55 protein-coding genes and 1 riboswitch (2 of these 56 only partly in view) are annotated in these 57,671 nt (G+C 48.9%); of the genes, 7 read left to right on the top strand and 48 right to left on the bottom strand.

Annotated elements, in window-relative coordinates:
- The 7 genes in view from murD to mraZ are tightly spaced (at most 18 nt apart) and all read right to left on the bottom strand, a layout consistent with a single transcriptional unit that may run on beyond the window.
- A protein-coding gene (murD, locus tag IEV19_RS05155) for a UDP-N-acetylmuramoyl-L-alanine--D-glutamate ligase (protein ID WP_188369600.1) crosses the window boundary here: on the bottom strand, positions 1-572 show its 5' portion. 763 nt of this gene lie to the left of the window's left edge; 572 of the gene's 1,335 nt are visible here — the first part of the coding sequence; the start codon lies at positions 570-572; its stop codon lies off the left edge, out of view.
- Between the two features lies 1 nt (position 573).
- The gene (gene mraY / locus IEV19_RS05160) at positions 574-1,794 is read right to left on the bottom strand and encodes a phospho-N-acetylmuramoyl-pentapeptide-transferase (protein WP_188369601.1); all 1,221 of its coding nucleotides are present in this window, start codon (positions 1,792-1,794) and stop codon (positions 574-576) included.
- A gap of 10 nt (positions 1,795-1,804) precedes the next feature.
- Positions 1,805-3,268, bottom strand: coding sequence for a UDP-N-acetylmuramoyl-L-alanyl-D-glutamate--2,6-diaminopimelate ligase (locus tag IEV19_RS05165; RefSeq protein WP_188369602.1), 1,464 nt, complete (start codon positions 3,266-3,268; stop codon positions 1,805-1,807).
- Positions 3,265-5,271: a PASTA domain-containing penicillin-binding protein gene (locus IEV19_RS05170; protein ID WP_188369603.1), complete on the bottom strand. Its 2,007-nt coding sequence runs from the start codon at positions 5,269-5,271 to the stop codon at positions 3,265-3,267. The genes IEV19_RS05165 and IEV19_RS05170 overlap by 4 nt, the downstream gene beginning before the upstream one ends.
- The gene (locus IEV19_RS05175) at positions 5,272-5,592 is read right to left on the bottom strand and encodes an FtsL-like putative cell division protein (protein WP_188369604.1); all 321 of its coding nucleotides are present in this window, start codon (positions 5,590-5,592) and stop codon (positions 5,272-5,274) included.
- An 18-nt stretch (positions 5,593-5,610) separates the two neighbouring features.
- The gene (gene rsmH, locus IEV19_RS05180; RefSeq protein WP_188369605.1) at positions 5,611-6,507 is read right to left on the bottom strand and encodes a 16S rRNA (cytosine(1402)-N(4))-methyltransferase RsmH; all 897 of its coding nucleotides are present in this window, start codon (positions 6,505-6,507) and stop codon (positions 5,611-5,613) included.
- Positions 6,494-6,958 (bottom strand): division/cell wall cluster transcriptional repressor MraZ, encoded by a 465-nt coding sequence (gene mraZ / locus IEV19_RS05185; RefSeq protein WP_188369606.1) that lies wholly within the window; start codon positions 6,956-6,958, stop codon positions 6,494-6,496. Before mraZ ends, rsmH begins: the two co-directional genes overlap by 14 nt.
- Positions 6,959-7,218: 260 nt before the next feature.
- Between mraZ and IEV19_RS05190 the strand changes: the two genes are divergently transcribed.
- Positions 7,219-7,983, top strand: a complete 765-nt coding sequence (locus IEV19_RS05190) for an alpha/beta fold hydrolase (protein ID WP_188369607.1) — start codon at positions 7,219-7,221, stop codon at positions 7,981-7,983.
- Between the two features lie 12 nt (positions 7,984-7,995).
- Entirely contained in the window at positions 7,996-8,610 is a 615-nt protein-coding gene (yihA, locus tag IEV19_RS05195; protein WP_188369608.1) for a ribosome biogenesis GTP-binding protein YihA/YsxC, read from the top strand.
- Positions 8,611-8,623: 13 nt separating this feature from the next.
- On the opposite strand, the gene IEV19_RS05200 is transcribed toward yihA, so the two are convergent.
- Positions 8,624-9,010 (bottom strand): GTPase, encoded by a 387-nt coding sequence (locus IEV19_RS05200; protein WP_229732489.1) that lies wholly within the window; start codon positions 9,008-9,010, stop codon positions 8,624-8,626.
- Positions 9,011-9,117: 107 nt separating this feature from the next.
- Here IEV19_RS05200 and IEV19_RS05205 point away from each other — a divergent pair, with 107 nt between their 5' ends.
- A complete protein-coding gene (locus IEV19_RS05205; protein WP_188369610.1) occupies positions 9,118-9,831 on the top strand; it encodes a pirin family protein in 714 nt (237 codons plus the stop codon).
- On the opposite strand, the gene gldC is transcribed toward IEV19_RS05205, so the two are convergent.
- Both gldC and gldB read right to left on the bottom strand, forming a co-directional pair.
- A complete protein-coding gene (gene gldC, locus IEV19_RS05210) occupies positions 9,828-10,163 on the bottom strand; it encodes a gliding motility protein GldC (protein WP_188369611.1) in 336 nt (111 codons plus the stop codon). The genes IEV19_RS05205 and gldC overlap by 4 nt on opposite strands.
- Positions 10,164-10,167: 4 nt before the next feature.
- Complete coding sequence (gene gldB, locus IEV19_RS05215) at positions 10,168-11,130, bottom strand: gliding motility lipoprotein GldB (protein WP_188369612.1); 963 nt, start codon at positions 11,128-11,130, stop codon at positions 10,168-10,170.
- A 94-nt stretch (positions 11,131-11,224) separates the two neighbouring features.
- Here gldB and nadE point away from each other — a divergent pair, with 94 nt between their 5' ends.
- Together nadE and IEV19_RS05225 are read left to right on the top strand one after the other, a co-directional pair.
- A complete protein-coding gene (gene nadE / locus IEV19_RS05220) occupies positions 11,225-12,013 on the top strand; it encodes an NAD(+) synthase (RefSeq protein WP_188369613.1) in 789 nt (262 codons plus the stop codon).
- Positions 12,014-12,177: 164 nt separating this feature from the next.
- Positions 12,178-12,807, top strand: coding sequence for a response regulator (locus IEV19_RS05225; RefSeq protein ID WP_188369614.1), 630 nt, complete (start codon positions 12,178-12,180; stop codon positions 12,805-12,807).
- A gap of 88 nt (positions 12,808-12,895) precedes the next feature.
- Here IEV19_RS05225 and dnaG read toward each other — a convergent pair whose 3' ends face one another.
- From dnaG to rsgA, 8 genes are all read right to left on the bottom strand, one after another.
- Positions 12,896-14,875: a DNA primase gene (gene dnaG / locus IEV19_RS05230; protein WP_188369615.1), complete on the bottom strand. Its 1,980-nt coding sequence runs from the start codon at positions 14,873-14,875 to the stop codon at positions 12,896-12,898.
- Between the two features lie 150 nt (positions 14,876-15,025).
- On the bottom strand, positions 15,026-16,003 hold the full coding sequence (locus tag IEV19_RS05235; RefSeq protein ID WP_188369616.1) for a polyprenyl synthetase family protein: 978 nt from the start codon (positions 16,001-16,003) through the stop codon (positions 15,026-15,028).
- A gap of 122 nt (positions 16,004-16,125) precedes the next feature.
- The gene (gene rlmN, locus IEV19_RS05240) at positions 16,126-17,169 is read right to left on the bottom strand and encodes a dual-specificity RNA methyltransferase RlmN (RefSeq protein ID WP_188369617.1); all 1,044 of its coding nucleotides are present in this window, start codon (positions 17,167-17,169) and stop codon (positions 16,126-16,128) included.
- Between the two features lie 58 nt (positions 17,170-17,227).
- Positions 17,228-18,277 (bottom strand): tRNA preQ1(34) S-adenosylmethionine ribosyltransferase-isomerase QueA, encoded by a 1,050-nt coding sequence (queA, locus tag IEV19_RS05245; protein ID WP_188369618.1) that lies wholly within the window; start codon positions 18,275-18,277, stop codon positions 17,228-17,230.
- Between the two features lie 145 nt (positions 18,278-18,422).
- Positions 18,423-19,679, bottom strand: a complete 1,257-nt coding sequence (locus IEV19_RS05250; RefSeq protein ID WP_188369619.1) for a 3-phosphoshikimate 1-carboxyvinyltransferase — start codon at positions 19,677-19,679, stop codon at positions 18,423-18,425.
- Between the two features lie 47 nt (positions 19,680-19,726).
- Positions 19,727-20,053, bottom strand: coding sequence for a nucleotide pyrophosphohydrolase (locus IEV19_RS05255; RefSeq protein WP_188369620.1), 327 nt, complete (start codon positions 20,051-20,053; stop codon positions 19,727-19,729).
- Complete coding sequence (gene dtd / locus IEV19_RS05260; RefSeq protein WP_188369621.1) at positions 20,050-20,505, bottom strand: D-aminoacyl-tRNA deacylase; 456 nt, start codon at positions 20,503-20,505, stop codon at positions 20,050-20,052. Before dtd ends, IEV19_RS05255 begins: the two co-directional genes overlap by 4 nt.
- Positions 20,506-20,533: 28 nt before the next feature.
- Positions 20,534-21,484, bottom strand: a complete 951-nt coding sequence (gene rsgA, locus IEV19_RS05265; RefSeq protein WP_188369622.1) for a ribosome small subunit-dependent GTPase A — start codon at positions 21,482-21,484, stop codon at positions 20,534-20,536.
- Positions 21,485-21,576: 92 nt separating this feature from the next.
- Between rsgA and IEV19_RS05270 the strand changes: the two genes are divergently transcribed.
- Positions 21,577-22,017, top strand: coding sequence for a hypothetical protein (locus IEV19_RS05270; protein ID WP_188369623.1), 441 nt, complete (start codon positions 21,577-21,579; stop codon positions 22,015-22,017).
- 102 nt (positions 22,018-22,119) lie between these two features.
- On the opposite strand, the gene IEV19_RS05275 is transcribed toward IEV19_RS05270, so the two are convergent.
- Genes IEV19_RS05275 through IEV19_RS05290 form a run of 4 tightly spaced genes read right to left on the bottom strand, consistent with a single transcriptional unit; the run spans position 22,120 to position 26,049 of the window.
- Positions 22,120-23,202 (bottom strand): bifunctional 3-deoxy-7-phosphoheptulonate synthase/chorismate mutase type II, encoded by a 1,083-nt coding sequence (locus tag IEV19_RS05275; protein WP_188369624.1) that lies wholly within the window; start codon positions 23,200-23,202, stop codon positions 22,120-22,122.
- A gap of 2 nt (positions 23,203-23,204) precedes the next feature.
- Positions 23,205-24,071, bottom strand: coding sequence for a prephenate dehydrogenase (locus IEV19_RS05280; protein WP_188369625.1), 867 nt, complete (start codon positions 24,069-24,071; stop codon positions 23,205-23,207).
- Positions 24,068-25,225, bottom strand: coding sequence for a pyridoxal phosphate-dependent aminotransferase (locus IEV19_RS05285; RefSeq protein WP_188369626.1), 1,158 nt, complete (start codon positions 25,223-25,225; stop codon positions 24,068-24,070). Before IEV19_RS05285 ends, IEV19_RS05280 begins: the two co-directional genes overlap by 4 nt.
- On the bottom strand, positions 25,222-26,049 hold the full coding sequence (locus IEV19_RS05290) for a prephenate dehydratase (protein WP_188369627.1): 828 nt from the start codon (positions 26,047-26,049) through the stop codon (positions 25,222-25,224). The genes IEV19_RS05285 and IEV19_RS05290 overlap by 4 nt, the downstream gene beginning before the upstream one ends.
- A gap of 387 nt (positions 26,050-26,436) precedes the next feature.
- On the opposite strand from IEV19_RS05290, the gene gldA reads away from it, so the two are divergent.
- Positions 26,437-27,333 (top strand): gliding motility-associated ABC transporter ATP-binding subunit GldA, encoded by an 897-nt coding sequence (gldA, locus tag IEV19_RS05295; protein WP_188369628.1) that lies wholly within the window; start codon positions 26,437-26,439, stop codon positions 27,331-27,333.
- A gap of 8 nt (positions 27,334-27,341) precedes the next feature.
- Here gldA and IEV19_RS05300 read toward each other — a convergent pair whose 3' ends face one another.
- The 26 genes from IEV19_RS05300 to IEV19_RS05425 form a co-directional block, all read right to left on the bottom strand.
- Positions 27,342-29,783, bottom strand: coding sequence for a penicillin acylase family protein (locus tag IEV19_RS05300; protein ID WP_188369629.1), 2,442 nt, complete (start codon positions 29,781-29,783; stop codon positions 27,342-27,344).
- A complete protein-coding gene (locus tag IEV19_RS05305) occupies positions 29,770-30,882 on the bottom strand; it encodes an alpha/beta hydrolase family protein (RefSeq protein WP_194419541.1) in 1,113 nt (370 codons plus the stop codon). The genes IEV19_RS05300 and IEV19_RS05305 overlap by 14 nt, the downstream gene beginning before the upstream one ends.
- Before the next feature lie 5 nt (positions 30,883-30,887).
- Entirely contained in the window at positions 30,888-31,823 is a 936-nt protein-coding gene (locus tag IEV19_RS05310; RefSeq protein ID WP_188369631.1) for an alpha/beta hydrolase, read from the bottom strand.
- A gap of 125 nt (positions 31,824-31,948) precedes the next feature.
- Positions 31,949-32,455 (bottom strand): DoxX family protein, encoded by a 507-nt coding sequence (locus IEV19_RS05315; protein ID WP_188369632.1) that lies wholly within the window; start codon positions 32,453-32,455, stop codon positions 31,949-31,951.
- Positions 32,456-32,482: 27 nt separating this feature from the next.
- Positions 32,483-33,409 (bottom strand): DPP IV N-terminal domain-containing protein, encoded by a 927-nt coding sequence (locus tag IEV19_RS05320; RefSeq protein ID WP_229732490.1) that lies wholly within the window; start codon positions 33,407-33,409, stop codon positions 32,483-32,485.
- Positions 33,410-33,589: 180 nt separating this feature from the next.
- Positions 33,590-34,336 carry a sulfite exporter TauE/SafE family protein gene (locus IEV19_RS05325; protein WP_188369633.1) on the bottom strand — a complete coding sequence of 249 codons (747 nt, stop codon included), beginning with the start codon at positions 34,334-34,336 and terminating at the stop codon, positions 33,590-33,592.
- Between the two features lie 48 nt (positions 34,337-34,384).
- The gene (locus tag IEV19_RS05330; RefSeq protein ID WP_188369634.1) at positions 34,385-35,611 is read right to left on the bottom strand and encodes a pyridoxal phosphate-dependent aminotransferase; all 1,227 of its coding nucleotides are present in this window, start codon (positions 35,609-35,611) and stop codon (positions 34,385-34,387) included.
- 27 nt (positions 35,612-35,638) lie between these two features.
- The gene (locus IEV19_RS05335) at positions 35,639-36,070 is read right to left on the bottom strand and encodes a DUF3052 family protein (RefSeq protein WP_188369635.1); all 432 of its coding nucleotides are present in this window, start codon (positions 36,068-36,070) and stop codon (positions 35,639-35,641) included.
- Positions 36,071-36,080: 10 nt separating this feature from the next.
- Positions 36,081-36,761, bottom strand: a complete 681-nt coding sequence (locus IEV19_RS05340; protein ID WP_188369636.1) for a hypothetical protein — start codon at positions 36,759-36,761, stop codon at positions 36,081-36,083.
- A 281-nt stretch (positions 36,762-37,042) separates the two neighbouring features.
- Entirely contained in the window at positions 37,043-37,912 is an 870-nt protein-coding gene (locus IEV19_RS05345) for a pirin family protein (RefSeq protein ID WP_188369637.1), read from the bottom strand.
- A 61-nt stretch (positions 37,913-37,973) separates the two neighbouring features.
- The gene (locus IEV19_RS05350; protein WP_188369638.1) at positions 37,974-38,351 is read right to left on the bottom strand and encodes a hypothetical protein; all 378 of its coding nucleotides are present in this window, start codon (positions 38,349-38,351) and stop codon (positions 37,974-37,976) included.
- Between the two features lie 51 nt (positions 38,352-38,402).
- On the bottom strand, positions 38,403-39,740 hold the full coding sequence (locus IEV19_RS05355; protein ID WP_188369639.1) for a Gfo/Idh/MocA family protein: 1,338 nt from the start codon (positions 39,738-39,740) through the stop codon (positions 38,403-38,405).
- 118 nt (positions 39,741-39,858) lie between these two features.
- Positions 39,859-40,929, bottom strand: coding sequence for a serine hydrolase domain-containing protein (locus IEV19_RS05360; RefSeq protein ID WP_188369640.1), 1,071 nt, complete (start codon positions 40,927-40,929; stop codon positions 39,859-39,861).
- Positions 40,930-40,932: 3 nt separating this feature from the next.
- Positions 40,933-41,697, bottom strand: coding sequence for a head GIN domain-containing protein (locus IEV19_RS05365; protein WP_188369641.1), 765 nt, complete (start codon positions 41,695-41,697; stop codon positions 40,933-40,935).
- A 9-nt stretch (positions 41,698-41,706) separates the two neighbouring features.
- A complete protein-coding gene (locus IEV19_RS05370; RefSeq protein WP_188369642.1) occupies positions 41,707-42,807 on the bottom strand; it encodes an acyloxyacyl hydrolase in 1,101 nt (366 codons plus the stop codon).
- Between the two features lie 59 nt (positions 42,808-42,866).
- Positions 42,867-43,820 carry a methylenetetrahydrofolate reductase [NAD(P)H] gene (gene metF / locus IEV19_RS05375; protein ID WP_188369643.1) on the bottom strand — a complete coding sequence of 318 codons (954 nt, stop codon included), beginning with the start codon at positions 43,818-43,820 and terminating at the stop codon, positions 42,867-42,869.
- 10 nt (positions 43,821-43,830) lie between these two features.
- Positions 43,831-46,491, bottom strand: a complete 2,661-nt coding sequence (gene metH, locus IEV19_RS05380; protein WP_229732551.1) for a methionine synthase — start codon at positions 46,489-46,491, stop codon at positions 43,831-43,833.
- A 71-nt stretch (positions 46,492-46,562) separates the two neighbouring features.
- Positions 46,563-47,570: a homocysteine S-methyltransferase family protein gene (locus IEV19_RS05385; protein WP_188369645.1), complete on the bottom strand. Its 1,008-nt coding sequence runs from the start codon at positions 47,568-47,570 to the stop codon at positions 46,563-46,565.
- A gap of 75 nt (positions 47,571-47,645) precedes the next feature.
- Positions 47,646-47,752: riboswitch (SAM riboswitch) on the bottom strand.
- Positions 47,753-47,823: 71 nt separating this feature from the next.
- Positions 47,824-48,402, bottom strand: a complete 579-nt coding sequence (locus tag IEV19_RS05390) for a precorrin-2 dehydrogenase/sirohydrochlorin ferrochelatase family protein (RefSeq protein WP_188369646.1) — start codon at positions 48,400-48,402, stop codon at positions 47,824-47,826.
- Entirely contained in the window at positions 48,402-49,166 is a 765-nt protein-coding gene (cobA, locus tag IEV19_RS05395; protein WP_188369647.1) for a uroporphyrinogen-III C-methyltransferase, read from the bottom strand. Before cobA ends, IEV19_RS05390 begins: the two co-directional genes overlap by 1 nt.
- Positions 49,159-51,249, bottom strand: coding sequence for a ferredoxin-like domain-containing protein (locus IEV19_RS05400; protein WP_188369648.1), 2,091 nt, complete (start codon positions 51,247-51,249; stop codon positions 49,159-49,161). Before IEV19_RS05400 ends, cobA begins: the two co-directional genes overlap by 8 nt.
- Positions 51,250-51,305: 56 nt before the next feature.
- Positions 51,306-51,929: a phosphoadenosine phosphosulfate reductase domain-containing protein gene (locus tag IEV19_RS05405; protein WP_188369649.1), complete on the bottom strand. Its 624-nt coding sequence runs from the start codon at positions 51,927-51,929 to the stop codon at positions 51,306-51,308.
- A gap of 189 nt (positions 51,930-52,118) precedes the next feature.
- On the bottom strand, positions 52,119-52,532 hold the full coding sequence (locus IEV19_RS05410) for an RrF2 family transcriptional regulator (protein ID WP_188369650.1): 414 nt from the start codon (positions 52,530-52,532) through the stop codon (positions 52,119-52,121).
- 33 nt (positions 52,533-52,565) lie between these two features.
- Positions 52,566-53,750, bottom strand: coding sequence for a trans-sulfuration enzyme family protein (locus IEV19_RS05415; protein WP_188369651.1), 1,185 nt, complete (start codon positions 53,748-53,750; stop codon positions 52,566-52,568).
- A gap of 20 nt (positions 53,751-53,770) precedes the next feature.
- Positions 53,771-57,220 carry a bifunctional aspartate kinase/homoserine dehydrogenase I gene (thrA, locus tag IEV19_RS05420; RefSeq protein ID WP_188369652.1) on the bottom strand — a complete coding sequence of 1,150 codons (3,450 nt, stop codon included), beginning with the start codon at positions 57,218-57,220 and terminating at the stop codon, positions 53,771-53,773.
- Between the two features lie 10 nt (positions 57,221-57,230).
- On the bottom strand, positions 57,231-57,671 hold the final stretch of the coding sequence (locus tag IEV19_RS05425; protein ID WP_188369653.1) for an O-acetylhomoserine aminocarboxypropyltransferase/cysteine synthase family protein. 852 nt of this gene lie beyond the right edge of the window; only the last 441 of its 1,293 coding nucleotides appear in the window; its start codon lies off the right edge, out of view; it ends in the stop codon at positions 57,231-57,233.

Here is a 57,671-nt window from a genome sequence, read left to right on the forward strand (position 1 = left end):
ATAAAATCATAGTCGTACCGGTCCAGGTGATCAGGGGTGATATTTGTGATCATCCCGATATGCGGTCTGAAGCTTGTGATCCCATCGAGCTGAAAACTGCTGATCTCCAACACGTAATATTCCTTATCCGTCTCCGCTACCATCCTGGCAAAACTGTCCCCTATATTTCCGGCCATACCCACAGACAACCCTGCCTGCTTGAAAATATGATAGGTCAGCATGGTGGTGGTCGTCTTCCCGTTGCTTCCGGTTATTCCTACGAGGGTAGCCTTCGTGTAACGGGATGCGAATTCAATCTCGGAGATCACCGGGGTTCCCTGAGCGATCAGTTTTTTCACCAGGGGTGCCTTATCGGGGATCCCGGGACTCTTCATGACCAGGTCGGCATTGAGGATCTTCTCCTCTGTGTGCCCCCCTTCTTCCCAATCCAATCCAAATTGTATAAGAACGTCCTTGTACTTTTTCTTGATCTGCCCCATATCAGAGACAAATACTTCATATCCTTTCTTCTGCCCCAGAATGGCCGTGCCAACTCCACTTTCTCCCCCTCCCAGGATGACCAGGCGATCCATGTTACCTTACCTTTAAGGTTACAATGGTCACGATCGCCAGTAAGATCCCGATGATCCAGAACCGTGTGACGATTTTGCTTTCGTGATATCCTTTCTTCTGATAATGGTGGTGCAGTGGGGACATCAGGAAAATGCGCCTCCCTTCCCCGTATTTTTTCTTTGTATACTTGAAATAGCTCACCTGCAGCATGACCGAGAGCGACTCTGCAAAGAAGATCCCGCACAGCAATGGGATGAGCAGTTCCTTTCTGACAATAATGGCTATCACCGCAATCACCCCGCCAATGGTGAGACTTCCCGTATCGCCCATAAAGACCTGTGCAGGGAAGGCGTTATACCAGAGGAAGCCCACAAGAGATCCTACGAAGGCCGAGATAAACACCACCAGCTCGCCGGCTCTGGGGATATAGAAAATGTCAAGATAATTCGAGAAAATGATGTTACCGGAGACCCAGGCAAATATGCCCAGGGTCAGGACAATGATCGCCGATGTTCCCGCGGCAAGGCCGTCGATCCCATCCGTGAGGTTTGCCCCATTGGATACGGCAGTGACAATAAAGATTACGATGGGAATAAAGATCAGCCATGCGTATTTCTGGGGATCGGCCCCAAACCAGGCTACGACTTCCCCGTAATCCAGTTCGTTGTTCTTAAAGAATGGGATGTTGGTCTTGGTCGACTTCAATTCTTTTCCTTCCACGTCCCTCACCTCAAACTGCTCGGTAATCGTGGTCTTGTTCTTCTCCTTCATGGTGACCTCAGGATGGAAAAACAAAGTGGCGCCAACCATGAGTCCCAGCACTACCTGCCCCAGAATCTTAAACCTGCCTTTCAGCCCCTCTTTATTCTTCCTGAAGATCTTTATGTAATCATCTATAAACCCGATGATCCCCATCCATATGGTGGTAATGATCAGAAGGATCACATAAATATTATCGAGCCTAGCAAAGAGGAGTACGGGAACCAGGGTAGACATGATGATGATGATCCCTCCCATGGTGGGCGTTCCCTGCTTCTGCTGTTGTCCTTCCAGACCGAGATCCCTAACGGTTTCTCCTATCTGTTTCCGCCTCAGTAACAGGATGATCCGCTTCCCGAATGTCGTGGCCAGGATAAGGGAAAGCAATACCGCCATGGCTGCCCTGAAAGTGAGGAACTGGAACAGGGTAGCTCCGGGGAACTGGTATTGTTTTTCCAAATATTCGAACAGATAATAAAGCATAGTTCTCTCCTTATTTTTTCAACCCGTCCAGGAAGCTTTTCACAATCTTAAAATCATCAAAGTCGACTCGTTTCCCATTCGTTTCCTGATAGGTCTCGTGCCCTTTACCGGCCAGCAGGATAATATCTTGCGCATTGGCCAGTTGGCAGGCAGTCTTGATAGCCTGCTCCCTGTTCTCAATCGCCATGACCTTCATCGAGTTCTGGGGCTCCACCCCTGCCTCCATTTCCGAAATGATGGCTGCCGGGGGTTCAGACCGTGGGTTGTCTGAGGTGAAGATCACCTTGTTACTCATGGAAGAAGCGATATGCCCCATTACCGGACGCTTAGACTTGTCACGATCACCACCGCACCCCACTACGGTGATGACGCTTTCATTTCCAGTCCTCAATGCACTGATTGTTTCCAGCACATTTTTTAAAGCGTCCGGCGTATGGGCATAATCAACAATAGCCGTTATGCGATTCTTTGAGATATAGTATTGAAACCTCCCGTCGACGTTCTCCAGTTCGCTCAGGAGTTTCATGGTTTCAAATTTGTCGAGTCCCAGCAGATCAGCCGTCGCGTAGATCGCCAGGATGTTGTATGCGTTGAAATGGCCGATGAGCTTGGTCCAGATCTCGTTGTTCTCTATCTTCAGCAACTGACCGCTAAATTGATTTTCAAGGATCTGCGCCCTGTAATCGGCGTAGGATTTTAAAGCATAGGTATATTTCCTCGCTTTGGTATTCTGTAACATCACCAGCCCGTTCTTATCGTCCATGTTTGCCAGGGCAAATGCATTTTTCTGCAGCTGATCAAATAATTTCTTCTTGGCGTCCCTGTATTCTGCGAAGGAATTGTGGTAGTCAAGGTGATCGTGGGAAAGGTTGGTAAAAATGGCCCCTGCAAAGACGAGTCCGTACGTACGTCTTTGATCGATCCCATGGGAACTGGCCTCCATAAAACAATATTCCACCCCGGCCTCGCTCATCAGGGAGAGGTAGTAATTAATGGTCATGGGATCCGGGGTCGTATGGGTGGTGGGATATTCTTTTTCGTCTACCAGTATGCGTATGGTGGAGATCAACCCGACCTTAAATCCTGCCTTCTTAAAAAGCTTGTACAGTAAAGTGCTTACCGTGGTCTTCCCGTTGGTCCCCGTAACCCCTACCAATTTTAGGTTTTTGGAAGGGTTGTTGTAATAATTGGAGGCCATCACTGACAGGGCCTCCTTTGTATCCTTTACTTCCAGGTAGCTCACCTCATTTACCAGGTTGTCCGGCAACTGTTCGCAAACGATGGCATTTGCACCACTTGCGATCGCTTTCTCTATGAATTTATGTCCGTCGGATTTTGTACCCCTGATCGCTACAAAGACGTCATCCATACCTACTTTCCTGGAATCAAAGCAAATTTGATTGACCAGTTTTGCAGTGGTACCGCTGACTGCGGTGAGACCTACTCCATATAGTATGTCTTTTAGTGACTTCATGACAACTCCAGGATTATTTTAGTCACCTGGCTCAACCGGGTACCCTGACTTACTGATTGTTTCTTGACCTTGCCATTTCCCCTGACCTCAACCTGCAGGCCTAGATTTTCCAAAATCGATATGGCATCCATCCCGCTCATCCCTTCGAGATCGGGGATGGTCTTAATCTCTTTTTGGGCTGCTTCGAAATACGACTCATAGGCATCCTCTAGGACCTCATTAAAGGGATCCAGATCGGCCACTTCATCCACCATAGGATTATTGGCATAGATCTTCTGGGCGATCGACTTAAATACAGGGCCGGACACATCGGCACCGTAATAGCCCACACTCTTATCAGGTTCATGGATAACCACAATACAGGAATACTTGGGATCTTCGGCCGGGAAGTAGCCGGCAAAGGTTGATATGTACCTCAGCTTATCGGGATCCTTGCCCACGTAATTCTTCTGTGCCGTTCCTGTTTTCCCTGCCATGGAGAAATCCGGAGCATACAGCCTGTGGCCTGTTCCCTCTTCTTTCTCTACCACATTTTTTAGAAGTTGCTGAACTTTCTTGATGTTTTCCTCAGAGGCTATACGGGGGTTGATCACCTCCTTATCAAATTTTTGGATAGTGCTGTTCCACTCCTTTACCTCCTTGATCAGCCTCGGCCTGAGCAATTCCCCATCGTTGGCGATGGCGTTGTAGAATGCCAGGGTCTGAAGGGGAGTCAGAGAGACCTCATATCCATGAGACATCCACGCCAGGGAGATCCCGGACCAGCCTTTGTCTCCCGGATTTCGGATCACCGGCTTGCCTTCTCCTTTGATCGGCAGGCCCAGTTCCTGGTGCAATCCCATCAGCCTGAGGCGATTTACAAAAGCCTGAGGATCATTCTTATAACCGTTGTGGATCATTTTTGCAAAAGCCGTATTCGATGAGACCTCAAAGGCCTCAGCCACGGAGATCTCACCATATCCGCCGTGTTTGGAATCCCGGACTATGCGATCGTAAAGCCTCCACCTGCCCTTTTCGGTGTCAATGACCGTGCTTGTATCTACCACCTGGTCTTCCAGGGCAGCCAACAGGGACATGAGTTTAAAGGTGGAACCCGGTTCATGAGATTCTCCAACGGCGTAGTTTAGGCGCTCGTAATATTTGCCTTCCTCCGTCCTGCCCAGGTTAGAGATGGCCTTGATCTCTCCCGTATGGGTCTCCATGACGATCACGCAACCGTGTTCTGCCTTATACTTCTCGAGTTGTCTCAAAAGGCCATGATGTGCGATGTCCTGTATATTGATGTCTATGGTAGAGACCACGTCATAGCCGTCCTGGGGCTCAATTATATTGTCAAGGCCGATGGGTTTCCACTGTCCTTTGGCGATCTTTTGCTTGAGCCTTTTACCCTCCTTACCTCTCAGGTATTCCCCAAAGGCCCCTTCCAGGCCCACGCGGGTGGCGTAACCATTCTCGTCAAAACGTTCATACCCAACACTCCTTTCAGCGATCTTGCCCAGGGGATGCTCCCGCACCGTTTTCTGGTCGACTATCAATCCGCCACGGTAAGGCCCCAGATTGAAGAGAGGGAATTCCTTTATGCTCATATACTGGGAATAGTCCAGATTTCGCGCGATCAGGGCATATCGGTTCTTTTGGGCCTTCGCTTTGCGCAGGAGTTGTTCGTAATGAGAAGCTGGCCTGTTTAGAAGCCTCCCCAGTTTTTCTGACAGGGGACCGACGAGCTTTTTAAAATCCTCTTCCTTAACGGTGACCGCATCAAACCGAATGGAATACTTGGAAACCGAAGTTGCGAGTAAACTGCCATCGTCTGAGTATAAATTACCGCGATTCGGCGGGATGGTAAACATCTTTTCCGTGCGCTCCAGGGCCAGTTCCTTGTATTTTTCGCCCTGAACAGTCTGAATACTGACCAGTTTAAATAAAACGAGTCCCGCAAACAGGAATAACCCACCTGCTACGAGGTATAATCTGGTCATTATATGTTTACTGGTAAAGGCCATTTACTCTTCAGCAGATTTTACTTTGATCTTTTTGGGTGGTGCTTCAGAAGGAAGAAGGCCTTTTTCGGACACAGCCAGTCTTACGGTCGACTCCAGCTTTTGTTTCTGTACATCAGATCTCATCTCAACAAACTGGCTCCTCAGGGCTTTCACTTCTTCATTTAGGGCTGCCAGCTGATGGACCTTTTTGTCTGCGCTGTGCGAGCTCGAGATCATGATTGTAGCCAGAAATGATGCAAATACGAGGAACATCCAGTTCTTGGGTGCATCCCCGCTTACGAGAAACTTACCTTTTAATATGGATACAATTCCTTCCTTCATGTCTTCAATTCACTATAGTTATATGCGTTCTGCGATTCTGAGTTTGGCACTCCTGGCCCGGTTGTTCTGCTTGATCTCCTCTTCGGTCGGAACGATCAGATTTCCCACCTTTTCAAAGGGCTTGATCGGTCTGCCGTAAAAATCCTTCTTCAATTCCCCTTCAAAATTCCCTGTCATGATAAATCTCTTAACAAGACGGTCTTCCAGGGAATGGTAGCTTATTATGCTCAGCCTGCCACCGGCTTCAAGCAGGTCAGGAGTCTGGAGCAGGAATTCCTTGATCACCTCCAACTCCTGGTTCACTTCGATCCTGATCGCCTGGTAAACCTGGGCCAGGATCTTGTGTTCCTTATGACCCGGTAAAAAACCTTTCAAAACCTCTTTCAATTCGGCAGAGGTTGCAATGGGTTTTGTTTTCCTGGAGGAAACAATGGCTCTGGTCATTTTCTCAGCGTTCCTTATCTCCCCGTATTCTTTCAGTATCGTCTTGAGCTGATCCGCCTCATAGCTGTTTATGACGTCGTAGGCCGATAATTCATTCCTGCGGCTCATCCTCATATCGAGCTCCCCTTCAAAGCGGGTCGAAAATCCACGCTCAGCCTTGTCGAACTGGTGGGAGGAAACCCCGAAATCAGCCAGGATCCCATCTACTTTCCGAATGCCATAGAACTTTAAAAACTGACCGAGATACCTGAAATTTTCGTTGATCAGGGTAAATCGACCATCCTTTATTTCATTTTGCAGCGCATCCTCATCCTGGTCGAAAGCAATTAAATTGCCCTTCTCTCCCAGTCTCCTGAGGATCTCCCGCGAATGCCCTCCTCCTCCGAAGGTGATGTCTACATAGACACCATCCGCTTTGATGTTGAGTCCATCCACTGAAGGATGAAGCAGCACGGGGTTATGATAGCTCATCGCCGTCTTCACCCATGACCTCTTCGGCCAGTTCTGCAAAATTTTCTGCCGTTTCATCGAGTACCTTCTCATAGAGGTCCTTATCCCAGATCTCGATGATATTGATCGCCGAGCTCAGTACCACCTCTTTGGTGATCCCCGCTATGGCTATAAGATTTTTTGGAATGAGAAGGCGGCCAGTCGCGTCGACCTCAACAGGTTTGACCCCTGCCGAAAACCTCCTTATAAAGTCATTGTTCTTCTTCTTGAACCTGTTCTTCCTGTTCATTTTCTGCATCAGCAGATTCCACTCTTCCATGGGGTAAAGTTCCAGACATGGCTGGAATACAGACCGTTTGATCACAAAGCCCTTGTTGATGATTGGAGCCATTTGATTCTTCAGGGTAACAGGTATCATTACCCTGCCCTTGGCATCGGCTTTACAATCGTATGTCCCAATGAAACTGATCATTCGAGCTTGGTTGGTCCTCTGTATATAAACTCAAATATATAGAATTTATTACCACTTATTACCACAAATTACCACTTTGTTGATATTTTTTCCAAATCTTAGCTTAAAATTTCCCGGATTGACAGACTGATACCCACAGGGAGGAATTGCGGGTAAATTCTCATCTGCACAGAGGAAAGAAGTTTCCCCTGAACTCATTTAAATAGCCCCATATAGGGGAAATGCCTATATTTGCCAACTGACAACAGAAGCTGTCGTGCATGGAGAATACGATTAAAACGGATGGAAAATATCGATATATAGAAGTGGGAGAAGGTACTCCTATGATCATCCTCCACGGTTTAATGGGAGGATTGAGCAACTTCGAGGGAGTAACCAATTATTTTCCCGGGAAAGGCTACAAGGTGCTCGTCCCTGAATTGCCGATTTACAGCATGCCCATGCTCAAGACCAATGTCAAGAATTTCGCCAAATACCTGGAGCAGTTCATTGAATACAAAGGTCTTAAAGACGTAATACTGCTCGGCAATTCCCTTGGTGGTCATATCGGACTCCTGCATACCAAGCTCTATCCTGAAATGGTGAAGGCCTTGGTGATCACCGGTAGTTCTGGACTTTACGAAAGTGCAATGGGAGATGGTTATCCCAAAAGAGGGGATTACGAATTTATCAAAAAGAAAGCCCAGGACGTGTTCTATGATCCGGCCGTGGCCACAAAGGAGATCGTAGACGAAGTATTCGCCACCGTGAATGATCGCATGAAGCTGGTCAAGACCCTCGCGATCGCCAAAAGCGCCATCAGGCATAATATGTCCAAGGACCTGCCCCATATGCTGACTCCAACCTGTATCATCTGGGGTGAAAATGACTCCGTGACCCCTCCTAATGTCGCAAGGGAATTTCACGACCTCCTGCCTGATTCTGACCTTTTCTGGATCCCGAAATGCGGACATGCCCCCATGATGGAACACCCGGATGAATTCAACGAGATCCTGGCCGGGTGGTTGAAGCAACGCAATTTCTAAAGTTGGGTAGACATGAAAATAAAGTCGGCCGACTTTGTCATGAGCAATTCCAGTGTGGAAAGTTGCCCCTCCGATCCCATTCCTGAATACGCATTTATCGGTCGTTCCAATGTGGGGAAAAGTTCCCTGATCAATATGTTGACCGAAAGGAAATCCCTGGCGAAAACCTCAGGCAGACCGGGAAAGACCCAGCTGATCAACCATTTCAGGATCAATGACAACTGGTTTCTAGTCGACCTTCCGGGTTATGGGTATGCACGGGTTTCCAAAAAGGACAAGAAGACCTTCCAGAAATATATCACGGAATATTTCCTGAAGCGCAGACAACTCCTCAGCGCCTTTGTCCTGATAGACATAAGGCATGAGCCCCAGCCTATCGACCTTCAATTCATGGAATGGCTGGGTGAGAACAGCATCCCTTTTGCGATTATTTTCACGAAGGCTGACAAACTCAAGCCCAATGCGATAAACCGACAAGTTGAAGCGTATTTGAAAACCATGACAGAAGGTGCCTGGGAGGAGGCGCCCTTGCATTTTATCACCTCTTCCCTGAAAGCGACAGGCAGGGATGAGATCCTGGAGTATATCGGCCAGATCAATTCAGACTTCTTCACCCACCAGGGTTAAAATCCTTTTTTCACTATTCCGGTTTACTCAACCGTACTTTGACCTTACGGATCAGGTCATCGGTATGGTTTAGAGCATTGAGTTCTTCAGTCCCAAGGAAGACCTCCATATCGTGGGCGGTGACCTCAAGTACGATCGGAAAGGAATAGGCCGGAAGGAATTTGGAGGAATACGTCTTGAGAAATTCATCCTTATGCAGAAATTCCATGGTGGCTTCACTTTGTTCCCTGAAAGCTTTCCAGCTGCGTTTTTCCCTGAATGCACCATAGGTCAGTTCACAAAGCCGGCAGTCGTACGTAGCCGGATTGAGGATCTTATGGGCTGCATCCAGCAGGTTGTTACCCAGGCCGGAGTCTGCATTGTATACAAAAAGCAATTTCCTTGTTGATTCTCTGCTCACCAGTAACGAAATTTGCATCTCCCACGAGGGATGATGATTCCCTTGAAAGAGTCGTCAGGAACAGGGATTCCTTACGACAAGGGCTGATAAATAAAAATACGTGAACTATGAAAATGACAATTCATAAAGCCGAAAGTCGAGGCCACGCCAATCACGGTTGGCTGAACACCTACCACACCTTTAGCTTTGCCAGTTATTACGATCCATCCCGTATGAATTTTGGGGTGCTGAGGGTGCTTAATGATGATGAAGTAGCCCCGGGCATGGGTTTCGGCACTCATCCTCACCAGAACATGGAGATCATTTCCATACCGCTGGAGGGTGATCTGGAGCACAAAGACAGTATGGGCAACATAGCCGTGATCAGGTCCGGTGATATTCAGGCCATGAGCGCTGGCACGGGGGTAAGCCACAGTGAAAAGAACAGGAATTCTGACAAGGCCGTTAAATTCCTCCAAATATGGGTGCTGCCAAACAAGGCCAACGTCACCCCGAGATACGATCAGATCTCCCTGCAGCCTGGTGCCCTAAAAGACCGGTTTCACCAGATCATCTCTCCGAACCCTGAAGATGAGGGAATTTGGATCCACCAGGACGCGTGGTTCCATATGGGAGAGTTTCAGGCCGGGAGTACTCCCACCTATGATCTAAAGAAAAAGAGCAATGGGTTGTATGTATTTGTGCTCGAGGGAGCCTGTGAAGCCGGAGGGGAAAACCTAAACAGGCGAGATGGTATGGGAGTCTGGGAGACAGAATCCGTTTCATTCAAAATGACAGAGCCGTCCAAATTATTGTTGATTGAAGTGCCTATGGCCAATTAACCCTGTAATTCGAGTTTCTCAGCAAAATAGGCACAGAAATCCTTCATGGTCGCCGTCATTTTTTCGTCCTGCGTCGCTTTCATAAAAGTATCTGACAGGGACAGGAGGGTCTGGTGAAAGAACACCTTCATTTCATCCAACGGCATATCCTTGGTCCACAGGTCGATCTTTAACGACTCCTTATTCTTGCTGTCCCATACAGAGAGGAGCATGGCTTTTGCCTCCTCGTCAACGATACCGCCATCCTGGGCAGACCAGTTGAGTTTTTCCGGGATCCGATTCTCGTCAAGGGTGATCTTGAGGACGATCTCTGAGGTCTCTTCCTTCTTCATAGGCTTACTTCTGAGGTTTGTAATTAGATTCTTTGAACAGGGTCTCTGCTGGCATTCCCCACAACCTGTCCGGCGGGGTATTGGTCCGCTCCATAAAGGCCCGTACGATCTGCCATCCCATATAGCGGCCGAGCCGGCCCGGAGATTCATTGTCGAGTTCCAGCCTGAATTTGGAAAAAGGGGCAGGATCGAGGAAGCGCGGACCCAGTTTTGAGTCCGTACTGTAGAGCATTTCCCTTTCGATAAAGTACCTCCAGATCTGTTCTTCATTGGCTTGTGCCCAGGTCATTTCCTCTTCGTCATAGCCAATTTTCTGCCCGTCTGTCTGCCATGGCAGCAGCAGGTCTTTAAGGTAGAGCTCCTTACCGTAATAGATCATCTGAGCGAGAAAGGTTCGATCCTGTGGATAAGGCACCACCCTCTTGGCGAGGGCACTAACGATATCGCTTTCCAGGTATTTGGGGTCCAAACCTTTGGCAATATACCGATCGATCCCTGCGTAGAACCTGTGCTCCTTCCCGAGATAGTTATCCAGGCCGATCAGCAACAGGGAATCGGTCAGGATGATCCTGTTTTCATAATCCACATCGGTGGTCAGGGTGAACAAATCAGGGATAGGATATTTTGGGAAGTAGTAGGCCACGTGTTTGAAAAGCAAGGTCAGTTCCTCTTCAATCGGTCCCAGATCGGAATAAGCACTGTCCACCGCCTGTCTGAGTTCTACCTGAATGGTATCGTTTAATTTGGCCAGCCATATACTGTCTGGATACTGTGGGGGGAAAAGAAAAGGATATTTCTCCTTAAGAGCAGGGAGGCTGCCGGCATCAACATTGGCAAATTCCTTGTCGAATCGCCTGATCTGTAATTCTACCGGCTGATCCATGATCTCCGGAAGGATTACTTTTTCATCAGCACATCCCGAAAAAATTAGGATCAGGAAGAAAACCGGTACCAGGGTCCTTAACATGAAAAGTAATGGGTTAAGCGCTTTAATATTACGTCTGCAGGGGTTATTTTTACGAGCCCAAAGGTACAGCATTTCAATTAAACAAATGAAGAATATGCAAACAGAGAAAGTAGTAGACCACATAGTAGACTGGCTTAAGGAATACACCCTCAATGCAAAGATGAAAGGATTTGTGGTCGGAGTATCTGGGGGGATAGACTCGGCGGTTACCTCTACCCTGTGTGCCCGAACAGGCCTGGACGTCCTGTGCGTGGAGATGCCCATACACCAGAGCGATAAACAAGTAACCAGGGCAGACCGGCATATCGACTGGCTTATTGAAAATTATCCCAACGTAAGACGACAGCCCGTTAACCTCACTCCTGTCTTCGACCAGCTTGTAGGCTCTCTCCCGAAGGTGGATAACGAGGAGGAACGAAATATGTCCCTGGCCAACACAAGAGCCCGGCTGCGAATGACCACCCTGTACTACTTCGCGGCTCTTTTGGGTTACCTGGTTGCGGGAACCGGCAACAAGGTTGAGGACTTCGGCATCGGATTCTACACCAAATACGGGGATGGGGGAGTCGACCTCAGCCCTATTGCGGATCTCCTCAAGACGGAGGTATACGAATTGGGTTCCTTCTTAGGGGTACACGAAGACATCCTGATGGCACCCCCCACAGACGGACTCTGGGGTGACGACCGAACCGATGAAGACCAGATAGGCGCTTCTTATCCCGAGCTGGAATGGGCTATGAAAATGGATGCCGAAGGAAAGGTTGTCGGAGACTTCAAAGGGCGGGAAGCCGAAGTATTCGCTATCTACAAGAAGTACAATACGGCTAACAAACATAAGATGATTCCTATCCCAATTTGTGAGATTCCGGAGACATTAAAGTGACCGATCACCTGAAAAGGGGGTGTTTAAGACGAATTGTTGGCGGCAAATTGTAGTAAAACCTTAAAATTTTTACAGTTTTGCCATAGAACTTAGATAATAAAACCTTACATTGCATGTTAGGTTTAGGTGTATCTCTTACGCCATTTGTCTAGAAATAACCAACAATGATCAACATTTTAATTGCCGACAATCACCCCATTGTCAGATTAGGAATCAAGGAAGTTCTCAATACCGTTCCTGATTTTCAAGTTTTAGGTGATGTCTCTACCACCAGCGAACTTTTTGAATCCCTCAAGAAAAAGAAACCCGATGTTGTGATCCTGGAGATGGACATTCCCGAAATTAATGGAATAGCCACCCTGAGAAGGATGAAAAAAGAATTTCCCGATGTGAAGGTTCTCATCTACAGTGGTCAGTCTGAAGACGTATACGCCCTCAGTACGATCAGGGCAGGTGCTTTCGGATACCTTTCAAAATCTTCCGATCTGGATTATATCATTACCGCCGTTAAAAAAGTAGGGCAGGGAAAAATGTTTATCACCAACGAACTGGCCCAGCGACTCGCCTTTGACGAAGGCACTCAGAAGCAGCGCCGGTTCTTCAGAAAACTATCTACCAGGGAAGTGGAGGTACTCAAACTCCTGGCGAGTGGCAAGCGCAACAAGGATGTGGCCGAAGGACTCAACCTCAACGAGAAAACAGTCAGTACCTATAAGTCGAGGTTGATGAAAAAACTCAACGTAGACAACCTGGTGGATCTTTTGCAACAGGCCAAGGCCCTGGAATTGTATTGATAATACCAAGCTAACTATAGAAAAGACCTCCCGGATCTCCGGGAGGTTTTTTTGTATCCTGCTCATTGCGGTTAAAACGATTGTAATTTCAGGAAAGAACCCTGTTCAATTTGTTGTTGAGAAGTTTATTGAGTTGAAGGTAGTTCACGATTTCCTCCAGAACTTCGCTGTTGTCCTCAGTTTTTTCCTCCGTATCCTGCTGCAGGCTGTGAATCCTCTTCTTGATCAGGAAACAACGCAGGGTGAGGATGGTCTCACTAACCAGCTGAGCCACAGTCCGTGTTTTTTCCTTGGGATAGATATCCTTGCGCTCCCAGTTGTGCAAATTGTATCGCTCCTCTTCCATGAGGATGGACGAGACCTCTTTTACCAGGGTTTGGTCAAGCTCCTGTAAGAATTGAGCGATCTGAAAATCTTCCTGCTCATTAAGGGCTTCCATGAGCTTGTAATAGATCGTCTTGAAACGGTCATGGGTGAGTTCTATCTCGTCTTCCTGCAGATCGAGATAGATCTTTTCATACACCCTGGCCTCGACACGCTCGGGTTCCAGTTCCAGTTCACCTTCCTCATTTTCCTTCAGGACGAGGTCTTCGAACTCTTCCATCTCCTTGCCGTAAAGCAGGAGTATCTCTATGATCTTGCGCTCGAGTTCATACTGAACGTCCACCTTGGTTTCCCCTGGCGTTTGCTTAATGACCTCAAAGGCTTTGGTATCCTGCCTCTCCCTTTTTCTGGCCTCCTGGTATTCCTTTCTCCCCATCTGGGCCAGGGTATTGAACAACACCTCTTCGGATATGTTCATCATGGCTGCACATTGCTGTACATAGATCTCCCTTTTGATACGATCAGGAACCTTGGCAATGCTGCTGACGATATCGCGGATGGTCTCCGCTTTTTTTATGGGGTCATTGGCAGCCTCCTCTGCCAGAAGGGAGGTCTTAAACTGTATAAAATCTTTGGGATTTTCTTCCAGATACAGCACCACGTCCTCATAGGCGTTGTTCCTGGCAAAACTATCGGGATCCTCTCCGGGCGGGAAGGTACAGATCCGCACGTTCATCCCCTGCTCCAGGATCAGGTCGACCCCTCGTAAAGAAGCCCTTAAGCCCGCTGCATCCCCGTCGAATAGCACCGTTATGTTTTTAGTGAGCCTGCTGATCATCCGTATCTGTTCCGGGGTCAGGGCAGTACCACTGGAGGAGACCACATTTTTGATCCCCCTTTGGTACATCTGTATCACATCAGTATACCCTTCAACTAGGTAGCAATTGTCTTCCCGGGCAATGGCCTGTTTGGCAAAATAGATCCCGTAAAGCACCTTGCTCTTGTGGTAGATATCGCTCTCCGGGGAATTCAGGTATTTGGCGGCTTTCTTGTCATTGCTCAGGATCCGGCCTCCAAAGCCGAGTACCCTGCCACTCAGAGAGTGAATGGGAAAGATCACCCTTCCTTTGAACCGGTCGAACTTCCTCTTCTCGCCCGCATTCCTGGGATCATCCTTTACGATGGTCAGGCCGGTTTTCTCCAAATATTCGAGTTGATACCCCTGTTCCAGGGCATGTGTAGTGAAGGCATCCCATTCATCCAGCCCGTACCCAAGACTAAAGTGACGGATCGTATCTTCGGTAAAACCCCTCTCTTTAAAATAACTCAGCCCTACAGCCTTGCCGGGTTCCGTATTCCACAAGATGTCCTGGTAATAGTCACTGGCGAATTCGGACACCAGATACAGGCTCTCTCGTTCACTGGCGAGTTCTTTTTGCTCATCGGTCTGCTGGGTCTCTTCTACCTCTATCTGGTATTTCTTGGCCAGATACTTGATGGCTTCCGGATAGGTAAAATGTTCGTGCTCCATTAAAAAGGCCACCACATTCCCTCCTTTTCCACTGCTGAAATCCTTCCAGATCTGCTTTACGGGCGACACCATAAAACTGGGGGTGCGTTCGTCCGTGAACGGACTCAGGCCTTTGAAGTTGGAACCGGATTTTTTGAGATTGACAAAATCCCCGATAACTTCCTCCACACGGGCCGTCTCATATACCTGGTCTATGGTAGATTTAGCGATCAAATGCGACGTTTTTGACTGCCTTAAAAATACATAAACAGGGACGGTTAAAAAAACAAATCTCTTTATTCAGAACTGAGCGGCCGCAGAGGTAGAATTCAAGATCTGAGGAAGCTTACACATCGGGATTTCCCTGTAGAAATCAGGTCCACCTTATTTTTTGCGGTCTACCACGTAGTTGACCATCAGTTTCAGGGAATTCTTATAAGGTGAGTCCGGATAGCTGTCCAGGATCTCAAGCGCCTGATCCTGATATTCGTGCATTTTAGACTCTGCATATTCGAGTCCGCCTGCATCCTTCACGAACTGGATCACTTCTTTGACTCGTTTTCGGTCCTTGTTGTGATTCTTGACCGAATTGATCAGCCAGCGCCTGTCTTTTTCCGAGGCCTGATTCAATGCATAGATCAGGGGAAGGGTCATTTTCTGTTCCTTGATATCGATCCCGGTGGGTTTGCCGATAGCGGTCTCCCCATAGTCAAAGAGGTCATCCTTGATCTGAAAGGCCATCCCGCAGAGCTCCCCAAATTTGCGAAAGGTCTCCACATCCGGGGAATCGGGCTTAACTGAACAGGCTCCCAGGCTGCAACAGGCGGCTATGAGGGTAGCTGTTTTTTGTCTGATGATCTCGTAATAGACCTCCTCACTGATATCCAGGCGCCTGGCCTTTTCGAGCTGCAGTAATTCTCCCTCGCTTATCTCCCTGATGGCAACCGAAATGATCCGGAGCAGATCGTAATCCCCGTGCTCCACAGACAACAACATGCCTTTGGAAAGGAGGTAGTCCCCGACCAGGACAGCTATCTTGTTCTTCCACAGGGCGTTGATGGAAAAGAAGCCCCTGCGTTTGTTGCTGTCGTCCACCACATCGTCGTGGACCAGGGAGGCCGTGTGTATGAGTTCTATGACAGAAGCTCCGCGATACGTACGCTCGTTTACCTCCCCGTCACTCACCATCTTGGCAGTAAGAAAGACAAACATAGGCCGCATCTGCTTTCCCTTCCTGTTCACGATATAGTATGTGATCCTGTTCAGAAGGGCTACCTTGGAGGACATGGACTCAAAGAACTTCTGTTCAAAGAGTTCCATTTCCCTGTCTACAGGCTCTTTTATCTGGGATACGATTTTCAATGGAGGTCCTTTGGTTCCTAAACTTTCCGACTTCTCAAAATTAGGCAAAAAAGGTGTGGTCTACTCCCACATCAACCTTTAAAACCGAAAAGAATTGGACTGAGTTGTTAGAAAAGCCTTAATCAGGATTTATTGGCCAGTTGCCCGCAGGCAGCGTCGATGTCCTTACCTCTCGACCTCCTGACCGTTACGGTGATCCCATTTGCCTCCAGGGTTTCAACATACATATCGATCACATGCTCTCCGGCCTGCTGAAAAGCCCCGTCATCTATGGGGTTGTATTCTATGAGGTTCACCTTGGCAGGCGCAAATTTACAGAAGTCGACCAGAGCCTCAACGTCCTCCTGTTTGTCATTGACCCCTTCCCAGACCACGTATTCATAGGTGATCTTACTCCTGGTCTTTTGATACCAGTACATCAGGGATTCCCTCAATTCGGAAAGGGTGAAGGTCGCATTGAATGGCATAATGGAGGTCCTGGTCTCCTCCACAGCCGAATGCAGGGAAACAGCCAGCTTAAATTTGACCCCGTCATCGGCCAGTTTCCTGATCATTTTCGGAACTCCCGAGGTAGATACGGTGATTCGTTTAGGCGACATGCCCAATCCCTCATCTCCCGTGATCTTGTCGATGGCTTTTAGCAGGTTATTGTAATTCATCAGGGGTTCGCCCATTCCCATAAAAACGATATTACTCAAAGGGCGGTTGTAGTACAGTCTGCTTTGTCGGTCGATGGCCACTACCTGGTCGTAGATCTCATCGGGATTGAGGTTTCGCATTCTCTTGAGCCTTGCAGTTGCACAGAATTTGCAATCGAGGCTACAGCCTACCTGACTCGAGACACAGGCCGTGGTCCGCTTCGGGGTTGGGATCAGTACCGATTCCACCACAAGTCCGTCGTGAAGCCTGACGGCATTTTTGATAGTGCCATCCTGACTTCGCTGCATGCGGTCGACCTCAATATGATTGATCACAAACTCCCCTTCGAGTACGGCGCGGGTATTCTTAGACAGGTTGGTCATGTCTGAAAAGGAGTGAGCCCCCTTTTTCCAGAGCCATTCAAACACTTGGTCACCCCTGTAGGCCTGGTCTCCCCTTTCGAGGAAGAAAGACCTGAGATCTTCCCTGGTTAGGGCCCTGATGTCTTTCTTTGCAACCGATTCCATGGGTGGTATGATAAATCCCGCCGGGCTTTACCACCGGCGGGGAAAGATTTATAATTGATCAGAGGATCAGCATGGCGTCCCCGTAGGAATAGAACCTGTACCCCTCTATGATCGCTTCCTTGTAAGCCCGCTTCATCAGGTCGTGGCCCATAAAGGCCGATACCATCATCAACAAGGTAGATTTGGGCAGGTGAAAATTAGTGATCATAGCCGTCGCAATGCTGAATTCGTAGGGAGGGAAGATAAACTTGTTGGTCCAGCCCTCAAAAGTGTTCAGCATATGCTCTGAAGAGACCGCACTTTCAAGTCCCCTCATGGCGGTGGTACCTACGGCGCAGATCTTCTTTTTCTTTTTCTTGGCCGAGTTGACGATCTCAGTGGCCCTTTCATCAATGATCAGCTCTTCACTGTCCATCTTGTGTTTGGAAAGGTCTTCCACTTCCACCGGATTAAAGGTACCCAAACCGACATGGAGCGTAAGTTCGGCAAAGTTTATACCCTTGATCTCAAGCCTTTTCAAAAGGTGTTTGGAAAAGTGAAGACCCGCCGTTGGAGCTGCCACAGCACCTTCATGCTTGGCGTAGATAGTCTGGTACCTGTCCTCATCCTCCGGCTCCACATTGCGTTTGATGTACTTGGGGAGAGGGGTCTCTCCCAGTTCTCTCAGTTTTCTTCTGAAATCTATATAAGCCCCGTCATAGAGAAACCTTAGGGTCCTACCGCGAGAGGTGGTATTGTCAATCACCTCGGCGACCAGGCTTTCGTCTTCCCCGAAGTAGAGCTTGTTCCCGATACGTATCTTCCTGGCTGGATCCACCAAAACGTCCCATAGGCGTTGTTCTTCGTTGAGTTCCCTGAGCAGGAAAACCTCAATCCTTGCCCCTGTCTTCTCCTTGTTCCCGAAAAGACGGGCGGGAAATACCTTGGTATTGTTCAGGACCATGACGTCATCTTCGTCAAAATAATCGATCAGGTCTTTGAACATTTTGTGTTCGATCTTGCCGGTGTCCCTGTGGACAACCATCAATTTGGATTCATCCCTGTTTTCAGCCGGATATTCTGCCAATAATTCTTTGGGAAGCTCAAAATTAAAATGCGAAAGTTTCATAGATGCGTATTTCTCTTGTGTCGATTCCAGTTTGGATCACCGCGAACAGCCTGTTATGTGGCCTGTGCAGTAAATCGGAGTCCGATTTTAAGGGTGCAAATATACGACGTGGCTACAGGGGTTGTCAAGTAAAAGTGAGATTAAATCACTGGCCTTCAGTCCGGATTCGAAAATTCAGTTTCCCGAGATCCTCCCAGAAGTCGGGATACGACTTGGAGACCACCCCGGCATCTTCAATATACAGACCGGTCCTTAAGGCAAGTGGTGCAAAGGCCATGGCCATTCGGTGGTCGTTGTAGGTACTGATTGAAACGTCCTTGATGATCTTCCCACCTGGATCCAGTTCAAGGTGTTTGTCAGATACCCGGATGGAAGCGCCCAGTTTTGTGAGTTCGGCCCTCAATGCTTCAAGCCGGTCCGTTTCTTTGATCTTCAGGGTGTGCAGGCCCGAAAGCCGGCATCCCATCCCCAGACCAAAACAGGTAACAGCCAGGGTCTGCGCTATATCCGGGGCATCCGCGAGATCCAGCTCAAGGATTTTCTCTGGGGAGGAAGGAATATCGTTTTCAGAAAGGGGAACTTTTTCCAAGTGTAGGAAGGGTTCCTCGAAGCGGGATTTAACCCCAAAATTCCGGTATACTTCTGCAAGAATACTATCCCCCTGCAGGCTATCCCGCCTGTATGAAGAGAGTTTTACCTGTGTTCCCGCAGGACACAGGGCTACTATGCTGTAATAATATGAAGCCGAACTCCAGTCGGATTCTACCCTCAGGGTTACCGGGTCAATGCTCTCTTTGGGTTTAACCCTGATCCTGTTGCCGGTAAATTCGGTTTCGATGCCCAGACTCTCCAGGAGGGACAGGGTCATTCTGATATAAGGGACGGAGGTGATCTCTCCCAGCAATTCGAGTTCAAGGCCATCAGGAATACCGGGGGCCACTAATAACAAAGCAGAGATGTACTGGCTGCTTATGTTGGCCGGTAAACTCACCTTGTGCTTGTCGAGTTTCCTGCCTTTTATTCTGAGGGGCGGATAGCCTGTGTTCCCCAGATAGGAAATATCGGCCCCCAGTTCATTAAGCGCATCCACCAGTACTTTGATGGGCCGCTCCTTCATGCGGGAGGAACCGGTAAGGGTCGCCTCTCTCCCTTCCTGGGTGGCAAAAAAAGCCGTGAGGAAACGCATGGCCGTCCCTGCGTGGTGTATGTCTACCGTGCCAGAGTGCGCTTTTAATCCTTTAGACATAACCTGTACATCGTCTGCATTCGACAAGTTCCTGATCTCCAATTGTGGAAAAAGGGCCTGGAGCAGGAGCAACCTGTTCGATTCACTCTTGGAACCCGTAATTCGGACTTCAGCTTTTGGAACAACTGAAACAGGGCCTTCTAGGTAAATTTTCAATGGTTAGGATTTTGGTGTTGTTTCATCAGGGATGTCAGGGAACAATCCTACTTCAGTTTTTTATTCTCTTGATGGCGTTTGTGGTCCCTTTTAGCCTTAAGATCGAGTTTACGATCAAAGGCCTCCTGCAGGTCGATCCCGGTCTGGTTGGCCAGGCAGAGTACCACAAAGAGCACATCTGCGAGTTCTTCCCCCAGGTCTTTTTCTTTGTCCGAAGGTTTCTCGCTTTGCTCCCCGTATCTTCGGGCAATGATCCGGGCCACTTCCCCGACCTCTTCGGTCAGCTGGGCCATATTGGTAAGCTCATTGAAATACCGAACCCCGTGCGTTTTGATCCATTCGTCAACCGCCTGCTGTGCGTTACTGATGTTCATAGGTCTTTGTTTTTTGTGTCGATGAACAGGGTGACAGGGCCATCGTTCAGTAATGATACTTTCATATCAGCTCCGAAGATCCCGGTCCCAACTTTTCTGGAAAGGTCCTCCTCAAGCTGCCTTACAAAGGCCTCATACAAAGGTATGGCCACTTCAGGTTTAGAAGCACGGATATATGAGGGTCTGTTCCCCTTTTTTGTACTGGCGTGGAGGGTAAACTGACTTACCACGATGGCGTCTCCCCCTTCCTCGATCACCGATCTGTTCATGACTCCTTCCGGGTCGTTGAAGATACGTAAATTCGATATCTTCCTGGAAAGCCATTCGATATCTTCCTGCGTATCTTCGTCCTCAATGCCCAGCAGGACCAGAAGACCTAAACCGATTTCCGAGATCCGCTTTCCCTCTACGGTGACATGTGCCCAGCTTACGCGTTGTACAACTGCTCTCATTTATTTCTCACAATTCCTGTCCTAAACTTCATTCCATCTCAAATTCATCGTCCCTGTAGGTGTCCTCTTCCCCGGACACTATCTGGAGGTAACTTTTATACCGACTCCAGGAGACCTCATCGGCCTCCAGGGCCTTTTTCACCGCACATTGAGGCTCATCAATATGCAGGCAGTTGTTGAATTTGCAGTCCTGTTTCAGGGCGAAGAACTCCGGGAAATAATCCCCTATCTCCTCCTTTTCCATATCCACCAGGCCAAATCCCTTGATCCCGGGCGTATCTATGATACGGGCGTCAAAACTCAAGTCGAACATCTCAGCAAAGGTGGTCGTATGCTGTCCCTGCAGATGCATTTCTGAGATCTCTGCAGTCCTCAGCTGTAGGGAAGGTTCAATGGCATTGATGAGGGTCGACTTCCCAACCCCTGAGTTGCCAGCAAACATACTGGTCTTACCTATCATCATCTCCTTTACCCGGTCTACATGCGTGCCCTCCTTGGCGGAGATCCCGAGACAGGTATATCCGATCTTCCTATACAGTTCGGCCAGGTACCTGATCTCAGCCAATTCATCCTGATTATAGGTGTCTATCTTATTGAAAAGAAGGACCGTCTTCACGTCATAGGCCTCTGTGGTCACCAGGAACCGGTCTATAAAGATGGTGTAGGTCTTGGGGTTGTTCAGGGTGATGAGCAGGAAGACCTGGTCTACATTGGCAGCTATGACGTGCACTTGTTTGGAAAGGTTGACGGATCTCCGGACGATGTAGTTCTCCCGGTCTCGTATCTCATGGATCACCCCATAGGTCTCGTCCCCGGCCTCTTCCAGTTCGAAGCTCACCCGGTCGCCTACGGCAATGGGATTGGTACTCTTGATCCCCTTGATCCTGAATTTCCCTTTGATCCGGCATTCATATACCACACCTTCAGGGGTTTTCACCGTATACCAGCTCCCGGTCGATTTATAAACAGTACCCTTCATCGTGTTTATATTTCGCTACAAAGAAACAATAATCCTTGCAGACATTGAACTATCTTTATGCTCACATTTCTAACCTTTTAAAATTCTGAAAGATGAAAAAATTGCCGTTTTTACTCATAGTTTTTATGTGTCTCGGATTTGAGATGCAAGCCCAGGAATTTCGGGTGATCACCAGTGTTGAATCCATAGTCCCAAACGGTTTGGGAAGATCCAGGATTATCAATGCCCTGGAAGAGAAGGATTACAAGGAATTTACCAGTGTGCAGACCGAAGATGACAACACCCGGAACAAGGCCGACCGAAGTGAGATCCGGGTGAAGAATTTCGAGGAGACTAAACTCCTGAACTTCTTTAACCTGGGCGGGATCCGCTTCCAGAACATCGCCGCCAACGACGCCGTGATCACTTCAATGATCAATACCATGGTCGGCGAAGGATGGGAACTCGCCTTTGTGACCAGTGCCGTGGAGAGCGACAGTGGGAAGGACGACGGGCAGGGGATCTTTATCACCCGCTATATCTTTAAACGCTGAGATCATTTTGACAAAATAAGAAAACCCTGAGCCGTATGGTTCAGGGTTTTGTTTTTTGAAAAGTCAGCTCAGATCAAAAATCACACTAACAACCGTACAGCCCTATGAATTGATGATCTTTTCCTGGTGGTTGATGGATTCCTGGTGGATGGCCTTAAACATCTTCAGGACGAATTCCTCGCTCAGCCCCTTGGCTTCTCCTTCAAGGATCATCTTACCCAGGATAGCGTTCCATCGGTTGGTCTGTAAAACGGCTACGTTTCGCTGTTTTTTAAGGTGGCCGATCCCGTCTGAGACCTGCATCCTTTTGCCGAGCAGGTCGATGAGCTGGTTATCCAGGATGTCTATCTGGGCTCTGAGATTGCTGAGGTTGTTCTTGTACTCAGCTTCCTCATCTGTTTCTTTTCTGATCCTGAGGTCTTCCATGATCTGTATGAGTCGTTTAGGGGTTACTTGCTGCGCAGCATCACTCCAGGCATTATCGGGGTCGCAATGGGTCTCTATCATCAATCCGTCGAAATTCAGGTCGAGCGCTGTCTGGGACACATCGAAGATCATATCCCTCTTCCCGGTGATATGAGAGGGGTCATTGATCAGGGGCAGATCGGGGAAACGAGTCTGCAGTTCAATGGCCAGCTGCCATTCCGGGATGTTGCGGTATTTCGACTTCTCATAGGTGGAGAATCCGCGGTGAATGACGCCCAGTTTTTTGATCCCGGCAGAATGCAGCCTTTCCACGGCGCCCAGCCAGAGGGACAGGTCAGGATTTACAGGGTTCTTTACCAAAACCACCCTGTCTGTACCTTCGAGGGCATCTGCGATCTCCTGAACAATAAAAGGGCTTACTGTAGACCGCGCCCCTATCCATAACAGATCAACGTCGTGCTCCAGGGCGAGATCTACATGGGTCCTGTTGGCCACTTCGGTTGCCGTTTTGAGTCCGGTTTCCTCCTTCACCCGCTGCAGCCATTTGAGTCCGATCGCCCCAACTCCCTCAAAATTCCCGGGTCGGGTCCTGGGTTTCCATATTCCGGCACGGTAATAATTTACATCCGTATCCTTGAGATCATGGGCGATCTGCATCACCTGTTTCTCCGTCTCGGCGCTGCAGGGCCCGGCGATCACCAGGGGGTGTGGCAGTGCCATGTCATCCAACCATTTTCTCAATGTTCTTGAATTTTCCATAACTATGATTCCTTTTTGTTCAATGGTATTCCTTTGAGGATCTCTTTGATCTTGTTCGTATCCTCCATTTCCTTATAAATGCCGGCCATGTCCTCCTCGGCCAGTTTCTTTCTGAATTCCTCCAGGTTGTGAATATATTCCCGTAGTGTTTCTAAAACATTCTCTTTATTCTGTTCAAAAATAGGTGTCCACATGGCGGGGGAACTCTTCGCCAGCCTGACGGTAGATTCAAAACCGCTTCCAGCCATGTCAAAGATATCGCGCTCGTTCTTTTCCTTCTCGATCACCGTTTTCCCCAGCATAAAAGAACTGATATGGGAGAGATGAGACACATAGGCGATGTGTTTGTCATGAGCCTCAGGATTCATATAGCGGATTCGCATCCCTATCCTCGCGAACAGGTCCAATGCTTTCTCCTGCAATTTAAAGGCAGTTTTCTCCACTTCGCAGATGATGTTTGTCTTCCCTTCGTACAACCCCTGCATAGCAGCTTTCGGACCGGAGAACTCCGTACCTGCAATGGGATGGCAAGCCATAAAATTCCTTCTATTTGGATGGTCGGCCACAGCTGCACAGATCTGCTTCTTTGTAGAACCTGCGTCAATGACCAGGGCCTCGTCCCCAATTTTGTCAAGCAGCACCGGTAATTCCCTGACGGCTGCATCAACCGGAATGCAAAGAAAGATGATATCTGCATCGGCAATTTCGGGATCCCCGCCTTCCGTATCAATGATGCCCATGTCAGCAGCCATTTTTAAGTGTTCCGGATTCTTATCCAGTCCGAAAAATTCAGCCCCGGGCAGGACCTTTCTGAGGTCCATGGCAAAAGACCCCCCAATCAAACCCACACCTATGATTCCAATTTTCATCCCTCTTTCTTAAATCTCTTAATAGCCTCTTCAATCTTTTCCGACTTCACACAAAGAGAAAATCTGATGTATCCTTCTCCCTGCTTGCCGAAAATGGTGCCAGGGGCCACAAAAATATCCTTCTCGTATAATAGTTTATCGATGAATTCTTCCGATCCGGGAGCTCCTTCGGGTAACCGTGCCCAGACGAACATGCCAACAGCTTCAGGATCGTAGGTACATCCCAGCAGGCTGGCAAGTCGGAACAAATGCTTCCTTCTCTCATTGTAAATGCTGTCTAAATGTTCAAACCATGCCTTACCGCTTTTCAAGGCGGCAACGGCACCTTTCTGAATCCCGTAGAACATGCCCGAGTCCATATTGCTTTTGACCTTCAGCACCGCCTGGATATGCTCGGCATTGCCCAGGACCATCCCCACTCTCCAGCCTGCCATATTAAAGGTCTTGCTCAGGGAATTCAGTTCAAGGGCCACTGCCATGGCTCCCTCAGCCTGGAGGATACTCCTGGGATCTGATCCCAGTACAAAACTATAGGGATTATCATTGACCATCAGGATACCGTGTTTTTTTCCGAAGTCGACCAGCGACTGCCATTGCTCTTTGGTCGCGGTGGCCCCGGTGGGCATGTGGGGGTAACTCACCCACATGAGCTTCACCTTACTCAGGTCTTCTTTCGAAAGTTGATCCAGGTCCGGAAACCAGCCTTTTTCTTCACTGAGTTCATATGGCCTTGGTTCTGCCCCTACCAGTCGGGTAACGGCCTGGTATGTAGGATATCCAGGATCCGGGATCAGCACCTCATCTCCTGGATTGAGAAATGCCATGCTGATATGCATTATACCTTCTTTGGAGCCCATCAAAGGAAGAATCTCCGATTCGGGATCTTTGGAAACACCGAATTTGTCCAGATAGAAATCGGCTATGGCCTGCCTTAATTCCGGCAATCCCTGGTAACTCTGGTACTGGTGGGCGCCGTTGTCTGAAATAGCATCCCTGAGCGTGAGAAGTACATCTTCTGAAGGTGCCAGGTCCGGGCTGCCGATCCCCATATTGATGATGGGTCGTCCTGCTGCCGCCAAACTCCTGACCTCCTTCAGCTTGCGCGAAAAGTAGTATTCCTCTACTGTTTTAAGCCTGTCTGCGGTGCTTATCATATCCTCACATTTTTGTATTCCCCCAACACCCTGAAATCCTCAGACATTATCATCAAAAGGGATTTTGCCTTTTCGAAATGTTCGTATTCCTCAAATGTCACATCCACAAAAAAAGCATACTTCCACGGAGTTTCAATGATAGGAAGACTCTGGATCTTGGTGAGGTTCAGGTTGCAGTCGCTCATCACATTTAGTACGGTAGCAAGGCTGCCTCTTTTGTGGTCCGTCAGAAATCTAAGGGAAGCCTTGTTGATAGTCTCCCTGGGTAATTCCTTGTTTGTGGTTTTCACGATGATAAATCGCGTGGCGTTGTTTTTGATGGTCTGAATCTCCGGAGCGATGATCTCTAAGTCGTACAATTCAGCAGCCACCCCGGGAGCTATGGCGGCGATCCCGGTTAACTGACCTTCCTGTATGCGCTTTGCGGTCTCAGCCGTATCCACGTCCTCTACCATTTTGATGTGTGGCTGGGTCTTGAGATATTCCCGGCACTGCAGCAAAGCCATGGGATGCGAACGCACCTCCCGCAGATCGGAGAGGGTTTGGCCTTTTAGCCCCATGAGGTTATGGTGGATGTTGAGATAGTGCTCCCCGATTATATGGAGCCCGTTCTCATAGACCAGGGCGTAATTGGGAATAATGGATCCTGCGATGGAATTTTCAATGGCCATCACCCCCTTGTCGGCATTGCCGGCCAAAAGTTCATCTACCAGGCCGTGGAAGGAAAGGCATTCCACAAGGTCAATATCCTCCCCAAAGTATTCCCTTGCCACCTGATGGTGGTTAGATCCCTTAATTCCCTGAATGGCGATTCGTTTCTTCACGACTGAGATTCAAAAAAAAAGTCCCGATTTCAACGGGACTTGATATATACGGTATTACACCTGGCTACAACAGTCCCTTGCCCCTTTCAAAAAAGAAGTAAAAATAGAAGCTGTTCCAGGTATTTAATTTCATTGCGTTCGTTTAAAACTCCTGCTAAGGTAATTATTAAATCGAGAATCCGACATTTTGTCCTTCTTTTTTTTCATTGTCCCTTTTTTAGGGCTAAAAACTGTAAAAAATGTCTCAAAGTGATGAATTTGCTGAATATTCTTCAATCCTTAATCTTCCTGTTCCTCATCTTATCCCGGGAGACAACCTCTAAAACACAGGGATAAATCCTGAGAATTCTGTGCACTTTCTTTAATTTTAGGGCGAAAATCAAACGCATGTCGATCGTAGTCGAAAACCTCAGCAAAGCCTACAAAGGACAACCTGCCCTTAAAAATGTCTCCTTCAAGGTTGACAAGGGTGAAGTAGTGGGTTTCCTCGGGCCCAATGGCGCAGGGAAATCAACCCTGATGAAGATCCTTACCACCTACCTCAGCGCCGATGAAGGCAAGGCCTGGGTGAACGGCTATGATGTAACTACAGAAGCGAGCCAGGTACAGAGGAGTATAGGTTATCTCCCTGAGCACAACCCCCTTTACCTCGAGATGTATGTGAAGGAATACCTGACGTTCATCGCGGAGCTGTACGGCGTATCAAAAAGTGTTGTTTCTGAGAGTATTCAGCAGGTCGGACTTGAAAAGGAAGCTGCTAAGAAGATCGGGCAGCTTTCCAAGGGATATCGCCAAAGGGTGGGCCTGGCCGCTGCACTCTTGCATCATCCCGAAGTCCTCATCCTGGATGAGCCTACCACGGGGCTGGATCCGAATCAGTTACTCGAGATCAGGAAATTAATCCGGGAAATAGGTAAGGACAGGACTATCCTGCTATCGACCCATATCATGAAGGAAGTGGAGTCAGTCTGTGACAGGGTGCTGATCATCAATAAAGGTGTTTTGGTTGCCGACAAAAAGCTGAAAGAACTCCGGGAAGGTACCGAACAAATCATTGAGGTAGAGTTCGATTACCGGGTGGAAGAGGCCTTCCTTTTAAAGATTCCACATGTGACCCATGTAAAGAATCTGGCGGGCTTTGTCTATGAGATCACCTTCAGCCATACGGAGGACATGAGGCCGGCTGTATTCGACTTCGCCCATGACAACAAATTGAAGACCCTCCAACTCAGCCGGAAGAACAAGAACCTGGAAAGCCTGTTCACCGAACTTACAGGACCCTGAATTTTCAATTAATCCGGCAGATACCTCACCCTTTTCACCGCCACGGAATCTATTTTACCCCTGGAAAAGTATACCGGAAAATACTTGTCTTCTGCCCAGGGCCTGAATAGGTTGTCGTAAAAGGGACTGGCCGGGTCGCCGGACTGGCCGGGTCCGTTTGTCCCCACCGCCTTATCCCAATCGCCCGTGCTCACGATCATCCTGAAGGAGGCCCCACTGCTCTGCCGGTTGTTATTTCCTGTCGATCCCGGTGTATAGCCATTCCCTCCCCTGGGCATAGGCCCCAGGTTGAGGGAGTCTGACCATTGTTTGTTCACGGCCCTCCCCAAAGGATGCACGATATAGGTATGCTTGTATTTTTCCTGCCCGTAATGCCATGAATTCATATCATCTCCCAGCGTCTGACGCAAGCTTTCAACGGCTGCGGTGAGCGCCCCGATTAGAAATTCGTCCCTCTTTTCACCTGCTGGTGCCGTAAAACGGGTTTCGGGGTACACCATCCAGTCGATCACTTTTTTTAACTGGATTCCCCCTACAATCTCTTTGGCTTTAACAGGGATGAATTCTTCATCTGCTTTTTTCCGCAATTCTTTCTCGAAAGCTACGTAGATCCCGGCCTCCACGCTTTCGGGAAGCAGTCTGAAATCCCATGAAAGCAATCGATCCCGGGCCTTTGCTGCCATCCCTTTCAGTCGGAGTCCCGAAAGTATAGGTACCAGTGTACTAGCCGGGAGGGATAGATAATCTACCTGCAGGGCCTTCATTTCTTCCATGGAAAATTTCCTGTCGGAATCCAATACCTCCCCGATCCGGTCACCCCTGTAAGGATCAGACCACTCATAGCCGATGGCGTCCCAGTGTTCATAGGTATCCGGAGTCACATTCTGGTTGGCCGTGGCGATATAGCCCCTTTCAGGGTCTGCTTCATGGGGTTTCTCCCTGATCGGAAGATATCCATCCCATTCGTATCTACCGTCCCCGGGTACCGGAACCAGTCCGCTGAAATTCCTGCGTATTGGTGCAATCCCTACGGCCTGCCACCCTATATGGCCTTCCTTATCTGCCCAGATCATATTCTCCCCGGGGATATGGCTATACTCGCAGGCCTCCCTGAATTCTTCCCAGGTGCGGGCCTGATCCATCCTGAGGGATGCTAGGTAAGGTGAGCCTCCCGGTTCGAGCCAGGCACTTCGCACAGCATAGGCTTTCAAATTCAGACTGTCTACAAAAGTGACCGGTCCGTGGCGGGTGTATTTCAGGTCGACCTCCTCTGACGCCCTCCCCTTTACCGGGATGCTCTCCCGAATGGTTTCCATGGTTTCCCACCCGTCTTTGTATTTGTATTCATTTAAATTATCAGGATTCAGGTCGTATACGTACAGGTCTTCCCCATCCGTACTGAAAACGGTAAGACCCCATGCTCCGTATTCATTGTGCCCAATCGAAATCCCCGGAATCTCGGGTTCACCCCCGCCGATCACGTTCCAGCCCGGAGCTACCAGGTGTGCCATGTAACGGAGGGAGGGTACTGCAATGGTGCGATGCGGGTCGTTCGCCATCAGGGTATGACCGTCCTGGGTTTTGTCACCGCTCAACACCCAGTTATTGCTGCCAATGGAGAGTGAATCTACAGGTGAGGTTTCCAATTCTGACCGAAATACGGTTTCATTTTTCCTGTATTCCGGCTTCAGGTCCTGAGGAAGAAACCTGACCGGTTTCCTGTAGGCAAAATACAGGTCCAGGATATGGTCTCCCAATAGAGAAGCATCTACGGCCGGGTCTATTTCCAGAACAGGAGTTTTGGGATGAAACCAGTACAGGTCCCTTGCGGCTTCCTCCCCCAGGAGGTGAACGGCCATGCCGATCTCGAGCTCGGCTCCAATATTGCCCAGCAAGCCCTGGTGGCGGGAAATGACTATATCCGGCGTCCATTTTTGCGGAAGGATGTTCAGCATTTTGAATTCGACGGGAAGAAGGGAAGTATCCCTGAGCATCTCATCTATGTAAGCATTGACCCCATCGGTATACGCCGTTATGATCTCGGAGCCCCGGTCGTGGTAATAGTTCATTTCTTCTTCCAGATCACCCCTGAATTTGAAGAGCCTTGTACCTATGTCCCTTTTCAGCTCTCTTTCCCCCAGGATCTCCGCCACGGTTCCTGTGGCCTGCCTTCTCCACACCTCGAACTGGAAGAGCCTGTCACGGGCGGCTGCATACCCCTGTGCAAAGAAAAGGTCGTGTTCGTTCTCGGCATAGATGTGGTTGATCCCCCAAGGGTCTCTGATTACCTCCACAGGTTCCTGCAATCCGGTAAGGGTCTTTTTCTCTGAAGGATCCGATCTACAGGAAAAGAGAACGGCGGCAGAAAAAATGGCCAAAACGACGGTGATCCGCCAAGGAATTCCGAGATGATGGAATCTTTTTCGCTTTTCAATTTCAATACTTGCCATGGATGGAGATGTTTAGTTGCTCAATATCGTTCAGATCCTTTTGCAGGTCCCCCCGGCCCATAAGCTGCATAAAAAAATAAGCCGAGAGCAATTTCCTGCTGATCTTCAAGCCTTCTTCCGGATCTATTGCGTAGTTAAACCGATCCGGGTAAATAAAGGGATTATCAGTGAGAGTATTGTGACCAAAGTCCTCGAGAACCGCAAAATAGGTCGCAACCGGACTGTTATCGAGGTAGCTGTTGTAGTTCTCAATCGCATAAGGCAGTGTTCCTTTGCTGCATATCATCAAGGTTGGGATTTCAATTTTGCCTTCATACCTGACATCCCTGGGGGGTATGCCTTCCATGGCAGCATAGGCTGTTACAAAACTGTGATTCGCTGCAAACTGACCTGCAATGCGCCCTCCGAGGGAATGGCCAAAGATCCCCACTGATTCCAAGTTAAGCCTATTTGTAAACCGTTGATCAGGATCAGCCCGGTTCAGTTCGGTCAACTTTTGGTAAACGAGTTCGAGGTCTGCCGCACCCAGGGCCGTTGGTCTTTCAAAGAATTGATCTACTTTTTCGTAAGGTCCGCCCATCATCCCCGGAGGAGGCCGGAATGAAGGATCCGGTTTTACTATCATTCCGTCCCCGAAGATCGTATATCCGATCGAAGGCATGTCTACGGAAACGACTACGAAACCGTAACTGGCCAGATCCTCTGCCAGGGTAGTATAGAGAAAACGCTCCGTTCCCCTGCCAGGGGCGATTAATATCAGGTTAGCGTTCTTCACGGAGGGATGAAAACCAGCCCTTAGATAACTGTTCCCGATTACCTTTCTGTAGTCCTCAGAAATGGGGTTGTAAACTGCCTTATGATCACCGGGCGCCGGGCTGGCAGGGTACCACAATTGGGCAACCACCATCCTCTTGTCTTCGGGAAAAGCTGAATATTCTGCCAGTCGCACCCGATCCTGCCACTCATAGGTCACTGTGCCCACCGGATACGGACCCCTGGGTTCAATGAGTCGGACCGAATCTGTCTGCGCATTCAGAGATAATACCGTCATCGTTGCAAATAAACAGTAATAGAACTTCCTGAAAACTCCTGCTATCACAACTGTCAGTTTTTTATAAAACTTACGATCGTCTCCATCAAATCCCCGGCTAAGGGCAATGTAGAGTCGTTGTACGTTTGTATGTTCAAACCCCTGTCTTCAGGTGCGTTCTTAAGCACGTGATTCATCCCTTCAAGTACAGCCTTTTCTGCCCTGGCATTGGCCGCAGAAAGAAGATCTGCATCCTTGAGCTTTACCTGAATGTCTGTGGTTCCCTGCAGGATGAGCACCGGACAATCGAGTCTGGCGATCTCTTCTGCCGGATCGTATTTAAACCAGGAGATCAGGTAGGGTTGTACGCTGGGTCTGAACAGGGAGTTCAGCATAGGATTTACATTGGTAACCGTATTGCCCATTTCAAGGGTATCGAGGATAGGGTCTGTCATGGCAGTTACCACAGGAGGCTGGGCGCTGAGTTGCTCCCTCAGGATGTCAGCTGCCGGTCTTCCTACACCCGCAATGGAAATAAATTTGTCTGCTTCGATGCGATCCGCCGCGATCATCCCGATCAGGGATCCTTCGCTGTGACCCAGGATAATGATCTCAGAAAAACGGGGATCCTCTTTAAGTTTCTTACCCCAGCTAACCACATCATCTATATAGGTCTCGAATCGGAGGTCTTCCTCTTTCGTCATGGCTGATGTACTGCCTGCCACTCCCCTTTTGTCGAATCTCAAACTCGCGATCCCGTTTTCTGCCAGACCTGTAGCCAGCAGCTGCAGTGAATTGTTGGTCATCATGGGATTGTTGCCGTTGCGGTCCGTAGGTCCCGAACCCGCGACGATGAGTACGACAGGAACTTTACCCTCTTCATTAGGCAGGACCAGGCTGCCATTAAGGATTCCTGTGTCCGTGCTGAGCTCCACTTCACTTTCGGTCTGAGACCACATTGAAGCCACACTCAGCAGGGTGAGGGCTATGATTAATTTCTTGATCTTCATGTTCTTTCTTTTATTAGTTGACCTCTAATTCTCCTATGTCTTTTTCCTCGACGTTTTGTGCGATCTGAAAATGAGGCATTCGGCTTTCGTTTATTTTGTTTTTATCGATCCCGTAATTTCACAATTCATGCAATATCAGATTGAAATTTTCTAGTCAGTGGATAATCCAATCCAAAGCGGCCCGAACCAAGCACCAGACTATAGATACTGACCCACAGGAAGCCCATGGCCGGAAGCATTCCCCACACCCCTTCCTCCCATTTCTGGCCGAATATGGCGACCAGCATGGTACAAAGGATGAGGAAGGCCGCAAATCTCGTTTTGAACCCGAGAGCCAGCAATAATCCCCCGATGGTTTCACTAAACCCGGCCATCCAGGCAAAAAAGACGGGAAACATCGCGAAAATACCCCCGAACTGGGCCACATCCTCGGGAAACCAGTAGACCACCTCGAAGAGTCCGAGTTCGCGATCAGGAGGTGACCAGGGTACTCCGAATTTTGAAGCTCCGAAATCAATGGCCAGCAGCATACCACAGATGAATCTGGGAAAGAACAAAACCAGGTCTGCCCAGACTGATCTTTGCAGTACAGGTCTGTTTATAAGGGCATAAAATCTGAAAAGTCGTTTCATAAGTCTTAAGCGGATTCACATTATACCTCATCTATCCGTTACAGGTCCCCAGGAAGGCGACTCGTTCCTGACCGATGTGTTAGTCAGACGTCTCTTCTCTCCACTTTCCGGGTGAATGATATAGATGTCGTATTGGTCCTCACTCCCTGCGGTATAAGCGATCCATTTCCCATCGGGCGACCAGGAAGGGGAGTAGCAATCGAGTGTATCCCGTGTAATATTCCTGATATCGCTGCCATCTGCCTTCATCAAAAAGATGTCAAAAGTCTCCCCGTCCGGGCCGTAAAAAGCGATCTGTTTCCCATCGGGGGAATATATCGCACCTGAGTCGTATCCCTCTTTATCTGTGATCCTCTCTACCTGGCTCCCATCAGACCTCATCCTGAAGATCTCCCCGTTGGCCGCATGGGTGGTATCCCCTTCCTGTCTCAATTGGCGGGTAAAGAGGATATGCCTCCCATCTGGCGACCAGGATGGACTTTCCTCATAGGCGTCATTGTCGGTAAGGGCAACCTGGTCACTCCCGTCGATCTTCATTTTGTAAACACTCCTGCTTTTGCCATTGCGATTACTCATAAAGACGATCTCTTTTCCGTCCAGGGATACTTCAGGCAGTACATTGTTTCCCGGGTGGGTGGTAATTCTAATGGCCGAATCGCGCTGCAGATCAAACAAGTAAATCTCAGGATTCCCATCCCGGTTGGAGTAGGCCATGATCCCCGAACCGTCGGGCAGCCAGGAAGGGCCGTAATCCAGGGCGGGGTTATTGGAGATGTTCCTGAGGTTTTCACCAGCAGGGTCCATGATGTATATCTCCCGGTTGCCGTCCCGGGTGGAGACAAAGGCGATAGTACCCTGGGGTTCATTTGAATCTTTTTCCGGGGTTTTGACCTCAGATTTGCAGGAGGTCAGGACTAGGATAATGGTGATTAATATCCCTCTTGTATACATCATCTTCATTAAAATCCCGAACGTGTGGATATATGCTTGCATATCAAATCACCTGAAATTCTTACATAATGTATAAAAAAAGCGGGTATACCGCCTGGAAAGAGTTTAATCATTAGCGAAAAGGGGACTATATACTGTCCTTTTAGTGATCACTCAATGATTAAATTCCCGTTTCCGATTCATTCAAAAGCTTATCGATCCGTTTCCGAGAAATAATTTGATGACGGTCACCAGGCCGATGATCAGGATCAGGACCAAAGACAGGGTCTTGAACTTAGCCTGAGGAATATAATGCAGGATCTTCTTTCCCAGGAATGTCCCCACTATACCGATAAGCAGGAGAAAAGGCACATAGATGAGGTCGTGATCGTGTATGTAGCCATTCTGGTAATAGACAAAGGTCCGGGTGAAATCGATCATAAAATCAATAAAGGCAGAGGTGGCGATAAAGACGCTTTTCTCCATGTTGAATGCAGCCATGGTCAGCCCACGGATCGCTCCCCCTGTACCCAGGAGTCCGGCAGAAAACCCTGAAACAGCCCCTCCCAGGAGGGAATTCCGCCTGGAAGGTAACACGACGAGTTCTTTTTTGATCAGGAACAACAAACTGAGGCCTAACAGGAATACCCCCAGTAAAAACTCCAGGATATAGGTATTCAGAAACCTCGAAAGAAAGCCCCCCGCGATCACAAAAAGTACGGATGGAACTCCGAGGTAGAGGATGAGGAACTTGTTCAACCCTTTTTTAAACAGGAAGATCTTGCTCAGGTTGCTGGACAGGTGGAAGATGGCTGTTAGGCCCAGCACTGAGTAAAAGTCGAAGTAGAAATTCCCCAAAGGGACAAAAAAGACCGAGGAACCAAAACCGCCAACGGTACCCAGCACCTCGGCGACTAAAGCGAGAACGAGAAAAAAGGTGTTAACTTTCATATATTCCGCATTTCACATTTGCTGTGAATGGCATCAACCTCAAATCTATCACAGATCCCCCACCCATTCCACCAATGCCTGTATTCCGCCTGAAATTTTTGGGGCGTGGGTTTTTATAACAAAAGACTCCTCTTCATGGGGCTCATCAAAATCGACATATGCCAGCCTGGCTCCCAGGAATGACGGCTCGAAACCAAAGGCTTCTGAGGGTAAAAGAACAACCCCTTTTTCTTCCAGCAAGGCACTACACAATTCGTTGGAAGTCGTGATACCTCTTTTCTCAAGTCTGTCCTTCCATTCTGAAAAATCCAGAAACAGATAGAATCCTCCCTCGGGAGGGTGGACCTTAATACGGGCAGTCACTAGCTTTTCACAGCAATAATTTCCAATGGTTTTTAAAATCTGCGTTTGCCGGCTTATATAGGGCTTGATCTTTTTATAATCTTGATACGCAACCTTTGCCGCCATCTGAACGGGCACAGGCGCACAGGAATACGTTTCTGAGCCGATACCCAGGAGGGCTTCTTTCAACGCGGGTTCCAATCCTTCACTCAGCAGAGCTGCTCCCAGTCGCCATCCCCCGGCCCCACACCATTTGGACAACCCTGTGGTGGTAATGGTCCGCTCCGGATAAAAGGCTGCAAAGGAAAGGTGGGAATTTTGGTGATGCAATAACCCGTAGATCTCATCAGAAACTACGATAATCCTGTGGGTCCTAGCAACCTGGGATATTTCCATGAGTTCTTCCCTGGAATATGTCAGGCCATCCGGGTTCCCTGGATAATTTAAAATAAGAATGGTGTTCGCGAACTTTTTGGATTTAACGGCTCTATGCAAGGCCTCAACCGTGATCCTCCATCGTTTTTCGTATGAAGTAGGGAGGGTAATAACGTGATGCCCTGCAAGCTGTGCCTGAGGCCCGTATGAGACCCAGGCCGGAGCCGGGATCAGTACGTCTGCCTCTTGTACAGCCATGAGTAAGGTAAATATCAATATTTTAGACCCCGGGCCAACCAGGACATCCTCGGCCCTGGTACGAAGGCCGTTGTGTTCAAAATGAAATCGGGCGATATGCTCCCGAAGTTCGGGGTCACCCTGTACGGAAGAGTATTCTTTATGCCCGATTGCCTCTCTAAGAGCAGACTGTACATTTTGAGGAGGCATAAAAGGAGACTGGCCAAAACCGAATCGGAATACTTCCTTGTTCTGATCAACCATCTTTTTGGTCTGCGTATTGATAAACAAGGTTTGCGAATGCTCAACTTTCCTGTACATAAAATGGTTATTACGGTTTTTAGAACATTATTGCTTGCGGTTTTTCAATCTGTCCTTAAGGGGGATCACAAACTTCAGGGCAGACCAGGTTTCATTCACCGAACACACTTTAATATCTACCAGGCCGTGTTTCAATCCCAGGCTACGAACCACATTGCTATCTACATCGGTCTCTATTTTTGAAGACTTCTTGGGCCAGGAGATCCAGATCATCCCTTTTTGTGCGATCTCTTTTCTGAGTTTGGGAAAATCCTCATTCAGCTTATTGGCCTCAGTAGCAAAGTAATGCACAAAATCGATATTGGAATCCCCCTTGTTCAGGGGATTAAAGTCTTCCGGAAGTTCACTAAATAAATCGAGGTACTTCTCAGGAGGGTAATAGAGTCTGATCCGCTGTCCGCTCCTGATCCCCAATTTTTTAGCCAGGGGTGTCCCGGAATAACCCAGTGGATCTGCCATTAATTTATTGCTAAAAGTTAAAATCCAGTAACAACTTCCACTCACCTTCTGCCTTACCCCACATCAGGAAATAGAGACCTTGTCCACCCGTCTTAAAAATGCCGATCTCGTAGGTCTGTTCCGAATTGACAGGAATAACCTTCTGAGGTGTCAGGTCGATGCTGTAATCCTCATTCTTCATATAGGAATAGGCGTCCGCAATCTCGATTCCCTCATAGACCTTACCCCTGTAAAAGTATCGTCCGGAAGGAGCGAAAACATTCTTCGCGATCAGGTCCGGACGGTGCTGATTGGAGTACAATTCCCAGGAGGCCCTCAATAAATTGATCTCCGTCTTCCCATCCTCAGGACTATCGCCATTTGGTGCTACCGCTTCAAATGCCTTGATCCAGTCCCCTCTCTTTACCCAGCCTATCACACTGGAAAATCTCTTCCCATTGTCTGTATTGTACTCCCCGTGGACGAAAAGTTGGCCGGGATACAACTGGTAGGAGGCAATGGTGTCATAGCGAATGATCTTTTCTTGCTGATTTATCTCCTCCCAATACTCTGTAATAGATAAAGCTCCTATCAGAAAAGTGTCTGCCATAAAGAGGCCACTTGACTCGTTAAATACAAACTTCTGACTCTGGCCTGACTGTAAGGAGCTTAACCACTGGTTTTGAATGGCCAGGGTTTCCTTTTTCGACATGTCAATCTGACCAGTTAGTGAAAGCCCGGACAGTAAAAGAATAATAAGCACTAGAAAGAAACGTAACCTCAGCCATTGAGGAGCTTTATGCCGGCAAGTCCTGATCCAATGATACATGAGAAGGATATATAGTTCCCAGAAAAACCTCGAACCGAAATACAAATGGTTAGCAATTTAAAGGTAGTGAATAATCTGTCATCCTGTTTTTAACGGAATGGTCGGTTTCATGTTGAGATGAATACGAATTCAATCTAAGGAAAATCCGATCCTGGATATCCAAATCAGGGAAATGGGATATAGGTCTGGTCACCGGGTACCTGAGGAAATCTTTTTTCCTGCCACAACCGCCTGGCTTCCTTGAGACGATCCCGGCTGGAAGACACGAAATTCCACAACAGAAAGCGCTCCTCCGGGAGGGGTTCTCCCCCGAAAAGTAGGATCCTGGTCCCTTTTTTTATTTCCATCGTGCACATTTCGCGGGTTCTGCTGACAAGCATCTGACCTTGTTCTACCCTCTCGCCTTCTAGTTCAATGCTTCCCCTGACAATCACGAAGGCGACTTCCCCTTTGATCTTTTTCCCCAGATCAAGGTGGGTATCTTCCATGGCCCTGATATCTACCATAAAGAGGGGCGAGTACCCTTGCAGAGGTGATTGTTTTCCAAACGCCTCCCCGGCTACCAGGACTATCTCACAGTTATTCTCCGTCCATTTTGGGAGACTGGATGCTGGATAAAAATTGAACCGGGGTTCCATTTCTTCCAACTCCTTGGGCAGGGCCACCCAAATCTGATAGCCGTGGATGATATGCGAGCTCCCGTCCCTCTTTGGGGCGGGCGTTCTTTCGGTATGGGTAACTGCCTTACCGGCGGTCATGAACCCAACATCGCCGGGATGCACCACCTTTACAGAGCCTATACTGTCTCTGTGTTCAATGGCTCCTTCGAAGAGGTAGGTCAGGGTAGACAACCCGATGTGCGGGTGCTGGTTCACATCAAAATAATTACCAGGACCTACCTCAGCCGGACCCATATGGTCGATAAAGGTAAAGGGGCCTACTTGTCTTTTCTCCTTAAAGGGCAATAGCCTCCCCACAATAAAACTTCCAAGGTTACGCTGGCGTTCGTCGACCAGCATTTTGTTATTTGCCATAAGGTAATTTGAAGTGCATTAACTGTTATTGGATTACCGACACCCAGAAAGGGATTGAAGATCAGCCGGCTAACACCCAATCCCGGGCGGCTTTTTCATTATTAAAACCCTTGAATTCCCATTCTGAATTCAGGTTTTTAGACATAGCAATGTATTTTTCGATTTTTTCCCTTATCCTCTCCTTGTCTGCGATATAGGCCAACTTGAGTTGCATGCCGGATTTACTCGCCGCCACATCGTTGAAAGTGATCTCCACCATATCCAGGGGACGCCATTCCACATCCTCTGTTTCCAGGGTATGGACGATCTGATACTGAGCAGTTTTGGAACGCGGATCACTGAAAAATGTCTCGTTGGCCTTCTCTATCTCTTCCGAGGTCACTACACCATAGAACTCCCATTTGATTCCGTATTCTTCCCAAATAGTTCGAAATGGCATGATGTTATCTCTAAAACTTATAAGGTAAGTAATTTCTTCTAAATGCTATTCTCAGAATTCTCGGTAGTCTCCTGACAGGAATTCATTTGCCTTGCTCTCCCTGAATATCGCTCTCTCACTGTCCCAGTGAAGTTTTTTGTTCGGAAAACGCCCGGCGATCACACCGAGCAGGATGGTTTCGGTCAACCTGGCAGAATAGGAGAATGGAGCCGAACAGGTATCCGTACCCAGGCAGGCATCGACAAACTGGTGGTAGTGTTTGTTCCCTTCCAGGGCATAATCCCTGACGGGTTCGCCTATTTCACCGGAGGAAACAAAGGGAGAGACATCGATCTCCACATATTCTCCATCAACAATATGCCTGGGTAATTCCATAAAATGCGGCAACAGCAAACGGCCGGTCTCCCCTATGAACATCGCACCTTGCAGGGGCAGTTTTTCCTTGTTAGGCAACCTGAGATCCTTATGCGCCGGAGGCGCACCCTTTCCATCGTACCAAATCCACTTCAGGGTTTCCGTGGTATATGGCGTAGCAGGGAATTCATAGGTTACCGTATTCTCTTCCGGGTATCCAAAACCATTTGGTTTACGGCATCTGTTCTTCACAGTGAATGGAACGTCCAGCTCAAGGGCGTTATAAGGGGTATCGAAAATGTGAACCCCCATGTCGCCCAGGGTACCGCAGCCAAAATCGACCAGTTTTCTCCAGTTCATGGGATGATACACCTGATCTTTGTAGGGTCTCCTCGCAGAGGTTCCCAGCCAAAGATTCCAGTCGAGATTGGCAGGTATGGGATCTGAACCAGTAGGGGGCGGACCGTCATATCCCCAATTCTTGGGCGACCAGGCATGCACGGTTGAAACTTTACCGATAATCCCGGATCGGATCAGGAGGGTAGCGAGCTTGTAATCGTAGAAGGAGTGGACCTGTATACCCATCTGGGTGATCAGGTTCTTTTCCTCAGCCAGTTTTTTCATCGCCCTGACCTCAGACACGTGGTGTGCCAGGGGTTTCTGGCAATAGACGGGCTTGTTGAGCTGCATGGCCAGCATGCTGGCGGGTGCATGGCTGTGATCGGGAGTGGAGACCACCACGGCGTCGATCTCATCGGCCATTTCCGAGAACATCAGCCTGTAATCTGCAAAGCCACGGGCTTCGGGATGCATCTGTAATGCGGCGTTGAGGTTATTGGAATCCACATCGCATAGGGCGACCACTTTGACCCTCTCATGGGAGGAGATCGATTTCAGATCTTCGGCTCCCATCCCCCCTACGCCGATATGAGCCGTACGCAACATTTTTTCCTGGGAGGAGCCCCATATCTGAGCTGGAAGCAGGGAAACTGAAGAGGCTACGGCCGTGTTCTTGATAAAGTCTCGTCTTTTCATGATGTGGTACAGATTATGTGTTAGCAGGATTCATCCTTCTAAATAATAGATCAATCCCAGCAGAAAACTAAAGGTAACGAATTCAATTAAATAAGGTAAGGTCCGGACTTGTTAGACCTCAAATATCTGCAAGGTTCAGGACGACCGGAATGATGTGACGATCGAGGTGATCCTGAATCTTGGGATCCGAACAATTGATCAAAAGGGAAATGACCATTTCCTCCTCCGGATAGACAAAAAAATTGCTGTATCCCCCTACTCCATTGCCCACATGCCCTACGAAGGAACGACCCGCAATATCTATACTCACCTGCCAGCCCAGGCCATAGTATGTAGATCTACCTTTAACCTTTTGCGCCGTGAGGAATTCCCGCATCACATCGGGAGGTACAAGTGTGCTTTCTAAACAGGCTTTCCCCAGCCTGGCGAGGTCTTCCGTTGTAGAAAGGTATCCACCTCCGGCCAGTTTATACCGGTTATCTACCTCAACCGAAGGACGAAACCCGTTACGAGTACGGGTATAAAATACCGTAGTATGTTCCGGGAGCTCGCCCGGGACCTCTTCTTGAGTATGATCCATACCCAAAGGATCCAACACCTTTTCCCTCACATAGTGGGCAAAGGGCATACCACTAACCTCTTCCATGGCCAGGGAGATCAGGACCCAATCGAAACTATTGTAGAGGTACCCGGCACCCGGTTCGAATTGCAGAGGGTCTTGTTGAAAGACTTTGAGGCTGTCACGTATGGCGTATGGTTTGTTCAGGGCGTATTCCTTCCCCCTGTATCCCCGTATACCCGCTGTGTGCCCAGCCAGCTGCCTGATGGTAAAGTCGAATTCTTTTTTCGGAAAGTAGGGAACATAGTTATAGAAGGATTCGTCCAGATTGATCTTTCCATCAGCCACCATCCGGGCGAGGGCCATAGCCGCAATAGGTTTCGAGGCACTCGCGATTCTGAAAATCGTCTTAGGAGGATCGACAGGGATTTTTCGTTCCAGATCGGCATATCCATAGCCTTTCTGGAAGAGGGTCTTGCCTTTGTGCAGGACGGTAAGAGCCAGGCCGGGTACACTACTATTCTCCACCAGATCCAGAAATGCTGCATCCACTTCCGCAAAAGTACCGCTCCTTTTGCCCGAGGAGGAATCCTTGAAAAACTTCCTGAAGAACTCTATGAAAGAGGCCATAATTCAGTCGATAAAGATCAGTTTCCCTTTGTACAGGATTTCGACGGAAACAGAATCGGGCCTGTTGTAGCTCAACACATCCCCGGTACCCCGTATCACGCCGCTCAGTTCTGTTTGGGGATTGACCAGCATATCATTGCTGCCCCTGTGGTTGAGAGCCACCTCCCGTGCCGTGAGTTCTTCGGCCTCTATCCTGGAATCTCCCGCCGCGATGGTCGCATTAAATCGCTCTGCATTCCCCCGGAGCCGGAAGTAAGCGATGCCGTTAGCGACTATGCTCACCTGCTGCACGTCCAATTCCAGGTCGAAGGAACCATCCGTCGTCTCTGTCTCGGGGTTGTTAAAACTTTCAGAGATCAGGGCGAGATTTGTGAAGTCCAGCACTCCCTCACTGCTAACAGGCCAACCTGTACTGCTGCGTACCTCATCTATTTCAGGAGCGGTCACAAACACCCTGGTGATTCCATATTCCCTGAAAAGATTACAGTTGTTCTCATTCCTGAGAACAAGCCTGTCGCCTTCCACCCGGGCAGTAACCTCCTTACGCAGGAACTCCCCTGTTTCTATGATCACCTTTTGCTCGGGTCCTGAAGAAAGGACCAGTTGTATCCCTTCAAAAACGGTGATCTTGCGAAAAGAAGGTAGCGCGACCTCCTCCCTGATGATATCTCCCGCATTCTGAAAGCAATCGGGTACGTTCTCCCCGTTGCATCCCAGGAGCAAGAAGCCCAAAAAGGCAGTGATCAGTCTGTATCCTTTACTTTTCATTCTTATTTTCTATAGTCTGATGCCGATTCCCAATTCGAGGGCTTCGGCTTTTGCTGCGTGCGATTTCAGGCTCAAAGCCGCAAACCATCGCTCGCCGAAATAGCGTTTTACCCCTACCCTGTTATATACCCGTCCCTCGAAATCAAACGGGTAATACACGTAATATCCCAGTTGTGTGATGACACTGATCTTGTGGATAAACAATTCGTGACCCACAAACAAACCGACCCTTTTGAAATCCGTATCCGGATCCACATTCAGTTCAGGGAAGGAAACCGACTGGAAGCGTATCAGATCTTTCAGGAAGTTGGAGAAGAACACATCTACCCCTGCCTGTAATGCACTGAGCCTCCCCAGCCTCTTATCCGCATAGGCCGAAAAGATATAAAATGGGAACTGACCCGAATTGATCACATCGCTCTCATTGATCCCGCTCCGGAAAACGAGGTTTGCCTTGATCCCTTCATCAATTTCTGTACGCTCAACTTCCATAAAAGGAGTGTTTCTGTCCCCTTCCAGATCGTATATCACTCCAGCGTTGAAAACAAAGGTGTTTGTGGAGGTGTTGGGCGCTTTTACGTTGGCATTGGAATAGTGGATCAAAGAGATTCCTGCCTTCACTCCTACATTCCTGAAGAGATCGGGTTTTTGATAATTGAACATCAGGTAAGTGGAACTCATCAGGTGAGTCCCATAAGCGTTATTCCTGAAATTCTCTTCCTTGTCATAGGGATTAGAGTTATACGCCATCCCCTGTCCTATCCGGAACTGCAGGTTTCGCTTTAAGAGATAAAAGTTGTAGTGCAGGTAGACGCCCAGGTTGGTCCCCAGGGTGGGGTTTCTCATATCCTGAAAGACGAGAGAAATACCGGTGTCCGGGTAATTGAAATTCTCCTCCCATCCTTCCCTTCCAAAGGTCTGTTTGCTCAATCCCAGGATCACTCCTGAAGGATGCTGCCTTATCAGATGTGAGATGTCTGTATTGTGCAAAAGTACAGAGCCGTAGAACGCAGATGCGTCCAGGGTCCACAGATCCGGTGTGTCAGTTTCCTGTGAGGTCGCTCCTCCCCAGCACAGCAGTAGGTAAATAATAAAGATCCAGGTCCTCATTCAGGGGTAAAAATAGGAATTATTCGGGTGGATTACTTTTCGGACGAGTATGTGTTTGTTCAGAATACAGCCCTGGCGATCTCACGTATATTGTCGCTCTTGCCCATGGAATAATAATGCAACACAGGAACCCCGGCCTCCTTGAGCTCTTTGGACTGGGCAATTGCCCATTCAATACCTACCTGCCGTACTGCCTTGTTATCCCGACACTGTTCCACGGCATCGATCAGGTCCTGGGGCAGGTCGATCCGAAAGACCTGCGGAAGGAGCTGGAGGTGGCGCTTCACCGCAATGGGTTTGATCCCGGGAATGATAGGTACGTCGATCCCGATTTCACGGGCTGCTTTTACAAAATCGAAGAACTTTTGATTGTCGAAGAACATCTGGGTAACGATGTAATGGGCCCCGAGTTCGACTTTCCTCTTCAGCCATTTCAGGTCGGTTTGCATGGATGGCGCTTCCATATGCTTTTCAGGATACCCTGCCACCCCGATGCAGAAGTCGGAGCAATTATCGGTCTCTATGACCTCGTGAAGGTACTGTCCGGTATTGAGGTTGCGAATCTGGGTGACCAGGTCAGAGGCATAGGTATGTCCTCCCGCTGTGGGTTCAAAATACTTTTCTTCCTTCATGGCATCACCCCTGAGGGCCATCACGTTGTCTATCCCCAGATAATGACAGTCTACCAGAAGGTACTCGGTCTCTTCTTTTGTAAACCCTCCGCATAGTACATGGGGAATGGTATCCACCTCATACTTGTGCTTGATGGAAGCACAGATCCCCACCGTTCCCGGTCGCATACGGGTGAGTTTCTTGTCAAGCAGTCCATCCCGGTCGATATACACGTACTCTTCCCTGGAGGTGGTCACATCCACGAAGGGCGGATTGAATTCCATCAGGGGATCTATATTGTCGTACAACTCCTGTATACTCCTGCCTTTAATGGGCGGAATGATCTCAAAAGAAAACAAGGTTTCCCCTTTTGCTTGTGCTATGTGTTCCGTTACTTTCATTCTCTAGTATTTATGCTTCGGCCAGGTTGGGAGACAGCCATTTCCTGGCCTCGTCCAGCGGAATACCCTTTCGTTCTGCGTAATCTTCTAACTGCTCCTCAGTGATCTTCCCCAGTCCGAAGTACCTGGCATCTGGGTGGGCAAAATAATATCCGCTTACACTCGCGGCAGGGTACATGGCTAGGTTCTCGGTGAGTTTCACACCAATCGACTCTTCCACATCAAGGATATCCCAAATCGTCTTTTTTTCGAGGTGATCCGGACAGGCAGGGTAGCCGGGGGCCGGCCTGATACCCCGATAATCCTCTCTGATGAGTTGGTCATTGTTAAGGTTCTCTCCCTTTGCGTACGCCCAGTATTTCGTCCTCACCTCCCTGTGCAGGTACTCCGCAAAGGCTTCCGCAAGTCGGTCTGCCAGGGCCTTTACCATGATCGCATGATAGTCATCCAGGTCTGCTTCGTACTTCTTAACCCATTGGTCAGTACCAAATCCGGCCGTCACGCAAAAACATCCTACGTAGTCCTGGATCCCGGTCGATTTGGGAGCGATAAAATCGGAGAGGGCCAGGTGAGGGACACCTTCCTTCTTTTTGGCCTGCTGTCTCAGCGTTCTAAACAAGACAGAGCCCCTGTCATCACCCAACACTACCTCAATATCGTCCGAATCCACAGAATTGGCAGGATAAAGCCCAAAGACCGCCCTGGCCTTGAGTCCTCCCTCCTTCGTTAGCCTGTCCAGCATTTTATTAGCATCATCAAAGAGACTTTGCGCCTGTTCCCCAACGATCTCATCTTCCAGGATATCGGGATACCTGCCATGCAGATCCCAAGCCCGGAAAAAGGGCGTCCAGTCTATACAAGACCTGAGTAAGGCAATGTCCATCTCATCAATCACCTGCCTTCCCGGAATGGCCGGGACCGTGATTTGAGTCGCCTCCCATGATATTTTGAAGTTATTCGCCCTCGCTTCGGAGAGACTGACGTACTCTTTCTTTCTCACCCTTCCCAGGAACTTTTCCCGGAAAGAGGCGTAATCTTCCTTTACCTCCTGAATATAGGCCTCACCCCTCTCTTTCTGGAGCAGGTCTCCTACCACGGTCACCGCGCGGGAAGCGTCATTGACATGCACCACCGCAGCCTTGTATTCAGGATCTATCTTTACAGCTGTATGTGCCTTGCTGGTAGTGGCCCCGCCAATAAGGAGGGGAACCCTGAACTGCTGGCGTTCCATCTCCTTGGCCAGAAAGACCATCTCATCCAGAGAAGGAGTGATGAGTCCGCTTAACCCTACCACATCCACTTGGTGTTCCCTGGCTTTCTGTATGATCTTCTCCGGGGGGACCATAACTCCCAGGTCTACGATCTCATAATTGTTACAGGCCAGAACCACACTGACTATATTTTTCCCGATATCATGTACATCACCTTTCACTGTAGCCATCAGGATCTTACCGGCCATTCCCCTGCCGGAAGCTTCCTGTGATGCTTCGATATACGGAGTGAGATAGGCCACCGCTTTTTTCATGACGCGTGCCGATTTCACCACCTGGGGAAGGAACATCTTTCCGCTGCCGAAGAGGTCCCCAACCACATTCATCCCATTCATCAAATACCCTTCTATGACTTCGATGGGTTTTGAGGCCTCCAGTCTCGCTTCCTCCACATCGGCCTCTATGTATTCCTCTATACCCTTGACCAGCGCACGGGTGATTCGGTCCTGCAAGGATTGTTGCCGCCAACTGAGGTCTTTTTGGTTTTGCCTCGACTTGCCCACCACTTTTTCCGCAAAATCGAGCAACCTTTCCGTGGCGTCTTCCCTTCGGTTCAGAATCACATCCTCCACGTATTCCAGAAGGTCTTTGGGGATATCGTCATATACCTCAAGCAAAGTTGGGTTCACGATCCCCATATTCATCCCGGCTTTGATAGCGTGAAATAAAAAGACAGAATGCATGGCCTCGCGGACGGTGTTGTTCCCCCGGAAACTGAAGGAAATATTACTGACACCACCACTCACGCTGGCGTGAGGGAGGTTCTGACGAACCCATCGGGTAGCTTCAATAAAGTCGACCGCATTCCTCCTATGCTCTTCCATCCCTGTGGCAACGGGAAAGACATTCAGGTCGAAGATGATATCCTCAGGAGGGAATCCCACCTCTTGCACCAAAATATCATAGGACCTTTTGGCGATCTCGATACGGCGGTCGTAATTGTCGGCCTGTCCTTTTTCATCGAACGCCATGATGATTACAGCAGCCCCGTAGCGCCGGATCAACCGGGCTTGCCGGATGAATTCGGCTTCCCCCTCTTTCAGGCTGATGGAATTCACCACGCATTTCCCCTGCACTACCTGGAGACCAGCTTCAAGAATTTCCCATTTGGAGCTGTCGATCATGATGGGCACCCTGGCGATGTCAGGTTCGGCCATAAGGAGATTGAGGTATTTCACCATGGCCTCCTTCCCGTCTATCAGGCCGTCATCCATATTTACGTCTATGATCTGGGCTCCACCTTCCACCTGGTGTCTGGCTATCTCAACGGCCTCTTCAAACTTTCCCTCTTTGATTAGTCTTAAAAACTTTCGGGATCCGGCTACATTGGTGCGTTCCCCAATATTGACGAAGTTGCTCTCCGGGGTGACCACGAGGGGTTCAAGACCGGCGAGCTTCATAGGCCGGAAATCTGAGGTCGCCCTGCTTCCCCTCAGGGAGTTGTGATCCGTGGTATGTAAAGAGCTGTTTTTCACGCCGTGACCAAACATTTTCTGGGTTCAAATTTTTTGACCAGTTCGGCAATGGCCAGGATGTGTTCCGGAGTCGAGCCGCAACATCCACCTACGATATTGACCAGCCCTTTTTCCAGGTATTCCCTTATTTGGGAAGCCATCTCGTCCGGACTCTGGTCGTATTCCCCAAAGGCATTGGGCAAGCCGGCATTGGGGTGGGCAGAGACCGCAAATTCTGTATTAGAGGAAAGGACCTGTAAATGGGGTACCAATTGCTTTGCTCCCAGGGCGCAATTGAAGCCTACTGAAAGGAAGGGTATGTGTGATACTGAGATGAGAAAGGACTCTGCCGTCTGGCCGGACAAGGTCCTGCCGGAAGCATCCGTGATCGTTCCACTGATCATAACAGGTATATTGATACCCTTTTCTTCTTTAAGTTCCTCTATGGCAAACAGGGCCGCTTTGGCATTCAGGGTGTCAAACACGGTCTCTACAAGGAGGATATCGACTCCTCCCTCGACCAGGGCAGAGGCCTGCTCGTGGTAGGCCTTTCTCAGGGTCTCGAAGGAGATGGCTCGATAGCCCGGGTCGTTAACGTCGGGAGACATGCTCGCCGTCTTGTTGGTGGGACCGATGCTGCCCGCGACAAAACGGGGTTTTTCAGGTTCTCTGGCTGTAAATTCATCAGCTACGGCTCTCGCGATCCTGGCCGATTGCAGGTTTATTTCGTATACATACTTCTCCAGGTGGTAATCGGCCATGGCTACAGAAGTAGCAGAAAACGTATTGGTCTCTACGATATCGGCACCTGCTTTAAAATAGGCACTGTGGATCTCACGGATGGCCTCTGGCTGGGTCAGTGAGAGGATGTCGTTGTTTCCCTGCAGGGGATGAGGCCAGTTTTGAAACCTGTCTCCCCGGAAATCATTTTCCGTGAACTTATAGCGCTGCAACATGGTACCCATGGCACCGTCCAGCACCAATATTCTCTCCTGAATGATATCTTGAATTCTGGTCTTACTCATACAATAAATTATACACCTCTGGTGAGGGATAAACTGAAAAAAGATCAAGAGAAGAGATATGGGAAGAACCATGGGTTGTTATCTGTCCCGAATAACCGGGATAGAATGTAGCACCTTCTTTAGTGAATAAAGGGTTGCTAAGGTTTCAACGGGTCTACTCCCTCCACCTTTCTTGATAACGGTATCAGTGTGATAATGAACTGGGACAAAGTAAAGCCACTCAGGGTTCATTTACAAGGAAATCAACCATTTTTTAGTCCTCTTCAACCAAGGGTTTGGTGAGTTCGTTCATCCTGGTCACTTTGTCTTCAAAGGAGCCTTTTAGCTTTCTTCTGTAGCTGTTGAGGTTTTGTACCAGCAAACTGATATCCTCCGGAAGGATTGATTCAAACAACTGTCGAAGCCTTTTTGCTGTGGTCGGAGATTTGCCATTTGTGGAAATAGCGATCTTGACATGGCCTTTGGTGACAATGCCTCCCATATAAAAATCACAGAGAGATGGTGTGTCTGCCACATTGACCAGGATCCGTCTTTTTCTGCAATCTTCAAAGACCTGCCGGTTGACCTCGGGATCATCGGTAGCCGCGATCACCAGGTGGTTTCCCTGAAGATGATCGCAATGGTAAAGCTCTTGCCGGAGAGTGATCCGGTGTCCTGAACTTGCTTCCAAGGTGCCTTCCCTGAAATAAGGAGCGATGAGGGTTACCCGGGCAGCAGGGCTTGATTTCAGTAAAAAATGTAGTTTTTCCTCCGCCACAAATCCCCCTCCCACGATCAGAATACGCAGTTGTTCCGTCTTTAAAAATATGGGGTACAGGTTATTTCGCTCCATCAGACGAATTCTTTTAATGCTGCTTCGTATCGAACCCTGTTCAATTCACTTCTTGAACTGACCACTTCGCCCAATACAATGATAGCAGGGTTGCTCAGTTTTTCCTTTTCCACGACATCGAGAATGGTATTCACTGTTCCCACTCCGATCCTTTCATTATCCAGGGTACCATGCTGGATGATGGCTACGGGCAGATTTGATCTGCCCTCCTTTTCGAAGATCTGTACTATCTCAGGTAGCTTAGACATGCCCATAAGGACCACCACTGTGGCCGATGAACGAGCTGCAAGGGTGATATCGCGACAGAGTTTATGCTCCCTGGTCGTACCTGTGATCACCCAAAAACTTCTGGAAACCCCACGTTTTGTCACAGGGATATTTGCTACTGCAGGTACGGCGATACAGGAGGAAATTCCTGGAATCACCTCAACATCAATTCCGTATTTTGAAGCGTATTCCAATTCTTCTGACCCCCTCCCAAAAACAAAGGGATCACCCCCCTTGAGTCTGACGACATGCCCGTGGGAATAGGCCCGACTGACAATTAATTCATTGATCTGGTCCTGTTGATAGGCATAACATCCCTTTCTCTTACCTACGAAGATATGCTCGGCTTCCGGTGCATATTGCAATAAATCGGGATGAACCAGGGCATCGTAGAGCACTACCTCCGCACTTCTCAGTGCGCTCAGACCTTTTAGGGTGATGAGCTCCGGATCCCCTGGTCCGGCTCCTACAAGTGTCAATTTTGCCTGATTATGCATGATGGAGTTCCTTTTTTCTGTACTCTTTTGCCTTGTTCAGGAATTCCCCGGCTTCTACCCAGTAGGTGCGAGCAAAATGTGATCCCGGCGATTCGCTCTTTATTTTTAACACGAACTCCTCGAAGGACCCGGGCCAGCTGAGCTTACCGGATGTGATAAAATTGGAGTCAAATTCCCGGATAATATTGATATGGGTATTGGTATTCACATCTTCAGCTGTGAGCAGGGCCTTGGCGGTATTGACCAGAGCGCTATAAGAATAATAAATACTTGCCGCCCATTTTGCCTCCTTCAGAGCGATTCTTGCCTGTTCCAGTTTCTCTTCGCTTTCGAGGAACAGGGTGGAAACCAGGTCGATGATCACCCCGGCACACTCCCCGATCCCGATCGCCTTCTCATATCGTTCGGTAGTTCCCCAATCCACAAAATCACTGTCCTCGAGATGATCGGTATCCAGCAGAGGTTTTAGAAGGTCGTAGAAGTATTTCTGCCCTTTCTCGGCATAATACAAATGATAAGGTCTGTTCTGTCCATTCTCCAGGTAATCGTCCAGGACCAGCCTCAGGGCTTGCGGTCCCCTTTTGCTGGGAACCTTGCACACCTTGTCTGCGAAGACCCCGTGTCCGTTGCCCAGATTTCCTCCGCCCAGTAATACCTGTAAGGCAGGTGCCACCCTTTTGTCTGCTGTACGGATAGACATTCCCTGAAAACCGATATGGGCCATGCTGTGCTGCCCGCAGGCGTTCATACATCCGCTGATCTTGATGACGACATCTGTATTATTTACGAAATCCGGATATTCATTTTTTATGACGCGTTCCAGTTCCGAGGCTATTCCTGTACTGCTGGCGATCCCCAGGTTGCAGGTATCCGTTCCCGGACAGGCAGTGATGTCTGCAGCCGAATTGTATCCGGGCTCACCCAGTCCGAGAAGGTTCAGTTCCCGGTAAAAGAACGGTAGTGAACTCTCAGGAACATGGGGGATCAGGATATTCTGTCTCAGGGTAAGCCTGAATTCTCCCTGGGCGTAATCGTCTACCAGTTTTGCGAGTGACCTGGCCTGGTGGGTATAGAAATCACCCAGGAAGACTTTGATCCCTAGGGCCACAAGACCCTGCTGTTTTTGCCGGATCACATTGGTCCTTTTCCAGGTCTCAAATTTTATCGGATCGTTTACGCTAACATCAGGTGCCTTTTTCCTGTTAACTCCATTGAGTGTCTTGTCTTGTGGATCGATGGGGAAAGACGTAAAAGGAACAGCCCCTGCTTCCTGCTCCAGCAGTTCCCTGAATGTATCCAAACCAAGGTCTTTCAGCAGGAATTTCATCCTCGCCCTGCCCCTGACCTTGCGCTCTCCGTGCCGGTCGAATACCCTGAGGACAGCCTCCATCAGAGGGATGATCCTGTCTGTCTCAAGAAATTCGTAAAGCACGTCGGCCTGTCTGGGCTGTGATCCGAGTCCGCCCCCTATCATCACCTTAAATCCATTAATCCCCGAGGATCGTTTTGCAATAAAACCGAGGTCATGCATATAGGAAAGACCGGTATCCCTCTCAGATGAAGAGAAGGATACCTTGAATTTCCGACCTAATTCCTGCCCAACCGGATTCCTGAGAAAATACTCAAAAAGTGCCTGGGCATAAGGTGAGACATCAAACGGTTCCTCAGGGTCTATTCCGGCCAGCTCACTGGCAGTAACGTTTCGCACGGTATTCCCACATGCTTCCCGTAAAGTCACCTTATCTTTTTCGAGTTCCGCCCAGAGTTCCGGCGTTCTGTCCAGGTCTACATAATGGATCTGTATATCCTGGCGGGTCGTTATATGAAGCCTTCCGGTAGAGTATTTATCTGCCACATCAGAAATCCTGAGCAATTGGGTAGCGCTCAATTTACCATAAGGAATCTTGATCCTCACCATTTGCACCCCGGGTTGACGCTGACCGTAGACGCCCCTGGCAAGCCGGAGGCTCCTGAATTTCTCCTCCTGGATCTCGCCTTCCCTGAAAGCCCTGATCTTGGCCTCCAGTTCGAGGATGTCTTTCTCTACGACAGGATTCTCTATTTCCGTCCTAAAACTTCTCATTTCGTATGTCTAATGGGTTAATGGAAATACGCCCCTGTAACCTGATTATAATCTCATTACAGATGCAGACCGCATTCGCGGTGTTGTAGCACCTTGGTAGGATCGTAGTAATCTCGTTCGTTATTAAGGTTATACTGCTTGAGGTAGGCCGTCAATTGCGTATCGTTGAAATGGTAAAACGGACTTACTTTGAGGATACCTTCCTTGCTCAGACTCAGGATATCCAGGGTATCCCGGTAAGCGGTCTGACCTTTCCGGATGTTGGTAAACCACACATCGGGTTGATGTTCCTCAATGGCCCGTTTAAAGGGTTCAAGCTTCACCTGCCAGGTGAATTCCTTATGCCTCGGATCATCAATGTCCGGTATGCCCATGATCACATCCCTCCGGGCTCTGGTCTGTCTTGGAACGTAGATCTTCATATTGAGTTCGAGGGAATTGATAACTTCCTCCGCGTGTTCATAGGTAGCCTTAGTATTGTACCCGGTATCACACCAGATCACAGGAACATCCCGCTTGATCTCAGTGACCGCATGGAGGATAGATGAAGAAAAAGGACCAAAATTTGTTGTAACAACCGGCCTTCTCGCATAGTCCAGCGCCCAGCCAATGATCTCTGAAGTCGGTATTCCCCTGAATTGTGCGTTGAGGTGTTTAAGGTGTTGATCAGTAAATTTCATAGTCCCAGAATCTATAATATTATAATTCCTATCGTTTTAGTGGTATTTGCCAAAAATAAAATTTAATTTCTAACAACAACGCTAATTATCGAAATATAATCTAATTACCCTATAGATTTAATAGATATTCAAATTTTGTATAGGATCACAAAGGATTTTATAAAAAAAAGCGGTGAAAATTGTCAATGATTACCCGGTCAAAAGATCGGACAGAAAGGTATTGCGATATACATCAAGGTTGCTGTCCCTGACTTTTAGCATCAGTCTGTGAACAGAACAGGACTGTTCATCAGGGCAGTCATCGCATTTCTCATAGAAATTCAGGCTGACACAGGAAACCATCGCAATCGGGCCCTCCAATACTCTCATAACTGTGGTCATGGGTATTTCCGATGGGTCTTTTATGAGATAATACCCTCCTCCTTTGCCTTTTTTGGATCCCAGGAAACCGGTAGATCGCAGGCTGAGCAGGATATTCTCCAGAAACTTCTGGGAGATGTTCTCATGCTTCGCGATCTCTGCGATGGAGATCGGTTCTTTGGTATTTTGCCCGGCGAGATAGGTCAGAGCCTTTAAACCGTACTTGGTCTTTTTGGAAAGCATAGTGCTAAGATAGGGAAAAGCGACTTACGCTCTTCAGGTGGTAATCCTATCGAGCGACTGGGCAATGTCGGCAATGATATCATCTACGTGTTCAAGTCCCACAGAGATGCGTACCATTCCCGGACTTATCCCGCTTTCCTGCCGCTCCTCTTCCGTCAGCTTACTATGGGTAGTAGATGCCGGATGCGTCACAATACTCCTCGAGTCGCCCAGGTTGGCAGAAAGTGACAGCATTTTAATCCCGTCAAAAAAGGAACGGCCTGCATCCAGGCCTCCCTTTACTTCAAAGGCCACCACACATCCACCCGCCTTCATCTGTTTTTTGGCCAGATCAAATTGGGGATGCGATGCCAAGAAGGGGTATTTCACCCAATTCACTTTCTTATGTCCTTCCAGGAAATGTGCGACAGCCAGGGCGTTGCTGCAGTGTCTCTCTACCCTCAGGGCAAGGGTTTCTAGGCTTTTTGAGAGGATCCAGGCATTAAAGGGAGACAATGCCGGGCCCGTGACGCGTGAAAACCGGTAGATCCTGTCTACCAGGTCTGCCCTGCCAACCGTAATACCGGCCAGGACACGCCCCTGCCCATCCATCAGTTTTGTTCCCGAATGGATCACGAGATCAGCGCCCAGACTGATAGGCTGCTGCAGATAAGGAGAGGCAAAACAATTGTCTACCACAAAGATGAGCCCGTGTTTCTTTGCGATCTTTCCCAGCCTTTCCAGGTCGACCAGATCCACCCCCGGATTCGTGGGAGACTCTGCATAGAGTATCCTGGTCTTCGAGGTGATAAGTGATTCAACCTCATCGAGCTCGTCTATCTTAAAATAAGTGTGGGTGATCTGCCATCTGGGAAAGAATTGAGTAAACAGGGTGTGAGTGGACCCAAATATATTTCGCGCAGAAAGGACGTGATCTCCACTGTCGAGCAAGGCTGCAAAGGTCGAGAAAACGGCAGCCATTCCGGAGGCAAAGGCGCAACCGGCCTCAGCACCTTCCATCCTGCAAACCTTTTCTATAAATTCCGTGCTGTTGGGATTGGCATAGCGGGAATAAATATTTCTGTCCTTTTCTTCTGCAAAGGACGCCCTCATATCCTCGGCGTCCTCAAAGACAAAGCTGGAGGTGAGGTAAACCGGACTCGAATGTTCCAGGAATTGGGAACGATCGATCTGTGTCCTAATGGCATCCGTCTCGAATTCTTTCCTTTTATTCTTCATAGTCCCAATTTAGGTAAACCTCAGCTCTTTTCGGCAATCCTCAAAATATCTCCAAAGACACCCCTTGCAGTCACGGCTGCACCGGCACCGGCACCCTGAATAACGATAGGGTGTTCTCCATAAGATTCTGTGTAGATCTCGATAATGGAATCCGATCCCTTTACCTGCCCGAGGCTGCTTTCCCTGTCGACTGCGACCAGCTTTACCTCCAATATCCCTTTGTCGCGCTGCAGATCTCCATGCAGGTCCCCGACATATCGCAAGACCTTGCCTCGCTTCATTTCTTTTTTTCGTTCTTCCATCAGAGGATCGAGCTCCGGGATACGCTCCAAAAACTCTTCGCGGGTGAGCTCACCCATATTTTTCGGGATCAGGTTCTCGATCTTCACATCCGAGATCTCATTCTGCAGTTCCAGCTCCCGTGCGAGGATCAGCAACTTGCGTCCCACATCCATCCCGGACAGGTCTTCCCTCGGATCCGGTTCTGTATAACCCCGATCAACCGCTTCCTGCAACACTTCAGAGAACCGATGAGCGCCCTCTGAATAGGTGTTAAAGATATAGCTGAGGGAACCGGAAAAGATTCCCCGTATCCGGGTGATATTTTCGCCCGATAGATGAAGGAGCTTAATAGTATCGATCAGGGGAAGGCCCGCACCCACATTGGTCTCGTAGAGGTACTGTTTTTGGAATCGATACAGCTCCTCCCTGAGCAAGTGATAGTAATCATACCCCAGGGTGTTGGCGATCTTATTGGACGACACCAGGTCGAACCCGTTTTCAATAAAATCAAAATAATGGGCCACGAAATCCTCACTGGCCGTATTGTCTACAGCGATGAGGTTTTCCAAATGGTGTTCCTTTGCAAAATCGAAAACGTCCTTCAGGGTGTAGGGTTTTCCCTTCTCTTCTACAGCCTTTCTCCAGCCCTTTCCAATTCCTTTTTTATCCAGCAACAGCGTCCTGGAATTTCCCAGGGCGAACACCCGAAGCTGTATCCCCTTTCGCCTGTTTATGGAGGCACTGGCCCCGATCACCTGGTCTAGCAGGGCAGCACCGACATTCCCGTGTCCGAAAATGGCCAGGTTGATGTGTTTACTGATTCCGAAGATCTGACCGTGCATCACATTGAGTGCCTTATGCAGATCCTGTTTTTTGACCACGAGGCTGATATTCTTGCCTGTAACGGTGTTGTTGAAGAGGAGCGGTACGATCTGGTTCTTGATCAGGGCGTTGAACGGCTTGTGAAAAGTACTCAGGTCCTGGCCTATGATAGAGATTACCGAGACGTCTTTTACAATGGTAATGGTATTGATGTCCCTCGACTCAAAGTCGGATTCAAATTCCTCCTCCAGGGCGCGGCGTGCCGTCTCAGCCTTTTCGGCCCCGACCAGAAGGCCGATTCCACGCTCGGAAGATCCCTGGGATATGATACTCACACTGATGTTGTGCCGGCTCAGTGCCCTGAAGATCCTCGCATCGACACCTACCTTGCCAAGCAGCCCCCTTCCTTCCAGGTTGACCAAAGCCTCGTTGTCCAGTACGGAAAGAGAACGGATCCCTTCCCCGCTCGACTTAGCACTGATGAGGGTCCCCTCGTTCTCCGGATTAAAAGTATTGAGTATACGCAGGGGGATGTTTTTTTCCAGCAAGGGAATGATGGTCTTGGCATGAAGGATGGTAGCCCCGAAGTTGGCCAGTTCATTGGCCTCTTCATAGGAAAGTCGGTCTATTCGCTTTGCATCGGGCACCCACCCGGGATCTGCCGTATAGATCCCGTCTACGTGCGTATAATTCTGCAATTCTTCAGCATCCAGAAAATTAGCGAGGAGGGCAGCTGTATAATTACTGCCATTCCTGCCCAGGGTGGTCGTCTCTCCCTTCCGTGTGCCTCCTATGAAACCGGGTATGACCGGGGTCACCCCGCGCTCCAGGGTAGCGAAGAGATCGAGTAACCGGTCTCTGGATATATCTTCCAGGACGGTGGCATCCCCAAATTCATCATTGGTTACAAAGACCTTACGGGAATCTACCCATGTAGCTTTGATCCCTTTCCCGATGAGGAGTTTCGTGATAAGTTTTGTCGAAATAAGCTCCCCGATGGCCAAAACCTGGTCACGGATCCTGGGGCTGTAATCCCCCAGGAGAGAAACACCTTCGAGCAATTGAACGAGTTCCCTGAACTGTTCCGAAAGATCTACATTTTTAAAGCTGTGCCTCTGATAGGCTTCAAAGGCTTCAAATTCCTTTTTGTATTCCTTTCTTCCAGCGGCGAGTTCGAGAATATTCAGCAACTGGTCTGTAGCAGATTCCCTCGCTGAGACGACCACGGCTATCTTTTCGCCTTCATTGACCTTCGAGACCACTGTGTTCAGGACCCTTTCGATTCCTTCTCCATTGGCCAGGGATCTGCCCCCGAATTTCAGGACCTTATAACGCCTAAGCGCCCTCTCCTGGTCGAAGATCGGTTCTAAAAGATGGGCCATTTGTTCGTATTCCATCAGGAAGGCGTCATGGCCGTGCAGGGATTTGATTTCGCCGTAGGTAACATTGCTTCTGGCCTGGGCGATCTGTTTAAAGGTGTCCTTGTTCTCGCTGGCAGAAAAGAACAGGTCAGAATCAACCCCGATGATATGGATATGGGTGTCACTCTGCTGCAATCTTCTAAAGGCCTCTTCCCCTCCCCTGGTGATGTCAATGGTCTTGAGCAGCTGATTGGTCAGCTTGTAGGCCGATAGCTGAAATCTTTCCTGCAGTTTGCGGCCGTGGTGAATAAGCCAGCTCTCCACATTGAAGAGCTTGAGTTCTTCATTGGTACTTCTCTGGAACCGTTCCTTGAAGGACTCAGGGGTTCGGTAACAAAGCATGGCGTGCATACGCGCATCGTGAACCGGATTCTTGGAATTCACCAGGAACTGTTCCTGGATCTGGCAGTTGGCGATGAGCCAGTCGGTCGATTTCCAGTCCGAAGCCACAGGAATTAGATGGGTGGTGATCTCCGGATTGAGGGCAGCCATCTCCCAGGCAATCCCTCCGCCCAGTGAACCTCCGATGATGGCGTATAGTTTATTTATCCCCAATGAATCCAAACCCAGCAGGAATATCCTGGCGATATCCACAGCGACAAAATCCCGGTAATTTTCGATCAGGAATCCGTCGTAGCCATTGCCCGGAATGTTGAAGGACAGGACCGTATACATGTTTGTATCGATGCACTTCCCTTCACCGACCAGGTCCCTCCACCACCCGTCCGGACCGGCCACATTGGAATTCCCGGTGAGGGCATGGTTGACCAGGACCACCGGAGCTGAATGCAGAGGCTTGCCAAAGACCTGGTAAGACAAGAGAATATCCTGGGACTTACCACTGAGGGTGGTGAATCCCGGAATACTTATTTGTTCCAGACCCGGTACGACTTTTGATTTAGTACCGGGCTCCAGCACTTTGTCCTTTTCTTTTTTTTCGGCCATACGTTCCTTGTTATGCCAAAACCGACTTGTCTATGGCGGCAAAGGCCTGTTCGAGGTCTGAGGTGAGGTCTTTTAGATCTTCCAGTCCAACTGACAATCTGATCAGGTCTTTAGACACCCCGGTGGTCAGCTGTGCGTCGTCATCCAGCTGCTGGTGGGTAGTACTCGCCGGGTGGATGATCAGGGATTTGGTATCCCCTATGTTCGCCAGGAGAGAAAACACCTTAGCCTCATCCACTACTTTTTTGGCTGATTCAAACCCGCCTTTTACGCCGAAAGTCAGGATCCCGCTCTGACCTTTGGGCAGGTAGGCCTGGGCGAGAGCGTAGTATTGACTGCTCCTTAGCCCGGGATAATTCACCCAGCTCACTTCCTTTCGCGATGCCAGCCATTCGGCCAGGGCCAGCGCATTTTCGCTGTGTTTTTTGATGCGAACCTCCAGAGTTTCCAG

Source organism: Muriicola marianensis, from assembly GCF_014638095.1.
Taxonomy (GTDB): Bacteria; Bacteroidota; Bacteroidia; order Flavobacteriales; family Flavobacteriaceae; genus Muriicola; species Muriicola marianensis.

What these genes read in the sequence shown, in the direction of transcription:
- gldA (WP_188369628.1), top strand. Translation starts at nt 26,437, where the DNA reads ATGTCGATCGTAGTCGAAAACCTCAGCAAAGCCTACAAAGGACAACCT.
- IEV19_RS05270 (WP_188369623.1), top strand. Translation starts at nt 21,577, where the DNA reads ATGAAAAAATTGCCGTTTTTACTCATAGTTTTTATGTGTCTCGGATTT.
- IEV19_RS05225 (WP_188369614.1), top strand. Translation starts at nt 12,178, where the DNA reads ATGATCAACATTTTAATTGCCGACAATCACCCCATTGTCAGATTAGGA.
- rlmN (WP_188369617.1), bottom strand. Translation starts at nt 17,169, where the DNA reads ATGGAATCGGTTGCAAAGAAAGACATCAGGGCCCTAACCAGGGAAGAT.
- dtd (WP_188369621.1), bottom strand. Translation starts at nt 20,505, where the DNA reads ATGAGAGCAGTTGTACAACGCGTAAGCTGGGCACATGTCACCGTAGAG.
- IEV19_RS05165 (WP_188369602.1), bottom strand. Translation starts at nt 3,268, where the DNA reads ATGAAGTCACTAAAAGACATACTATATGGAGTAGGTCTCACCGCAGTC.
- IEV19_RS05255 (WP_188369620.1), bottom strand. Translation starts at nt 20,053, where the DNA reads ATGAACATCAGTAACGCACAGCAGGCGGTTGACGAATGGATCAAAACG.
- mraZ (WP_188369606.1), bottom strand. Translation starts at nt 6,958, where the DNA reads ATGATCAGTTTCATTGGGACATACGATTGTAAAGCCGATGCCAAGGGC.
- IEV19_RS05350 (WP_188369638.1), bottom strand. Translation starts at nt 38,351, where the DNA reads ATGCCATTTCGAACTATTTGGGAAGAATACGGAATCAAATGGGAGTTC.
- thrA (WP_188369652.1), bottom strand. Translation starts at nt 57,220, where the DNA reads ATGGCCGAAAAAAAAGAAAAGGACAAAGTGCTGGAGCCCGGTACTAAA.
- IEV19_RS05320 (WP_229732490.1), bottom strand. Translation starts at nt 33,409, where the DNA reads ATGATGTATACAAGAGGGATATTAATCACCATTATCCTAGTCCTGACC.
- rsmH (WP_188369605.1), bottom strand. Translation starts at nt 6,507, where the DNA reads ATGAGCTATCATAACCCCGTGCTGCTTCATCCTTCAGTGGATGGACTC.
- yihA (WP_188369608.1), top strand. Translation starts at nt 7,996, where the DNA reads ATGAAAATAAAGTCGGCCGACTTTGTCATGAGCAATTCCAGTGTGGAA.
- IEV19_RS05345 (WP_188369637.1), bottom strand. Translation starts at nt 37,912, where the DNA reads ATGGCAAATAACAAAATGCTGGTCGACGAACGCCAGCGTAACCTTGGA.
- IEV19_RS05190 (WP_188369607.1), top strand. Translation starts at nt 7,219, where the DNA reads ATGGAGAATACGATTAAAACGGATGGAAAATATCGATATATAGAAGTG.
- IEV19_RS05205 (WP_188369610.1), top strand. Translation starts at nt 9,118, where the DNA reads ATGAAAATGACAATTCATAAAGCCGAAAGTCGAGGCCACGCCAATCAC.
- IEV19_RS05285 (WP_188369626.1), bottom strand. Translation starts at nt 25,225, where the DNA reads ATGATAAGCACCGCAGACAGGCTTAAAACAGTAGAGGAATACTACTTT.
- cobA (WP_188369647.1), bottom strand. Translation starts at nt 49,166, where the DNA reads ATGCATAATCAGGCAAAATTGACACTTGTAGGAGCCGGACCAGGGGAT.
- IEV19_RS05275 (WP_188369624.1), bottom strand. Translation starts at nt 23,202, where the DNA reads ATGGAAAATTCAAGAACATTGAGAAAATGGTTGGATGACATGGCACTG.
- IEV19_RS05325 (WP_188369633.1), bottom strand. Translation starts at nt 34,336, where the DNA reads ATGAAAGTTAACACCTTTTTTCTCGTTCTCGCTTTAGTCGCCGAGGTG.
- gldB (WP_188369612.1), bottom strand. Translation starts at nt 11,130, where the DNA reads ATGTTAAGGACCCTGGTACCGGTTTTCTTCCTGATCCTAATTTTTTCG.
- IEV19_RS05310 (WP_188369631.1), bottom strand. Translation starts at nt 31,823, where the DNA reads ATGAAGATCAAGAAATTAATCATAGCCCTCACCCTGCTGAGTGTGGCT.
- IEV19_RS05175 (WP_188369604.1), bottom strand. Translation starts at nt 5,592, where the DNA reads ATGAAGGAAGGAATTGTATCCATATTAAAAGGTAAGTTTCTCGTAAGC.
- IEV19_RS05280 (WP_188369625.1), bottom strand. Translation starts at nt 24,071, where the DNA reads ATGAAAATTGGAATCATAGGTGTGGGTTTGATTGGGGGGTCTTTTGCC.
- rsgA (WP_188369622.1), bottom strand. Translation starts at nt 21,484, where the DNA reads ATGAAGGGTACTGTTTATAAATCGACCGGGAGCTGGTATACGGTGAAA.
- gldC (WP_188369611.1), bottom strand. Translation starts at nt 10,163, where the DNA reads ATGAAGAAGGAAGAGACCTCAGAGATCGTCCTCAAGATCACCCTTGAC.
- IEV19_RS05315 (WP_188369632.1), bottom strand. Translation starts at nt 32,455, where the DNA reads ATGAAACGACTTTTCAGATTTTATGCCCTTATAAACAGACCTGTACTG.
- IEV19_RS05365 (WP_188369641.1), bottom strand. Translation starts at nt 41,697, where the DNA reads ATGAAAAGTAAAGGATACAGACTGATCACTGCCTTTTTGGGCTTCTTG.
- IEV19_RS05330 (WP_188369634.1), bottom strand. Translation starts at nt 35,611, where the DNA reads ATGTACAGGAAAGTTGAGCATTCGCAAACCTTGTTTATCAATACGCAG.
- IEV19_RS05335 (WP_188369635.1), bottom strand. Translation starts at nt 36,070, where the DNA reads ATGGCAGATCCACTGGGTTATTCCGGGACACCCCTGGCTAAAAAATTG.
- queA (WP_188369618.1), bottom strand. Translation starts at nt 18,277, where the DNA reads ATGAAACTTTCGCATTTTAATTTTGAGCTTCCCAAAGAATTATTGGCA.
- IEV19_RS05360 (WP_188369640.1), bottom strand. Translation starts at nt 40,929, where the DNA reads ATGGCCTCTTTCATAGAGTTCTTCAGGAAGTTTTTCAAGGATTCCTCC.
- metH (WP_229732551.1), bottom strand. Translation starts at nt 46,491, where the DNA reads ATGAAGCTCGCCGGTCTTGAACCCCTCGTGGTCACCCCGGAGAGCAAC.
- IEV19_RS05370 (WP_188369642.1), bottom strand. Translation starts at nt 42,807, where the DNA reads ATGAGGACCTGGATCTTTATTATTTACCTACTGCTGTGCTGGGGAGGA.
- IEV19_RS05300 (WP_188369629.1), bottom strand. Translation starts at nt 29,783, where the DNA reads ATGGCAAGTATTGAAATTGAAAAGCGAAAAAGATTCCATCATCTCGGA.
- nadE (WP_188369613.1), top strand. Translation starts at nt 11,225, where the DNA reads ATGCAAACAGAGAAAGTAGTAGACCACATAGTAGACTGGCTTAAGGAA.
- IEV19_RS05400 (WP_188369648.1), bottom strand. Translation starts at nt 51,249, where the DNA reads ATGAGAAGTTTTAGGACGGAAATAGAGAATCCTGTCGTAGAGAAAGAC.
- IEV19_RS05410 (WP_188369650.1), bottom strand. Translation starts at nt 52,532, where the DNA reads ATGCTTTCCAAAAAGACCAAGTACGGTTTAAAGGCTCTGACCTATCTC.
- metF (WP_188369643.1), bottom strand. Translation starts at nt 43,820, where the DNA reads ATGAAAGTAACGGAACACATAGCACAAGCAAAAGGGGAAACCTTGTTT.
- IEV19_RS05170 (WP_188369603.1), bottom strand. Translation starts at nt 5,271, where the DNA reads ATGGCCTTTACCAGTAAACATATAATGACCAGATTATACCTCGTAGCA.
- IEV19_RS05385 (WP_188369645.1), bottom strand. Translation starts at nt 47,570, where the DNA reads ATGAGTAAGACCAGAATTCAAGATATCATTCAGGAGAGAATATTGGTG.
- IEV19_RS05355 (WP_188369639.1), bottom strand. Translation starts at nt 39,740, where the DNA reads ATGAAAAGACGAGACTTTATCAAGAACACGGCCGTAGCCTCTTCAGTT.
- IEV19_RS05340 (WP_188369636.1), bottom strand. Translation starts at nt 36,761, where the DNA reads ATGTCGAAAAAGGAAACCCTGGCCATTCAAAACCAGTGGTTAAGCTCC.
- mraY (WP_188369601.1), bottom strand. Translation starts at nt 1,794, where the DNA reads ATGCTTTATTATCTGTTCGAATATTTGGAAAAACAATACCAGTTCCCC.
- IEV19_RS05390 (WP_188369646.1), bottom strand. Translation starts at nt 48,402, where the DNA reads ATGGAGCGAAATAACCTGTACCCCATATTTTTAAAGACGGAACAACTG.
- IEV19_RS05415 (WP_188369651.1), bottom strand. Translation starts at nt 53,750, where the DNA reads ATGAAGAATAAAAGGAAAGAATTCGAGACGGATGCCATTAGGACACAG.
- IEV19_RS05405 (WP_188369649.1), bottom strand. Translation starts at nt 51,929, where the DNA reads ATGAAATTTACTGATCAACACCTTAAACACCTCAACGCACAATTCAGG.